This window comes from Streptomyces tamarix (assembly GCF_032423885.1).
Lineage (GTDB): Bacteria > Actinomycetota > Actinomycetes > Streptomycetales > Streptomycetaceae > Streptomyces > Streptomyces tamarix.
In genome coordinates this window covers 113,731-168,405 of record NZ_JAWCTQ010000010.1, presented here as the reverse complement: position 1 = coordinate 168,405, position 54,675 = coordinate 113,731, and the positions used below count along the sequence as shown (strand labels likewise).

Annotated in this window: 56 protein-coding genes, 1 pseudogene and 1 riboswitch (2 of these 58 cut by a window edge); of the genes and pseudogenes, 24 read left to right on the top strand and 33 right to left on the bottom strand. The window is 74.8% G+C overall.

The features are described from left to right. Positions 1 to 680: the beginning of a M28 family peptidase gene (locus RND61_RS11250; RefSeq protein WP_315877715.1), read on the bottom strand. The gene continues 874 nt to the left of window position 1, outside the view; the window shows 680 of its 1,554 coding nt (coding positions 1–680); it begins with the start codon at positions 678 to 680; its stop codon lies beyond the left edge, outside the window. Positions 681 to 1,082: 402 nt separating this feature from the next. Continuing rightward, complete coding sequence (gene pip / locus RND61_RS11245) at positions 1,083 to 2,042, bottom strand: prolyl aminopeptidase (protein WP_315877714.1); 960 nt, start codon at positions 2,040 to 2,042, stop codon at positions 1,083 to 1,085. Between the two features lie 46 nt (positions 2,043 to 2,088). Here pip and RND61_RS11240 point away from each other — a divergent pair, with 46 nt between their 5' ends. Further along, entirely contained in the window at positions 2,089 to 2,592 is a 504-nt protein-coding gene (locus RND61_RS11240; protein WP_315877713.1) for a MarR family transcriptional regulator, read from the top strand. An 82-nt stretch (positions 2,593 to 2,674) separates the two neighbouring features. Here the strand turns inward: RND61_RS11240 and RND61_RS11235 are convergent, their stop codons facing one another. Further along, positions 2,675 to 3,787 carry a cobalt-precorrin-5B (C(1))-methyltransferase gene (locus RND61_RS11235; protein WP_315877712.1) on the bottom strand — a complete coding sequence of 371 codons (1,113 nt, stop codon included), beginning with the start codon at positions 3,785 to 3,787 and terminating at the stop codon, positions 2,675 to 2,677. Between the two features lie 12 nt (positions 3,788 to 3,799). On the opposite strand from RND61_RS11235, the gene RND61_RS11230 reads away from it, so the two are divergent. Next, positions 3,800 to 4,537 carry a cobalt-precorrin-6A reductase gene (locus tag RND61_RS11230; protein ID WP_315877711.1) on the top strand — a complete coding sequence of 246 codons (738 nt, stop codon included), beginning with the start codon at positions 3,800 to 3,802 and terminating at the stop codon, positions 4,535 to 4,537. Positions 4,538 to 4,673: 136 nt separating this feature from the next. On the opposite strand, the gene cobJ is transcribed toward RND61_RS11230, so the two are convergent. From cobJ to RND61_RS11215, 3 genes are all read right to left on the bottom strand, one after another. Continuing rightward, a complete protein-coding gene (cobJ, locus tag RND61_RS11225; RefSeq protein ID WP_391653271.1) occupies positions 4,674 to 6,128 on the bottom strand; it encodes a precorrin-3B C(17)-methyltransferase in 1,455 nt (484 codons plus the stop codon). Positions 6,129 to 6,250: 122 nt separating this feature from the next. Then, positions 6,251 to 6,886: a precorrin-8X methylmutase gene (locus RND61_RS11220; protein ID WP_315877709.1), complete on the bottom strand. Its 636-nt coding sequence runs from the start codon at positions 6,884 to 6,886 to the stop codon at positions 6,251 to 6,253. Then, a complete protein-coding gene (locus RND61_RS11215) occupies positions 6,883 to 8,130 on the bottom strand; it encodes a cobalamin biosynthesis protein CobG (protein ID WP_391653261.1) in 1,248 nt (415 codons plus the stop codon). Before RND61_RS11215 ends, RND61_RS11220 begins: the two co-directional genes overlap by 4 nt. A 22-nt stretch (positions 8,131 to 8,152) precedes the next feature. Continuing rightward, positions 8,153 to 8,283: riboswitch (cobalamin riboswitch) on the top strand. Between the two features lie 36 nt (positions 8,284 to 8,319). Here RND61_RS11215 and cobN point away from each other — a divergent pair. Together cobN and RND61_RS11205 are read left to right on the top strand one after the other, a co-directional pair. Further along, positions 8,320 to 11,922 (top strand): cobaltochelatase subunit CobN, encoded by a 3,603-nt coding sequence (cobN, locus tag RND61_RS11210; RefSeq protein WP_315877707.1) that lies wholly within the window; start codon positions 8,320 to 8,322, stop codon positions 11,920 to 11,922. A 349-nt stretch (positions 11,923 to 12,271) separates the two neighbouring features. Next, a complete protein-coding gene (locus RND61_RS11205) occupies positions 12,272 to 13,150 on the top strand; it encodes an NAD(P)H-binding protein (RefSeq protein WP_315877706.1) in 879 nt (292 codons plus the stop codon). 7 nt (positions 13,151 to 13,157) lie between these two features. Here RND61_RS11205 and RND61_RS11200 read toward each other — a convergent pair whose 3' ends face one another. Further along, positions 13,158 to 13,337 carry a hypothetical protein gene (locus RND61_RS11200; RefSeq protein WP_315877705.1) on the bottom strand — a complete coding sequence of 60 codons (180 nt, stop codon included), beginning with the start codon at positions 13,335 to 13,337 and terminating at the stop codon, positions 13,158 to 13,160. Positions 13,338 to 13,418: 81 nt separating this feature from the next. On the opposite strand from RND61_RS11200, the gene RND61_RS11195 reads away from it, so the two are divergent. From RND61_RS11195 to RND61_RS11185, 3 genes are all read left to right on the top strand, one after another. After that, entirely contained in the window at positions 13,419 to 13,949 is a 531-nt protein-coding gene (locus tag RND61_RS11195; protein ID WP_315877704.1) for an FBP domain-containing protein, read from the top strand. A gap of 694 nt (positions 13,950 to 14,643) precedes the next feature. Beyond that, complete coding sequence (locus tag RND61_RS11190; protein WP_315877703.1) at positions 14,644 to 15,813, top strand: DUF418 domain-containing protein; 1,170 nt, start codon at positions 14,644 to 14,646, stop codon at positions 15,811 to 15,813. A gap of 85 nt (positions 15,814 to 15,898) precedes the next feature. After that, positions 15,899 to 16,297 carry a VOC family protein gene (locus RND61_RS11185; RefSeq protein ID WP_315877702.1) on the top strand — a complete coding sequence of 133 codons (399 nt, stop codon included), beginning with the start codon at positions 15,899 to 15,901 and terminating at the stop codon, positions 16,295 to 16,297. A 13-nt stretch (positions 16,298 to 16,310) separates the two neighbouring features. Here the strand turns inward: RND61_RS11185 and RND61_RS11180 are convergent, their stop codons facing one another. After that, on the bottom strand, positions 16,311 to 17,714 hold the full coding sequence (locus RND61_RS11180) for a D-alanyl-D-alanine carboxypeptidase family protein (protein ID WP_315877701.1): 1,404 nt from the start codon (positions 17,712 to 17,714) through the stop codon (positions 16,311 to 16,313). A gap of 259 nt (positions 17,715 to 17,973) precedes the next feature. On the opposite strand from RND61_RS11180, the gene RND61_RS11175 reads away from it, so the two are divergent. After that, positions 17,974 to 18,771, top strand: a complete 798-nt coding sequence (locus RND61_RS11175) for a mechanosensitive ion channel family protein (RefSeq protein ID WP_315877700.1) — start codon at positions 17,974 to 17,976, stop codon at positions 18,769 to 18,771. Between the two features lie 4 nt (positions 18,772 to 18,775). On the opposite strand, the gene RND61_RS11170 is transcribed toward RND61_RS11175, so the two are convergent. Beyond that, positions 18,776 to 19,195, bottom strand: coding sequence for a DUF6401 family natural product biosynthesis protein (locus RND61_RS11170; RefSeq protein ID WP_315877699.1), 420 nt, complete (start codon positions 19,193 to 19,195; stop codon positions 18,776 to 18,778). A gap of 200 nt (positions 19,196 to 19,395) precedes the next feature. Between RND61_RS11170 and RND61_RS11165 the strand changes: the two genes are divergently transcribed. Continuing rightward, a complete protein-coding gene (locus tag RND61_RS11165) occupies positions 19,396 to 19,758 on the top strand; it encodes an SsgA family sporulation/cell division regulator (protein ID WP_315877698.1) in 363 nt (120 codons plus the stop codon). Positions 19,759 to 19,900: 142 nt separating this feature from the next. Here the strand turns inward: RND61_RS11165 and RND61_RS11160 are convergent, their stop codons facing one another. Next, positions 19,901 to 20,317 carry a four-helix bundle copper-binding protein gene (locus RND61_RS11160; protein WP_315877697.1) on the bottom strand — a complete coding sequence of 139 codons (417 nt, stop codon included), beginning with the start codon at positions 20,315 to 20,317 and terminating at the stop codon, positions 19,901 to 19,903. A gap of 341 nt (positions 20,318 to 20,658) precedes the next feature. Between RND61_RS11160 and RND61_RS11155 the strand changes: the two genes are divergently transcribed. The 4 genes from RND61_RS11155 to RND61_RS11140 all read left to right on the top strand — a co-directional run bounded on the left by RND61_RS11155 (position 20,659) and on the right by RND61_RS11140 (position 22,519). Next, positions 20,659 to 21,150, top strand: a complete 492-nt coding sequence (locus RND61_RS11155) for a FluC/FEX family fluoride channel (RefSeq protein ID WP_315877696.1) — start codon at positions 20,659 to 20,661, stop codon at positions 21,148 to 21,150. Beyond that, positions 21,147 to 21,281, top strand: a complete 135-nt coding sequence (locus RND61_RS11150; protein ID WP_315877695.1) for a hypothetical protein — start codon at positions 21,147 to 21,149, stop codon at positions 21,279 to 21,281. The genes RND61_RS11155 and RND61_RS11150 overlap by 4 nt, the downstream gene beginning before the upstream one ends. Beyond that, positions 21,278 to 21,640, top strand: a complete 363-nt coding sequence (crcB, locus tag RND61_RS11145; protein WP_315877694.1) for a fluoride efflux transporter CrcB — start codon at positions 21,278 to 21,280, stop codon at positions 21,638 to 21,640. Before RND61_RS11150 ends, crcB begins: the two co-directional genes overlap by 4 nt. Before the next feature lie 63 nt (positions 21,641 to 21,703). Then, the gene (locus RND61_RS11140; protein ID WP_315877693.1) at positions 21,704 to 22,519 is read left to right on the top strand and encodes a nucleotidyltransferase domain-containing protein; all 816 of its coding nucleotides are present in this window, start codon (positions 21,704 to 21,706) and stop codon (positions 22,517 to 22,519) included. Between the two features lie 149 nt (positions 22,520 to 22,668). Here RND61_RS11140 and RND61_RS11135 read toward each other — a convergent pair whose 3' ends face one another. The 4 genes from RND61_RS11135 to RND61_RS11120 form a co-directional block, all read right to left on the bottom strand. Further along, positions 22,669 to 23,286, bottom strand: a complete 618-nt coding sequence (locus RND61_RS11135) for a hypothetical protein (protein ID WP_315877733.1) — start codon at positions 23,284 to 23,286, stop codon at positions 22,669 to 22,671. 77 nt (positions 23,287 to 23,363) lie between these two features. Beyond that, the gene (locus tag RND61_RS11130) at positions 23,364 to 24,572 is read right to left on the bottom strand and encodes an MAB_1171c family putative transporter (RefSeq protein WP_315877692.1); all 1,209 of its coding nucleotides are present in this window, start codon (positions 24,570 to 24,572) and stop codon (positions 23,364 to 23,366) included. 73 nt (positions 24,573 to 24,645) lie between these two features. Further along, positions 24,646 to 25,200: a toxin gene (locus tag RND61_RS11125; RefSeq protein ID WP_315877691.1), complete on the bottom strand. Its 555-nt coding sequence runs from the start codon at positions 25,198 to 25,200 to the stop codon at positions 24,646 to 24,648. Between the two features lie 78 nt (positions 25,201 to 25,278). After that, the gene (locus tag RND61_RS11120) at positions 25,279 to 25,746 is read right to left on the bottom strand and encodes a hypothetical protein (protein ID WP_315877690.1); all 468 of its coding nucleotides are present in this window, start codon (positions 25,744 to 25,746) and stop codon (positions 25,279 to 25,281) included. Positions 25,747 to 26,264: 518 nt separating this feature from the next. Between RND61_RS11120 and RND61_RS11115 the strand changes: the two genes are divergently transcribed. Beyond that, positions 26,265 to 27,071: a VOC family protein gene (locus tag RND61_RS11115; RefSeq protein WP_315877689.1), complete on the top strand. Its 807-nt coding sequence runs from the start codon at positions 26,265 to 26,267 to the stop codon at positions 27,069 to 27,071. A 98-nt stretch (positions 27,072 to 27,169) separates the two neighbouring features. Here RND61_RS11115 and RND61_RS11110 read toward each other — a convergent pair whose 3' ends face one another. Next, positions 27,170 to 27,580, bottom strand: coding sequence for a MerR family transcriptional regulator (locus RND61_RS11110; protein WP_315877732.1), 411 nt, complete (start codon positions 27,578 to 27,580; stop codon positions 27,170 to 27,172). A gap of 111 nt (positions 27,581 to 27,691) precedes the next feature. Continuing rightward, positions 27,692 to 28,057, bottom strand: coding sequence for a PH domain-containing protein (locus RND61_RS11105; RefSeq protein ID WP_315877688.1), 366 nt, complete (start codon positions 28,055 to 28,057; stop codon positions 27,692 to 27,694). A gap of 93 nt (positions 28,058 to 28,150) precedes the next feature. Between RND61_RS11105 and RND61_RS11100 the strand changes: the two genes are divergently transcribed. Further along, positions 28,151 to 29,215: an RICIN domain-containing protein gene (locus RND61_RS11100; protein ID WP_315877687.1), complete on the top strand. Its 1,065-nt coding sequence runs from the start codon at positions 28,151 to 28,153 to the stop codon at positions 29,213 to 29,215. A 183-nt stretch (positions 29,216 to 29,398) separates the two neighbouring features. Further along, complete coding sequence (locus RND61_RS11095; protein WP_315877686.1) at positions 29,399 to 30,079, top strand: CmcI family methyltransferase; 681 nt, start codon at positions 29,399 to 29,401, stop codon at positions 30,077 to 30,079. A 147-nt stretch (positions 30,080 to 30,226) separates the two neighbouring features. On the opposite strand, the gene RND61_RS11090 is transcribed toward RND61_RS11095, so the two are convergent. After that, the gene (locus RND61_RS11090; protein ID WP_315877685.1) at positions 30,227 to 30,535 is read right to left on the bottom strand and encodes a hypothetical protein; all 309 of its coding nucleotides are present in this window, start codon (positions 30,533 to 30,535) and stop codon (positions 30,227 to 30,229) included. After that, positions 30,532 to 30,921, bottom strand: coding sequence for a hypothetical protein (locus RND61_RS11085; RefSeq protein ID WP_315877684.1), 390 nt, complete (start codon positions 30,919 to 30,921; stop codon positions 30,532 to 30,534). Before RND61_RS11085 ends, RND61_RS11090 begins: the two co-directional genes overlap by 4 nt. Before the next feature lie 374 nt (positions 30,922 to 31,295). Here RND61_RS11085 and RND61_RS11080 point away from each other — a divergent pair, with 374 nt between their 5' ends. Next, positions 31,296 to 32,483, top strand: coding sequence for a helix-turn-helix domain-containing protein (locus RND61_RS11080; RefSeq protein ID WP_315877683.1), 1,188 nt, complete (start codon positions 31,296 to 31,298; stop codon positions 32,481 to 32,483). A gap of 323 nt (positions 32,484 to 32,806) precedes the next feature. Here RND61_RS11080 and RND61_RS11075 read toward each other — a convergent pair. Next, positions 32,807 to 33,013 (bottom strand): annotated as a pseudogene (locus tag RND61_RS11075) (putative protein N(5)-glutamine methyltransferase); the annotation flags it as partial. A 459-nt stretch (positions 33,014 to 33,472) separates the two neighbouring features. Here RND61_RS11075 and shc point away from each other — a divergent pair. After that, complete coding sequence (shc, locus tag RND61_RS11070) at positions 33,473 to 35,572, top strand: squalene--hopene cyclase (RefSeq protein WP_315877682.1); 2,100 nt, start codon at positions 33,473 to 33,475, stop codon at positions 35,570 to 35,572. A 58-nt stretch (positions 35,573 to 35,630) separates the two neighbouring features. On the opposite strand, the gene RND61_RS11065 is transcribed toward shc, so the two are convergent. From RND61_RS11065 to RND61_RS11035, 7 genes are all read right to left on the bottom strand, one after another. Continuing rightward, positions 35,631 to 36,455 carry a hypothetical protein gene (locus tag RND61_RS11065; RefSeq protein WP_315877681.1) on the bottom strand — a complete coding sequence of 275 codons (825 nt, stop codon included), beginning with the start codon at positions 36,453 to 36,455 and terminating at the stop codon, positions 35,631 to 35,633. Next, complete coding sequence (locus RND61_RS11060) at positions 36,452 to 37,087, bottom strand: ABC transporter ATP-binding protein (RefSeq protein WP_315877680.1); 636 nt, start codon at positions 37,085 to 37,087, stop codon at positions 36,452 to 36,454. The genes RND61_RS11065 and RND61_RS11060 overlap by 4 nt, the downstream gene beginning before the upstream one ends. A 16-nt stretch (positions 37,088 to 37,103) precedes the next feature. Continuing rightward, entirely contained in the window at positions 37,104 to 38,003 is a 900-nt protein-coding gene (locus RND61_RS11055) for a UbiA family prenyltransferase (RefSeq protein WP_315877679.1), read from the bottom strand. A gap of 127 nt (positions 38,004 to 38,130) precedes the next feature. Next, positions 38,131 to 39,198 (bottom strand): polyprenyl synthetase family protein, encoded by a 1,068-nt coding sequence (locus tag RND61_RS11050; RefSeq protein ID WP_315877678.1) that lies wholly within the window; start codon positions 39,196 to 39,198, stop codon positions 38,131 to 38,133. Between the two features lie 501 nt (positions 39,199 to 39,699). Further along, the gene (locus RND61_RS11045; RefSeq protein WP_391653269.1) at positions 39,700 to 40,797 is read right to left on the bottom strand and encodes a polyprenyl synthetase family protein; all 1,098 of its coding nucleotides are present in this window, start codon (positions 40,795 to 40,797) and stop codon (positions 39,700 to 39,702) included. A 212-nt stretch (positions 40,798 to 41,009) separates the two neighbouring features. Continuing rightward, positions 41,010 to 42,104, bottom strand: a complete 1,095-nt coding sequence (locus RND61_RS11040) for a tetratricopeptide repeat protein (protein ID WP_315877677.1) — start codon at positions 42,102 to 42,104, stop codon at positions 41,010 to 41,012. Between the two features lie 433 nt (positions 42,105 to 42,537). Further along, positions 42,538 to 42,837 carry a hypothetical protein gene (locus RND61_RS11035; RefSeq protein ID WP_315877676.1) on the bottom strand — a complete coding sequence of 100 codons (300 nt, stop codon included), beginning with the start codon at positions 42,835 to 42,837 and terminating at the stop codon, positions 42,538 to 42,540. Positions 42,838 to 44,154: 1,317 nt separating this feature from the next. Here RND61_RS11035 and RND61_RS11030 point away from each other — a divergent pair. Then, positions 44,155 to 44,616 carry a hypothetical protein gene (locus RND61_RS11030; RefSeq protein WP_315877675.1) on the top strand — a complete coding sequence of 154 codons (462 nt, stop codon included), beginning with the start codon at positions 44,155 to 44,157 and terminating at the stop codon, positions 44,614 to 44,616. Between the two features lie 608 nt (positions 44,617 to 45,224). On the opposite strand, the gene RND61_RS11025 is transcribed toward RND61_RS11030, so the two are convergent. Continuing rightward, positions 45,225 to 45,599, bottom strand: a complete 375-nt coding sequence (locus RND61_RS11025) for a MerR family transcriptional regulator (protein WP_315877674.1) — start codon at positions 45,597 to 45,599, stop codon at positions 45,225 to 45,227. Between the two features lie 369 nt (positions 45,600 to 45,968). Between RND61_RS11025 and RND61_RS11020 the strand changes: the two genes are divergently transcribed. From RND61_RS11020 to RND61_RS11010, 3 genes are all read left to right on the top strand, one after another. Continuing rightward, entirely contained in the window at positions 45,969 to 46,172 is a 204-nt protein-coding gene (locus tag RND61_RS11020) for a cold-shock protein (protein ID WP_250335557.1), read from the top strand. 153 nt (positions 46,173 to 46,325) lie between these two features. Beyond that, positions 46,326 to 47,828 carry a DEAD/DEAH box helicase gene (locus RND61_RS11015; protein ID WP_315877673.1) on the top strand — a complete coding sequence of 501 codons (1,503 nt, stop codon included), beginning with the start codon at positions 46,326 to 46,328 and terminating at the stop codon, positions 47,826 to 47,828. A 55-nt stretch (positions 47,829 to 47,883) separates the two neighbouring features. Next, entirely contained in the window at positions 47,884 to 48,165 is a 282-nt protein-coding gene (locus tag RND61_RS11010; RefSeq protein ID WP_315877672.1) for an SCO5918 family protein, read from the top strand. Positions 48,166 to 48,243: 78 nt separating this feature from the next. Here RND61_RS11010 and RND61_RS11005 read toward each other — a convergent pair whose 3' ends face one another. The 5 genes from RND61_RS11005 to RND61_RS10985 all read right to left on the bottom strand — a co-directional run bounded on the left by RND61_RS11005 (position 48,244) and on the right by RND61_RS10985 (position 52,725). After that, positions 48,244 to 48,618, bottom strand: a complete 375-nt coding sequence (locus RND61_RS11005) for a hypothetical protein (RefSeq protein WP_315877671.1) — start codon at positions 48,616 to 48,618, stop codon at positions 48,244 to 48,246. Positions 48,619 to 48,691: 73 nt separating this feature from the next. Continuing rightward, the gene (locus RND61_RS11000; RefSeq protein ID WP_315877670.1) at positions 48,692 to 48,970 is read right to left on the bottom strand and encodes a hypothetical protein; all 279 of its coding nucleotides are present in this window, start codon (positions 48,968 to 48,970) and stop codon (positions 48,692 to 48,694) included. A gap of 690 nt (positions 48,971 to 49,660) precedes the next feature. Further along, a complete protein-coding gene (locus RND61_RS10995; protein ID WP_315877669.1) occupies positions 49,661 to 50,866 on the bottom strand; it encodes an acyl-CoA dehydrogenase family protein in 1,206 nt (401 codons plus the stop codon). 249 nt (positions 50,867 to 51,115) lie between these two features. After that, positions 51,116 to 52,120: a sulfite exporter TauE/SafE family protein gene (locus RND61_RS10990; protein ID WP_315877668.1), complete on the bottom strand. Its 1,005-nt coding sequence runs from the start codon at positions 52,118 to 52,120 to the stop codon at positions 51,116 to 51,118. A 149-nt stretch (positions 52,121 to 52,269) separates the two neighbouring features. Next, positions 52,270 to 52,725, bottom strand: a complete 456-nt coding sequence (locus RND61_RS10985) for an RrF2 family transcriptional regulator (RefSeq protein WP_315877667.1) — start codon at positions 52,723 to 52,725, stop codon at positions 52,270 to 52,272. Between RND61_RS10985 and RND61_RS32680 the strand changes: the two genes are divergently transcribed. Both RND61_RS32680 and RND61_RS10980 read left to right on the top strand, forming a co-directional pair. Beyond that, entirely contained in the window at positions 52,724 to 52,915 is a 192-nt protein-coding gene (locus RND61_RS32680; RefSeq protein ID WP_391653247.1) for a putative leader peptide, read from the top strand. The two genes, RND61_RS10985 and RND61_RS32680, sit on opposite strands and share 2 nt — an antisense overlap. A 260-nt stretch (positions 52,916 to 53,175) precedes the next feature. Continuing rightward, a complete protein-coding gene (locus RND61_RS10980) occupies positions 53,176 to 53,694 on the top strand; it encodes a winged helix-turn-helix domain-containing protein (protein ID WP_315877666.1) in 519 nt (172 codons plus the stop codon). 226 nt (positions 53,695 to 53,920) lie between these two features. Here RND61_RS10980 and RND61_RS10975 read toward each other — a convergent pair whose 3' ends face one another. After that, a protein-coding gene (locus RND61_RS10975) for a pectate lyase family protein (protein ID WP_449343276.1) crosses the window boundary here: on the bottom strand, positions 53,921 to 54,675 show its 3' portion. It continues 637 nt past the right edge of the window; only the last 755 of its 1,392 coding nucleotides appear in the window; the start codon falls outside the window, past its right edge — the gene reads right to left on this strand; it ends in the stop codon at positions 53,921 to 53,923.

The window sequence follows — 54,675 nt, the reverse complement described above, 5'->3', positions numbered from 1 at the left end:
TTCGAGATGCCGCCCGTGGGGATCTTCGCGGCCTCGGCGGAGCCCAGCGTGCCGCCGAGGGCGCCCTCCACGTTGTTGTGGACGAGGGCGCCGACGGCGCCAGCCGCGGCGGCGTTGGCCTGCTTCGCCGCGAACGTGCAGCCGCCGCGCTGGATGAGCGCGATCCTCCCGGTGAACGTGCCCGCGGCGAAGTCCGACGGTTCGCAGCCGTGTGAGCCGTCCGCGTCGACGGGGGCGGCGGCCAGCGCGGCCTTCGTGCCGCCGACCGGGGTCGACTTCGTGTACGTCATCGCGGAGACGGTGATGTCGCGGGGCGCGGGCGAGACGACGGCCAGCTTCTCCGCCTGCGTCTCCGTGTGTACGAACGGGAACTCCTGGTACGAGACGTCGTACCCGGCCTTCTTGAGCTGCTGGTACACGTACGCCGCCGAGGCGTCGTAGCCGGGCGTGCCCGCCGCGCGGTTTCCGCCGGCGGAGTCGGCTATCTGCTGGAACTTCCGCAGGTGCCGGTAGGCGCTGTCGGCGGAGGCCGAGTCGACCAGCTGACGGGCGAGCTTCGAGGCGTCCTTGGCCGGGGTGGCGCGGCCGGCGGAGGCGGGAGAGGCGGAAGCCAGCAGGAGCGGGGTCGCGAGCGCGGCTGCGGCCAGGGCGGCCACGGCTCTGCGAGGGGATGCGTTCACAGAGGTCCTTCCCGTACGGACGAGGTTGAGGGGAAGCTAGCGATCAGCCGTGCTCCTGTGAACAGATGTCCCACAATGCGTGTCATTTTTTCGTACTGTTCGAGGAAGCTGTGGACGGTTCGCCGCGCGATCTCCCCTCGAGCGGTCACTCTCGACGCATGAGTGGACGACTGATTCGACGTGTTCTCCTTCGCGGCCTCGGCCGCGTGCTTCACCTCCTGCTCGTGTGCGCGTGCTGTCGCCGGCGCCGCGGGACCCGTGGGGTCCGCGGTCCATGGGCCGCGGGTGGGCGGGGTGCCCGCTTCGGGGCGCCGGGCGGGGCGGGTCTCGGAGTCGCGGATGCCCATGGATCGATGATCGTGCGGGGGCCGCCCCGCCGCACGGCGGCTTGCGCCCGTGGGGTCACGCCGACGGGTGTCCCGCAGCGAAGCGGTCCAGGGCTTCGCGAACGTGGGCGCGTGTCGTCTCCGTGCCGAAGTGGCCGGAGTCCGCCACGACCGTCAGCTCGGCGTCCGGCCAGGCCCGGGCCAGCTCCCACGCGGTGGAGGGCGGGCTGCCCAGGTCCAGGCGGCCGTGGACCAGGACGCCGGGGATGCCGGCGAGCCGGTGTGCGTCGCGGAGGAGGGTGCCCTCCTCCAGCCAGGCACCGTGGGCGAAGTAGTGCGAGCAGATGCGGACCATCGCGAGGCGGTCGGCGTCCGGCCGGTCCGCGTACGGGTCGGCGACGCCCTCCAGGGACGCCACCGCGTCCTCCCAGGCGCACCAGTCGGCCGTCGCCTTCTCCCGTACGGCCGGGTCGGGGTCGCCGGTCAGGCGGGCGTACGCGGCGACCAACTCGGCGGCGGTGTCCGCGTCGGTGCCGGAGCCCTCCCGGAACCGTTCCCACGCCTCCGGGAAGAACCGCCCCGCGCCCTCGTGCAGCCAGGCGATCTCGGAGCGGCGGGTCGTCGTGACGGCCGAGACGACGATCTCCGTGACGCGGTCCGGGTGCGCCTCGGCGTACGCGAGCAGGAGGGTGGAGCCCCACGACCCGCCGTACAGCAGCCAGCGGTCGACGCCCAGGTGGACGCGGAGCCGTTCCATGTCGGAGAGGAGGTGGTGCGTGGTGTTGACGGACAGGTCGGTGGCGGGGTCGCTCGCGTGCGGGGTGCTGCGGCCGCAACCGCGCTGGTCGAAGACGATGAGGCGGTAGCGGGCGGGGTCGAAGTAGCGCGTGCCACCCCGGTGGCTGCCGGTGCCGGGGCCGCCGTGGACGACGAGGGCGGGCTTGCCGGCGGGGTTGCCGTGGGCCTCCCAATACAGGACGTTGCCGTCCCCGACGTCGAGCGTCCCGTGCTCGTACGGCTCGCTCAACGGATACATGGTGCCCCCTCGCATCGATTACAACAGCGCTGTTACATTAACGGACGTGTCTTTCCCCGACCACGGCCCGGAGCTGCTGGGCACCCGACTGCGGCATCTACTGGACGTTCTCGACGGCGAGATCGCCGCCGTGTACGCCGACCTCGGACTCACCGGGTTCCGGCCCCGGTACGCCTCGGCCGTCCGTGCCCTGGCGGTGTCGGGTCCGGCCTCCGTGGGGGAGATCGCCAAGGCGGTCGGGGTGACCCACTCGGCGGCCAGCCAGACCGTCGCCCACCTCGTCCAGGACGGCCTGGTCGACCTCGCTCCGGACCCGTCCGACCAGCGCCGCCGACTGGCGCGGCTCACCGCGCGCGCCGAGGCGCTGCTGCCCGTCCTGGAGGCCGAGTGGACGGCGACGGCCGAGGCGGCCGGTGCCCTGGAGGAAGAACTCCCGTACCCGCTGAGCCGGCTGGTCGAGGAGACCCTCGAAGCCCTGGCCCGCCACCCCTTGCGCGCCCGCGTGCGGGAACGGATGGGGGAGCGCGCGGGAGGGGGGGGACGGCCGTAGCGACCGGCTCGCGAGAACCGGACGGGGGCGCCGCGCGCTTCCCCGGCCCCGGCGGGGCGGGTCGGCGCAGCGGCCGGCTGCCCTAGCGGGGGGTACTGCGGCCCACCACCGTGCCCGCCCGGTCCACGCAGACGACGTCGACGACGACCGGGGCGCCGCGGAGGACGGCCAGGGCCTGGTCGCGGGCGGTCTCCGCCACGCGGTCACCCAGGGGGACACCGCGGGCGGCGCAGAGCTGGAGTGCTGCCAGGCCCGTGTTGGCGACGGCGACCTCAGCGGCGAGGGAGTCGTCGGCGCCCGCCGCGCGGGCCAGGTCCGCGAGGAGGGACTTGTCGACCTGGGAGCGCGCCGAGTGCAGGTCCAGGTGGCCCGCCGCCAGCTTGGACAGCTTCGCGAAGCCGCCGCAGATGGTCAGCCGGTCCACCGGGTGGCGGCGGATGTACTTCAGCACGGCGCCCGCGAAGTCGCCCATGTCGAGGAGGGCGTCCTCCGGCAGGTCGTACAGGGATACGACGGTCTTCTCGGAGGTCGACCCCGTGCAGCCCGCGACATGGGTGCGGCCCGCGGCGCGCGCCACGTCCACGCCGCGGCGGATGGAGTCGATCCAGGCGGAGCACGAGTACGGCACGACGATCCCGGTCGTGCCGAGGATGGACAGGCCGCCGATGATGCCGAGGCGCGGGTTCCACGTGGATCGGGCGATCTCCTCGCCGTCGTCCACGGAGACGGTGACCTCCACGTCACCGGTGCCGCCGTGCGCGGCGGCGACCCGCGCCACGTGGTCGCGGATCATCTGTCGCGGCACCGGGTTGATGGCCGGTTCCCCCACGTCGAGGGGGAGGCCCGGCCGAGTGACGGTGCCGACCCCGGCGCCGGCACGGAACACGACGCCGGAGCCGGGCGGCAGGAGCCGCACCGTCGAGCGGACGAGCGCCCCGTGCGTCACGTCCGGGTCGTCGCCCGCGTCCTTCACGACGCCGGCCATCGCGTACGAGCCGCCGTGCTCCTCCGCGGCGAGCGCGAAGGCCGGGGTCTGGCCCCTCGGCAGCGTGATCGCCACCGGGTCCGGGAAGTCCCCGGTCAGCAGCGCGGTGTACGCGGCCGTGGTGGCCGCCGTCGCGCAGGCGCCGGTCGTCCAGCCGGGCCGGAGGCCGGTGTGCTTGAGTTGGGCGGTGCGCCCCCCGCTCGTACTCATGGACGGTGCCCCATGCATGTGTTGATCCTCGGCGGCACGACCGAGGGCCGCCGCCTGGCGGAGACGCTGGACGCGGACGGCGTCCGGGTGACCAGCTCGCTCGCGGGCCGGGTCGCCAGCCCGAAGCCGCTGCCGGGCGAGGTGCGGGTCGGCGGCTTCGGCGGTGCCGACGGCCTGGCCCGCTGGGTGCGGGAGCACCAGGTGGACGCGGTCATCGACGCCACTCACCCTTTCGCCGGGACGATCAGTTTCAACGCGGCGCGGGCCGCCGTCACGTCCCATGTTCCCCTGCTCGCTCTGCGGCGCCCCGGGTGGACCCCCGTGGAGGGCGACGACTGGCATCCGGTGGCGTCCCTGGAGGAGGCGGCGCGCACCGTGGGGCGGCTGGGGCGCAGGGTGTTCCTGACGACGGGGCGCATGGGCCTGGCGGCGTTCGCGGACGTGCCCGGCGTGTGGTTCCTCGTCCGCTCGGTGGACCCGCCGGAACCGCCGTACCCGGAGCGGATGGAGGTCCTGCTCGACCGGGGCCCCTTCACGCCGGCCGGCGAGCGAGAGGTCCTGCGGACGTACGGGATCGACGTGCTGGTCACCAAGGACAGCGGCGGCGCGGCCACGGCCCCGAAGCTGGCCGCCGCCCGCGAGGCCGGTGTGCCGGTGGTGATCGTCCGTCGGCCGCCCGTCCCGGACGGCGTCCCGGTGGCGGCGACGGTCGGGGAGGCCGCCGCCTGGGTGGCCGCCCGGGCCCGCTGAACACCGGCGCGACCGTAACGCGGCCCGACGCGACCGTTACGCGGTCCGGTACGCCCGGTCACGCGGCCCGGCGCGACCGCCGCGCGGGAGACGTCCGCGCGGCGGCCGGGGCGGGACCGTGGCCGGCGGGCGGCGCCTACTCGGCGCCGTCCGAGGGCGTTTCGGGGTAACGCCGCGGTGTCCACGCCACCGTGTGCCCGTCGCCGCGCCGTACCGCCCGCGTCTGGGAGGAGCCGATCAGCAGCAGCGTCCGCATGTCGACCTCGGCCGGGTCCAGGTCGGTGAGCGGCACCACCCGGACGGACTCCTCCGGGCCGCCCACGTCCCGCGCCACGACGACCGGGGTGTCGGGGGCGCGCAGTCCGAGCAGCAGCTCGCGGGCCTTGCCGACCTGCCAGGTGCGGCTCCGCGACCCCGGGTTGTAGAGCGCCAGCACCAGGTCGGCGGCGGCTGCCGCGCGCAGGCGCTCCGCGATGACCTCCCACGGCTTGAGCCGGTCCGACAGGGAGATCGTGGCGTAGTCGTGGCCCAGCGGTGCGCCCGCCTTCGCCGCGGCCGCGTTCGCCGCGGTCACGCCCGGCAGTACGCGCACCGGCACGTCCGCGTACTCCTCCTGCGACGCGGCCTCCAGGACCGCCGTCGCCATGGCGAAGACCCCCGGGTCGCCGCCCGACACCACCGCCACGCGCCGCCCGCGCCGCGCCAGGTCCAGGGCGAACTCGGCCCGCTCCGACTCCACCTTGTTGTCGGAGCCGTGCCGCCGCTGGCCCGGCCGCATCGGCACCCGGTCCAGGTACGTCGTGTAACCGACCAGGTCGGTCGCCGACGAGAGCGCGCCGCGGGTCTCCGGCGTCAGCCACTGCGGGCCCGCCGGGCCGGTGCCGACGACCACCACCTCGCCCCGCTCGGGCACGGCCGGGCCCGTGTCGACGCGGGACGGCAGCACCGCCACCGAGAAGTACGGCACCGTGTCCGGGTCCACGTCCGCGAACGCCGCCGTGCGCCGGCCCTCCATCGTGGCGCGCTCCACGTAGTGGGCGTCCGCCAGCCGGTCCGTGCGCTCCAGGGCGCGGCGCACCGCCGGGAACGTCCGGCCCAGCTTCATCACCACCGCCGAGTCGGTCGCCGCGAGGCGGGCCGTCAGCTCGTCCTCCGGCAGCGTGCCGGGGATGATCGTCAAGACCTCCTCGGCCTCCACCAGCGGCTTGCCGATGGTCGCCGCGGCGGCGCTGACGGAGGTGACGCCGGGGACGACCTCCGTCTCGTAGCGGTGTGCGAGGCGCTTGTGCATGTGCTGGTACGAGCCGTAGAACAGCGGGTCGCCCTCGGCGAGCACCGCCACCGTCCGGCCCGCGTCGAGGTGGGCGGCGAGCCGTGCCGACGCCTCCTCGTAGAAGTCGTTCAGCGCGCCCCGGTAGCCGCCGGGGTGGTCCGTCGTCTCCACCGTGAGCGGGTACATCAGCCGCTCCTCGACGTGGTCCTCGCGGATGTGCTTCGCCGCGATGGACCGGGCGATGGACCGGCCGTGCCGGGCGCAGTGGTACGCGACGACGTCCGCCTCCGCGATGGCCTCCACCGCGCGCAGGGTCATCAGCGACGGGTCGCCGGGGCCGAGGCCGACGCCGTACAGCTTGCCCGCGCCCGCGCCGGTCTCCGTGCCCGTGCCGGTCTCCGTGTCCGCGCCGGTGACTGTTTCACGTGAAACGTGCGTGCTCATTCCGCCTCGCTCGCGATCGCGTTGACCGCCGCGGCCGCCATGGCGCTGCCTCCGCGCCTGCCCCGTACGACGATGTGGTCCAGGTCCGAGGCGGCCAGCGCGTCCTTGGACTCGGCCGCACCGATGAAGCCGACCGGTATGCCGAGCACCGCCGCCGGGCGGGGGGCGCCGTCCCGGACCATCTCCAGCAGCCGGAACAGGGCGGTGGGCGCGTTGCCGATCGCCACGACCGAGCCCTCCAGGCGGTCGCGCCACAGCTCCAGGGCGGCCGCGCTGCGGGTCGTGCCCAGCTCGGCGGCGAGATCGGGCACGGACGGGTCGGAGAGGGTGCAGACCACCTCGTTGTCGGCGGGGAGCCGCTTGCGGGTGACGCCGCTCGCGACCATCTGCGCGTCACACAGGATCGGCGCGCCGGAGCGGAGCGCGGCGCGGGCGCGGGAGACGACCTCCGGCGTGTAGGCGAGGTCGCGGACGAGATCGACCATGCCGCAGGCGTGGATCATCCGCACGGCGACCTGGCTGACGTCGGCGGGCAGCCCCGCGAGATCCGCCTCGGCGCGGATCGTGGCAAAGGACTGGCGGTAGATCTCCGCGCCGTCCTTCTCGTAGTCGAACACTGTGCTCCCGCTCATCTCTGTGCCTGTGCGTCGTCGTTGTCTCGTCGTGCCGTCCGTACGGTGATGCCGTACGTGCCGTCGCCGGTGGCCAGTACGTCCACCCAGTCGCCCTGCGGGTGGCCGCAGCGGCGGTCGCAGCCGGACCAGTGCACGGGCAGCCCCCGGACCGCCGCGTCGTCCAGCGGCCGGGCGTCCGCCCGTACGTCGGCCAGGGCCTTGCCGCAGCCGGGCCGCCCCGTGCAGGCGCTCACCGTCAGCCAGGGCGACCCGGGGCGGGTGAGGAACCCGGCCCGGTCCAGCGCCGCGAGCCGCTCCTTCGCCGCCGCGCGGCCGGGCAGGCCCGCCACGACGAACCCGCGCCACGGCGTCACCCGCACCTCGCCCCCGGGCCCCGGCGCCAGGGCCCGGAACTGCTCGGCGGTGATCCGGCCCAGGGGCGCCACGACCGACACGGCACGGTCACCGACCACACCCGGCTCCGGCGGCGCCGCCACCGGCACCGCACCCGGCGAGGCGGCGGAGGTGGCCACCCCCGCACCCGCCAGACACTCCGTCACGGCCGCCTCCAGGGGCCGGTCGTCCGGCAGTTCGGCCACCCGCCAGGCACCCGTGCCGGCCTCCCGGGCAACGGCCAGGAACGCCTCGGCCGCCGCCAGCGCGGCCGACGGTGCGTCGCCTGCGGCCACCCGCCAGGACAGGCCCCCGATCCGTACCAGAGCGCACCCGCCCGGCTCTGCGAGCAACGTCACATCACCGCCCAGCCCGGCCACGTCCCCGCGCCCGTCGTCCACGGCGAACAGGAAGCGTCCCGACAGGGCGGTCGTCCACGTCCGCGCGCACAGCAGCGCGTCCAGCTCCCGCGCCCACGCCTGGGCGTCCCCGTGGGACCGTCCGTCCAGTCCGCAGAGGGGCGACACCACCATGTTCCGCACGCGTTCGTGCGCCGCCGAGGGCAGCAGTCCGGCCTCGCCGAGCAGCTCCGCGAGGGCGAGCCCGCAGTCGTCGGGCAGGCCGCGCAGGTCGAGGTTGCCGCGCGAGGTGACACCGAGCCGGCCGTCGCCCAGCCGCTCCGCGGCCCCGGCCAGCACGGCCACCTGGTGGGCCGTCAGGACGCCGGTGGGCAGCCGCAGCCGGGCGAGTCCGCCGTCGTCCGCCCGGTGCAGCCGCAGCGCGCCGGGGCACGCGTCGGCACGGTCGCGGACACGGTCCCGTATGTGGGATTCGCCCCCGTTCCGGGGCTTTGATGGGCTGGGCGGCATGGCGGCGAGCATACGCGCAGCCTCTACTATGCAGACGGCACAGGGTCCCAGGACCCTAGGGAGGAAGCACGGTGCGAATCCGGCGCGGTCCCGCCACTGTGAGCAGGGCCCCCGGGTCCCGCGAGTCAGGAACTCCCGCCACCCACGACCACCCGGGGCGAGGACACCCCGAGGAAGGCCCGGCACGCCGTGATCCTGCTGCTGTCGCACTCCGACACCGACCTGCTGAGCGCCCGCGCGGCCGGAGGCCCGGTCGAGTACCGGTTCGCCAACCCCGCACGCCTCCCCATCGACGAGCTGCCCGGCCTCCTCGACGGCGCCGACCTCGTCGTCGTACGCCTCCTCGGCGGACTGCGCGCCTGGGAGGAGGGCATCGACCTGCTCCGCGCCCAGGACCGCCCCGTCGTCTTCCTCACCGGCGAACAGGCGCCCGACGCACAGCTCATGGAGGCGTCCACCGTCCCCATCGGCGTCGCCACCGAGGCCCACGCCTACCTCGCCCACGGCGGCCCGGACAACCTGGAGCAGCTCGCCCGGTTCCTGTCCGACACGGTCCTCCTCACCGGCCACGGCTTCGACCCGCCGGCCGCCGCCCCCACCTGGGGCTCCCTGGAGCGCACCCCCCGCACCACCGACGGCCCGACCGTCGCCGTGCTCTACTACCGCGCCCACCACATGAGCGGCAACACCGCCTTCGTCGGCGCCCTGTGCGAAGCCATCGAGGACGCCGGCGGACGCGCCCTCCCCCTGTACGTCGCCTCCCTGCGCGCCCCCGAGCCCGAGCTGCTCGACCGGCTGCGCGGCGCCGACGCCGTCGTCACCACCGTCCTCGCCGCCGGCGGCACCAAGCCCGCCGAGGCCCAGGCCGGCGGGGACGAGGAGGCGTGGGACGCGGGCGCGCTCGCCTCCCTCGACGTGCCCGTCCTCCAGGCGCTGTGCCTCACCGGTTCGCGCGCCGACTGGGAGGGGAACGACGAGGGCCTGTCCCCGCTCGACGCGGCCAGCCAGGTCGCCGTACCCGAGTTCGACGGGCGGCTCATCACCGTCCCGTTCTCCTTCAAGGAGATCGACGAGGACGGCCTGCCCGCGTACGTTCCCGACGCCGAGCGCGCGGCCCGCGTCGCCGGGATCGCCGTCCGCCACGCCCGGCTCCGGCACATCCCCAACGCCGAGAAGCGCCTGGCGCTGGTCCTCTCCGCGTACCCGACGAAGCACTCCCGCATCGGCAACGCCGTCGGCCTCGACACGCCCGCCTCCGCCGTCGCCCTGCTGCGCCGGCTGCGCGAGGAGGGGTACGACTTCGGCGACGAGGACGTGCCGGGCCTCGCGTCCGGCGACGGCGACGAGCTGATCTACGCCCTCATCGAGGCGGGCGGTCACGACCAGGACTGGCTCACCGAGGAGCAACTGGCCCGCAACCCGGTCCGCATCCCGGCCGCCGACTACCGGCGCTGGTTCGCGACGCTGCCGGAGGAGCTGCGCTCGGCCGTCGAGGAGCACTGGGGCCCGCCGCCCGGCGAGATGTTCCTCGACCGGTCCCGCAACCCCGAGGGCGACATCGTCCTCGCCGCGCTGCGCCGGGGGAACCTGCTCGTCCTCATCCAGCCGCCGCGCGGCTTCGGCGAGAACCCGATCGCGATCTACCACGACCCGGACCTGCCGCCGTCCCACCACTACCTGGCCGCCTACCGGTGGATCGCCACACCCGCGTCCGACGGCGGTTTCGGCGCGGACGCCATGGTCCACCTCGGCAAGCACGGCAACCTGGAGTGGCTGCCCGGCAAGAACGCCGGCCTGTCCGCCGCGTGCGGCCCCGACGCGGCCCTCGGCGACCTGCCGCTGATCTACCCGTTCCTCGTCAACGACCCCGGCGAGGGCACCCAGGCCAAGCGCCGCGCCCACGCCACGCTCGTCGACCACCTCGTACCGCCGATGGCCCGCGCCGACTCCTACGGCGACATCGCGCGGCTGGAGCAACTGCTCGACGAGTACGCGCAGATCTCCTCCATGGACCCGGCGAAGCTCCCCGCGATCCGCGCGCAGATCTGGACCCTCATCCAGGCCGCCCGCCTCGACCACGACCTCGGCCTGGAGGACCGGCCCGACGACGACGGGTTCGACGACTTCCTCCTGCACGTCGACGGCTGGCTGTGCGAGGTGAAGGACGCCCAGATCCGCGACGGCCTGCACGTCCTCGGCACCGCCCCGACCGGACCCGAGCGGGTCAACCTGGTCCTGTCCATCCTCCGCGCCCGCCAGATCTGGGGCGGTACGCAGGCGCTGCCCGGGTTGCGCGAGGCGCTCGGCCTGGACGAGTCCGCCGCGACCCGCACCACCGCCGACGAGGCGGAGGCGAAGGCCCGCGCCCTCGTCGAGGCCATGGAGGAGGCCGACTGGGACCCGGCCGCGGTCGCGTCCGTGGCGGAGGGCCACGGCGAACAGGTCGCCGCCGTCCTCGACTTCGCCGCCCGCCAGGTCGTGCCGCGCCTCGCCGCGACGACCGCCGAGCTCGACCACGCGGTGCACGCCCTCAACGGCGGTTTCGTGCCGGCCGGCCCGTCCGGCTCCCCGCTGCGCGGCCTGGTCAACGTCCTGCCGACCGGCCGGAACTTCTACTCCGTCGACCCGAAGGCCGTCCCGTCGCGCCTCGCCTGGGAGACCGGGCAGGCCCTCGCCGACTCCCTCCTGGAGCGGTACCGCGCCGACAACGGCGACTGGCCCACCTCGGTCGGCCTGTCCCTGTGGGGCACCAGCGCGATGCGCACCAGCGGCGACGACGTCGCGGAGGCGCTGGCGCTGCTGGGCGTCCGCCCCGTCTGGGACGACGCCTCGCGCCGCGTCACCGGCCTGGAGCCCATCCCGCTCGCCGAGCTGGGCCGCCCCCGCATCGACGTGACGCTGCGCATCTCCGGTTTCTTCCGCGACGCGTTCCCGCACACGGTCGGGCTGCTGGACGACGCGGTGCGGCTCGTCGCCTCCCTGGACGAACCGGCCGCGGAGAACCACGTCCGCGCCCACGCCCAGGCCGACCTGGCCGTCCACGGCGACGAGCGGCGCGCCACGACCCGCATCTTCGGCTCCCGCCCCGGTACGTACGGCGCGGGCATCCTCCAACTGATCGACTCCCGCGACTGGCGCACCGACGCGGACCTCGCCGAGGTGTACACGGTGTGGGGCGGCTTCGCGTACGGCCGCGGCCTGGACGGGCGGCCCGCGCGCGAGGAGATGGAGACGGCGTACCGGCGGATCGCCGTGGCCGCGAAGAACACGGACACCCGCGAGCACGACATCGCGGACTCCGACGACTACTTCCAGTACCACGGCGGCATGGTCGCCACCGTCCGCGCCCTGCGCGGCACGGCGCCCGAGGCGTACATCGGCGACTCGACCCGCCCCGAGACGGTGCGGACGCGGACGCTGGTCGAGGAGACGTCCCGCGTGTTCCGCGCGCGCGTCGTCAACCCCCGCTGGATCGAGGCGATGCGCCGCCACGGCTACAAGGGCGCCTTCGAGCTGGCGGCGACCGTCGACTACCTCTTCGGGTACGACGCCACGACGGGCGTCGTCGCGGACTGGATGTACGACAGGCTGACCGAGGCGTACGTCCTCGACCCGGAGAACCGCGCCTTCCTCCAGGAGGCCAACCCGTGGGCCCTCCACGGCATCGCGGAGCGACTGCTGGAGGCCGAGTCCCGCGGCATGTGGGCGAAGCCGGACCCGCAGGTGCTGGAGGCGTTGAAGCAGGTGTACCTGGAGACCGAGGGGAACCTGGAGGGCGGGGACGCCGAGTAGCGCCCGGACGTGCCGGCGCACCCCGGGCGGAGGTCTTAGCACGGGGCGCACGGGCCGGGCCGCCGGCACGGGCCGCGCGAGCGGGGCGGACCGCACGGGCCGGGTGGACCGCAAGGTCCGGGTCGACCGCGTAGACGCACAGGCCGCGTAGACGCACAGGCCGCGTAGACGCACAGGCCGCACGGGTCGCGCGGATCACAAGGACCGCGCGGACGCGTGGACCGCACGGAACGCGCGGGCCGGACGGAACGCCCAGATCACGGGAGCCGGGCGGACCGCGCGGATCGTACGGGCCGTCCCGGTGCCGCTCCGGGTGCCGGCGGGCGGCGCGGGACGGAGACTGGTCCGTATGAGCGATGACGTCGTGGCCGTGACCGGGGCCAGTGGACGGGTCGGGCGGCGGGTGGCCGACCGGCTGGGCGCGGCCGGGGTGCCCCTGCGGCTGGTGGGGCGGGACCCCGGGCGGCTGCCGGACGTGCCGGGGGCCGTGAAGGCGCCGCCCGCCGCGTACGGGGACGGGGAGGCGATGCGGGCCGCGCTGGACGGGGCCGACACGCTGTTCCTGGTGTCGGCGCACGAGAGCCCGGGCCGCGTGGCGGAGCACCGCACGGCCGTCGACGCGGCCGTGGCGGCGGGGGTCGGGCGGATCGTGTACCTGTCGTTCCAGGGCGCCGCGCCCGACGCGACCTTCACCTTCGCGCGCGACCACTGGCACACGGAGCAGTACGTCCGCGCCCACGAGGGCCTGGCGCACACGTTCCTCCGCGACAACTGGTACCTCGCGGGCATCCCCGCGATGACCGGCGGGGACGGCGTCATCCGCGGCCCGGCGGGGAACGGCAGGGTCGCCGCCGTCGCGCACGAGGACGTCGCCGACGTGGCCGCGGCGGTCCTGCTCGCCCGCGACGGGCGGCACGACGGCGCCGCGTACGACGTGACGGGCGGTGAGGCGTTCACCCTCGCCGAAGCGGCCGAGGAGATGTCCCGGGCCACCGGCCGGACCGTCCGCTACGTCCCGGAGACCCGCGACGAGGCGTACGCGTCGCGCGCGGGGTACGGCGCCGAACCGTGGGAGGTCGACGGCTGGGTCAGCTCGTACGAGGCGGTCGCCCGCGGCGAGCTGGGCGCGGTCTCCGACACCGTCGAGCGGTTGGCGGGACACGCGCCCATGACCCTGCGGGAGTTCCTGGCGGAGCACCCGCGGAGCTACGCGCACCTGACGGGGTAGGCCGGGTTCAGTCCTCGCCCAGGACGATGTGCCACTCCCGCGCCGCCGGGTCCTCGGACTCTCTGTCCGTGCGCGCGGGCCTGCACGTGCGGACTCTGCCCTGGATGTCCCGGAAGAGCGAGATCGGCTGGGGGGAAGAGGGCGTCTGGGTGCCGCCGCCGGAACCGGCGGCCGTCTGTGTACTCATGGCGACCGAGTACCCACGGAAAGCGAACCAAACGGAAAATCACATGCGTACCACCCCAGGCGTCCCGTACGGTCGGACCACGTGGAACCCCTCTCCGAGAAACAGATCCGCGCGTCCTTCGTGAACTGCTCCAAGGGCGACGCGGCCCGCCTCAAGCTCCCGGCCGACTTCGCCGACCTCCCCTGGGACGACCTGGACTTCCTCGGCTGGCGCGATCCCGGCGCCCCCCTCCGCGCCCACATCGTCCTCCCCCCGGGCGCCGTGCCGGGGCAGGCGGGCGACGGCCCCGTCGGGATCACCCTGCGGGTGCCGGAAAAGGCCCGTACCAGCGCCGTGAAGTCGAGCCTCTGCCGGATCTGCCTCACCGGGCACGCCTCCTCCGGCGTCACGCTGCTCGCCGCGGCGCGCGCGGGCGCCTCCGGCCGGGACGGCAACACCGTCGGCATCTACGTCTGCTCCGACCTCGCCTGCTCGCTGTACGTGCGCGGCAAGCGGCAGCCCGCGCTCCGCACCCGCTACGAGGAGTCGCTCGGTGTGGAGGAACGGATCGAGCGGATGCGGACCAACCTCCTCGCGTTCGTGGAGAACGTACGGCTGCCGGTCGCCGCATGAGCGCCGGGAGCGGTGGTGCGCGGCGGGGAACCGGCGCGCGGCCTGCCCACCGCCCCGCGTCGCGCGCCACCGCGCCGACCTGACCACACCCCGCGCCACCACCGCCTCCTCCCGGCGGCCCTTCACGCCTCCCGGCGGTCCCTCACCCCTCCCGGCGGTCCCTCACCCCTTCCGGTGGTCCCTCACTCCTCTCGCCTCGTCCCCACCCCGGATCTCCGGATCTCCGGATCTCCGGGTCCCCGGGTCCCCGGGTCGGCCGTCCCGGCAGCCCACCGCCGCCACGGCCGCCGGCCACGGCGTGCGGGCGTCGTGTCTCCACCGCCGCACCCCACCGCCACGGGGCCGCCACCGGCGACGGCCGGCCCACCGCCGACGACGGCCGGGCCGCCGGGCCGCCCGAGGGGTGGGCGGAGCAGGGCGCGCGGCGGCCGGGGTGTACGTCGCGGGCAGGAGGACCCGTACCGGCGGCGGCACGGACTACATCCTTCGGCGCAGCGGCGGTTCGTCCCCGGACACGACGCACCGGGGCAGGGCCCTGCGGACGATGGGACGCATGACGACAGGAACGACGGGGACGACGGGGACGACGGGATCGGCAGGGCCGACAGGGCCGGCGGGCCCTGCGGGAGCCGCGGGCACCGGAGCACGCGGGGCGGAGGCCGGCGGGGGGACCGGTGGCCGGGCCGGCGGGCGGATGCCGCTGCTGGACGTGCTGCGCGGGGTCGCGATCCTGGGCACGCTGATGACCAACGTGTGGATCTTCACCGGTCCGGGTGCCGAGTGGGGCGTCCTCACCGGCGGAACGACCCCGGGCGGGTCGACCGGCGCGGCCGGGGACGTGGCGGAGGCCGTGTTCCGGCTGGCCGCGGACGGCAAGTTCCTGTCGCTGCTGACGATCCTGTTCGGCGCGGGGCTGGCCATCCAGTACCGGTCGGCCGAGCGGCGCGGCGAGCCGTGGCCGGGCCGGTACCGGTGGCGGGCGCTGTTCCTCTTCGTCGAGGGCACCCTGCACTTCCTGCTGGTCTTCGCGTGGGACGTGCTCATGGGGTACGCCGTGACGGCCCTGTTCACCGCCTGGCTGCTGACCCGCTCGGCGCGGGCCCGCCGCCGTGCGGCGGTGTGGGCGGCCGGGCTGCACCTGACGCTGATGGGGCTGCTGACGGCCGCGCTCGTCGCGTACGGGGACGGGGGCGACGGCGTGTCGCCGGAGGTCGTGGACCTGTACGCGCACGGGAGCTGGGCGGACCAGGTCGCGTTCCGGCTGGAGAACGCCGTCGCCCTGCGGCTGGAGCCGGTCCTCACCTTCGGCCTGCTGCTGTTCCTGTTCCTGCTGGGCGTGCGGCTGCTGCGGGCGGGGGCGTTCGGCGCGGACGGGACGGGGCGGCGGATCCGGGCGCGGATGCTGCGGTGGGGCCTCGGCCTGGGCGTGCCGCTGAACGCGGCGTGCGCGGCGGGCGGCGAGGACTGGTTCCTGCTGGGCCGGTACGGGGCGGCGCCGCTGGTCGCGGTCGGGTACATCGGCCTGGTCGGCGCCGTCGTGGACCGGGTCCGGCGCCCGGGCCCGCTGACGCGGGGCCTCACGTCCCTGGGCCGCACGGCCCTGTCCGGGTACGTCCTGCAGAACCTGCTGTGCGTCCTCGTCTCGTACGGGTTCGGCCTCGGGCTGGCGGCGCGGCTGGGCGGCGGGGGCCGCGGCTGGGAGCCGTGGTGGGTGATGGGCCTGTGGGCCGCGGTCTGTGTCCTGCTGCTCGTCGCGTCGTCGCTGTGGCTGCGGCGGTTCCCGGCGGGGCCGCTGGAGTCGGCGCAGCGGTGGGCGCTCGGGCTGACCGAAAAGCGCTCGACACCCGCGGGACGGTCTTCCTAGGCTCGACGGCGCGGCATCGCGTGCCGGTCACCGACCGGGTGAGGCATGGAGGTGTCCGCGAGATGCCTGACGGAGGCATTCCACCATGCCGGTAGAGCTCAACCACACGATCGTCGCCGCGCGGGACAAGCGGGAGTCCGCCGAGTTCCTCGCCCACGTGCTCGGACTGGAGGTCGGCGCCGAGACGGGGCCGTTCCTCCCGGTGCAGACCGCCAACGGGGTCACCCTCGACTTCGCGACGGTCCCCGAGGAGCACATCACCATGCAGCACTACGCGTTCCTGATCTCGGAGGCCGAGTTCGACGCGGCCTTCGAGCGGATCCGGCGGGCCGGGATCCCGTTCTGGGCCGACCCGCGCCAGGAGCGGCCCGGCGAGATCAACCGCAACGACGGCGGGCGCGGACTGTACTTCCTCGACCCGTCCCGCCAGGCCATGGAGATCATCACCCGCCCGTACGGGAGCGGGGCCGACCCGGCCGCCTGACCGGCGGCGCCCCCTAGCGTGCCGCGCGCCGCCGCACCGTCCACAGGGTCGCGGCGGCCGCGCACGCCGAACCGACCAGGAGGACGGGGACCAGGGGGCTGGACGACGGCTCGGCGCCCGCCGCCACCGCCGTTCGCGCCGCCGCCGGGCGGGGCGCGGCGGGGTCGGACGCATCGGGGGCGCCACCGGACGGGGCGGTGCCCCGGGCGGGCGCACCACGGGCGGGGAGCGGGGCCCCGGGCCCGGCGGCGGGCACCTCACCGGAGGCGGAGGCGGGGGCCGGGGCGGGGCCGGGCACGGAGGCGGTGGCGGGGGCCGCGCCGGGCGCCCTTCCCGCGACCGTCGCCCGGCCCGCCTCGGGCGCGACCGGTGCCTCCGGTGCCGCGGACGTCACGGGCCTCGCGGCGGCGGGCGGCAGCAGCGACCCGACGGGCCGGACCTTCGCGCCGGGGCCGAACCCCCAGTCCAGCAGTTGCCTGGCCTCCTCGTACACCGCGCTCCCGCCGCCGGAGCGCGGGTTCATGACCGTCACGACGAGGGTGCGTCCGCCGCGCCGGGCGGCGGCGATCAGGGTGTGGCCGGCGCCGCTGGTGTAGCCGTTCTTCACGCCGAGGACGCCGGGGTAGCGGGCGACGCCGTCCTCGCCGGTGAGGAGGCGGTTGGTGTTGCGGATGCCGTACGACCAGCCGTCCGCCGGGAACGTCGCGTACGGCAGGGCGCAGTACCGGGCGAAGTCCGGGTCGCGCAGCCCCTCGCGGCCGAAGACGGCGAGGTCGTACGCGGACGAGACCTGGCCCGGAGCGTCGTACCCGTCCGGCGACACGACCTTCGTGTCGAGCGCGCCGAGGGCCCGGGCGGTGGCCTCCATCTGGCGCGCGGTGGCCTCCCAGCCGCCGTTGAGGCCGGCCAGGACGCGGACGGCGTCGTTCCCGGAGTGCAGGAACACCCCGCGCCAGAGGTCCGCGACCTGGTACGTCACGTCCTCCTTCACGCCGACGAGGCTGCTGCCCGCGCCGATGCCGGCGAGCTCCCGCTCGGACACGGTGTGCCGCGCGGTCTGCGACAGCCTGGGCAGCACGGTGAGCGCGAAGAGGGCCTTCAGGGTGGAGGCGGGCGGCAGCCGCTTGTGGGCGTTGTGCGCGGCGAGGACGTCACCGGTGTCGGCGTCCGCGACGAGCCAGGAGCGCGCCGACAGGGCGGGCGGCGGGGCGACGCCGGACGGGAGCCGCACCTGCGTGCCGTCCCGGTGCAGCAGCGCCGGGTCGGCGGGGGCGCCGGGGCGGGGCGGCATCGGCTCGCTCGGGCGGGGCGCGGCGACCGACACGGCGGACGACAGCACGAGCAACGGTAGGAGGAGGACGAGCAGCAGGAGGGCGACGAGACCCGCGGCGAAGCGGGCCGAAGAACCGACGATCATTCCGTCACGGTAGGAACCCTGCGTCCGCCCCGCTCCCCGGCGTGCACCAACCGGCGTACGGCCCCCGCCCCACCGCCCCCGGCACCCACCCGACCGGGTGGTGCCGCCCCGCCGTCCGGGGCACCCGCTTCCGGGCCCCGCTCCCCGTCGTCAGCCGGACGGCCCTGCCGGAGGCCGCCCGGGGAGCACGGCCGGGCCGGCGCTGGTATCCCGGAGGGGTAAGCGTCCCATGGGGGGCTCGCCGAGCGGAGGGCCACGCATGACCCAGTACCCCTCGACCACCGTTCTCGCGGTGGACTTCCAGCAGGGCGTCACCGACGCCTGGTCGAAGGTCGCGCAGTTCGTCCCGAAGTTCGTGGCGTTCCTGGTCATCCTGGCCATCGGCTGGTTCGTGTCCAAGGTCATCGCCAAGGTGGTGGACCGGGTCCTGCGGAAGGTCGGTTTCGAGCGGCTCAGCGAGCGCGCGGGGTCCTCCCGGGCGCTCGCGAACTCGCAGTACGACGCGACCGGCATCCTGAGCAAGGTCGTCTACTACGGGCTGCTCCTCGTCACCCTGCAGCTCGCCTTCGGCGTCTTCGGGCCGAACCCGATCAGCGGCATGATCGACGGCATCGTCGCCTGGCTGCCGAGGGCCCTGGTCGCGCTGGTCCTGGTGGTCGTCGCGATGGCCATCGCCAACGCCGTCCGCACCGTCGTGCGCGGCGTCCTCTCCGGCGTCTCGTACGGCAACACGGTCGCGACCGTCGTCTGGGGCGTGATCGTCGCACTCGGCGTGATCGCCGCGCTGAGCCAGGCCGGCATCGCCACGGCCGTCACCCAGCCCGTGCTGTACGCGGTGCTCGCGACGGCGGCCGGCATCCTGATCGTCGGGGTCGGCGGCGGCGCGATCGTCCCGATGAGGCACCGGGTGGAGCGCTGGATGAGCGCCGCCGAGCAGGAGTCCTCGAAGGCCCGCACCGGCTCCGGGGCCTACCTGGCCGGCCGTGAGGACGCGGTGTCCGGGCAGCGCGAGCAGGAGCGGGAGCGCCGCGGTACGGGCGGGGCGAGCCGGATCTGAGCCGTCAGTCCGCGTCCCGGTCCGCGTCCCGGTCCGCGTCCCGGTCCTGGACCGCCTTCCGCTCCCGGTCCCGGTCCCGGACCGCGTCCGGGGTGCGGTCGCCGTCGCGGACCGGCCCGCCCAGCAGGTCGTAGCGGTGTATCAGCCAGCAGACGGCCGTCAGCCGGCACACCGCGAAGTCGTACCCCGGCGGCTCGTCCCAGCCGGTCTCGGCGAGGGCGTCGAGGAAACCGAGCGCGTAGTCGGAGAGCACCTCCCCGTCGGGCGGCCTCGGCACGAGGTCCGGGCCGGCGGCGCCGACGCGCTCGCGCACCGCGGCGACGTGTTGGTCGACGGCGGCGGCGAAGCCGGGCTCGAAGGCGAACTCGGCCAGGCGCGGCGCGAACGTCGTGGCGACGGCGGCGAGAGGCGTCAGGGAAGGCACCCGCCCACGGTAGGCGGGGCATCCCCTCCCCGAAGAACTCCAAAGCCGACATGCGACACATCTCACGCTGAACGTACGATAGTTGATCAATCAGTCACGGTCCGGGCCGATTCGCGGTCAGCAGGATAGGGGCCGCTCCTCGGGGGCACCTGGGAGGGAACTTCTTTCGGAGCCCGCCCCGAGAACCCCGGGAGGAACCCATGAACGCGGTCCTGCACGACAAGCTCTTCATGCGCCTTCACGAACTGCCGGTGCTGGCCCACATGACCTATGACGAGACCGACCCGTACGCGGTGCGCGTGGCGTTCACGGACGGCGAATACGTGTACGCGGAGTGGCGGTTGGACCGGGAGATGCTGCGGGAGGGGATGCGGCGCGCGGTCGGGGAGGGCGACGTCCGGATATGGCCGGGCGTGCACATAGAACTGTGCGGCGAGGCCGACTTCACGGTGGGCGAGGAGTCGCTGGCGCGCTTCCTGGAGCGGACGTACGAGGTGGTGCCGGAGGGCGAGGAGCGGGTGGACGTGGACGGCCTGGTGAGCCGTCTCCTCACCGCCGGCTGAGCCCCGCCCGGCCGGGACCCGGCGGGGCGGGGCTCGACGGGGCCGCCCGGGGGCGCGGGGCCGCCCGGGGCACCGGTCACCGGGGTACCCGAGGGTGCGCACCGGCCACCAGGACACCCGAGGGCGCGCACCGGCCACCGGGTCACCCGAGGGTGCCGAGGAGTTCGTCGCACGCCTGCTCGCAACGGCGGCAGGCCTCCGCGCAGACGCGGCAGTGCTCGTGCCGGGAGGCGTGCTGCTCGCACTCGTCGGCGCAGGTGGAGCAGGCGACGGCGCAGGCGCGCAGGACGGCGCGGGTCAGGTTGGCGTCGTAACCGGTGTGGCGCGACAGGACGGAGCCGGTGGCCTGGCAGATGTCGGCGCAGTCCATGTTGGTGCGGATGCACTTGGCGAGCGCGTCGAGGTGGTGGACCTCGGAGAGGCACGCATCGGCGCAGGCACTGCACGCCTGGGCGCAGGCGGTGCACTCCTCGACGCAGCGGACGAGCTTCTGACGGTCGACGCCGCCGAGGTCTGCGGGGTAGGTGCGGAGCATGTCTTCGACGACGAGGGAAGCCATGGGGGTTCGCCTCCAGCAGGTGGATTCCGTGTCGTACCCGTCCAGTGTCCCACCGGGGCGGGGAGCCCGCAGCGGGGGACGGACCCGCGGGACGCGTGCGGGTTCGTGCGACGCGTGCGGGCCTGCGGGACACGTGCGGGCTTGCGGGACGCGTGCGGATTCGTGCGACGCGTGCGAACCGGAGGGCCTGTGCGAACCCGCGGGATCTGTGCGAACCCGCGGGGCCCGTGTGAGCCCGTGTGGCGTGTGTGAGCCCGTGTGGCGTGTGCGGGCCCGTGTGGCGTGTGCGGTGCCGCCGGACCGGCCGCGACCGGGCCCTGCGGCGACTAGGCTGCTCGGCCGTGACCCCGAAGCCCCCGGAGGACCGCTCCGCGCCCGGAGCGCGCGAGGCCCGTGGCCGTGGCGTCCGCCCGCGCCGGTCCGCCGCCCTCGACGGCCCGCTGCTCGGCGCCGTCGCCCTGGGCGGGGCGCTGGGCGCGGGAGCGCGGTACGGGGTGGCGCTGGCGCTGCCCACCGCGCCGGGCGGGTTCCCCTGGGCGACGCTGTGGACGAACGTCGCCGGCTGCGCGCTCATGGGCGTGCTCATGGCGGTGCTCGACGAGGTGCGGCGCCCGCACCGCCTGCTGCGGCCCCTGGTCGGCACGGGGGTGCTGGGCGGGTTCACGACGTTCTCGACGTACGCGCTGGAGACCCGCGTGCTGCTGGAGCGGGGCCACGTCCTGACGGCGTTCGCGTACCTGGCGGGCACGCTGGTCGCGGCGCTGCTGGCGGTCGCGGTGGCGGCGCGGGCGACACGGGGCCTGCTGGCGCCGGTGCGGAGGAGGCGGGCATGACGGGGTGGATCCGGCCGGCGGGCGCGGTGGCGTGGCGGACGGCCCCCGGCGGGGTGCCGGACCGGCGGCACCGCGGGCCGCTGTGCGCGGAGGCCGCGCCCCGCGCCCACGGGGCGGGCCCGGTCGGATGACGTGGCTGCTGGTCCTGGTGGGCGGAGCGCTGGGCGCCCCGCTGCGGTACCTGGCCGACCGGGCGGTCCGGGCCCGCCACGGCACGGCCTTCCCGTGGGGCACCCTGACGGTCAACGTCCTCGGCTCCCTCGTCCTGGGCGTCCTCGCGGGCGCGGCGGTGGCGGCCCCGGCGTACGCCCTGCTGGGCACGGGCCTGTGCGGCGCGCTGACCACGTACTCCACCTTCTCGTACGAGACGCTCCTCCTGACCCGCGCGGGCACCCCCCGGTACGCGGCCCTCAACGCGGTGGTGACGGTCGCCGCGTCCCTGGGCGCCGCGGCGGCGGGCCTGGCCCTGGGCCGCGCGCTCGGCGCCTAGACCGCGGCGCGGGCGGCGACAAACCCGTCGCGGGCGGCGGGGCGGTCCTCCCAGACTGGGGGCATGGAACACGTGGCGGAGATCGCGGAGCGGCTGGTCGGGGTGCGGGGCGTCGTCGGGGTGTGCCTGGGCGGGAGCCGGGCGCGGGGGGCGGAACGGGCGGACTCCGACTACGACCTGGGGCTGTACTACCGGGCGCCCCTGGACACCGGCGCGCTGCGGGTGCTCGCGGCCGAGCTGGCCGGCGGGACCGTCGACGTGACGGAACCCGGCGGCTGGGGGCCCTGGGTGGACGGCGGGGCGTGGCTGACCGTGGACGGGCGGCGGATCGACTGGATCTACCGGGACCTCGACCGGGTGCGCCGGATCTGGGAGCAGTGCCGGGCCGGGCGGTACGAGGTCGGGGCGCAGGCCGGGCACCCGCTGGGGGTGTACTCGCACGCGTACGTCGGGGAGCTGGCCCTCGGGCGGGTGCTCGCCGACCCGTCCGGCGAACTGGCGGCCCTCCGCGAGCGGGTCCGGCACTACCCGGCCCCCCTGCGGGACGCCCTCGTCGACAACGCCCGCTGGGAGGCGCCCTTCATCCTGGCGGGCGCCCGCAAGGGGGCGGCGCGCGGGGACGCCTTCTACGTCGCGGGGTGCCTCTTCCGCGCGGTCGGCCTCCTCGTCCACGCCCTGCACGCCCACGCCGGGACCTGGGTGCTGAACGAGAAGGGCGCCGTGGACGAGGCCGGTCGGCTCGCCTGCGCGCCCGCCGGTTTCGCCCCGCGCGCCCACGCCCTGTTCGCCGCCACCGGGACCTCGCCCGCGTCCCTGCACGCAGCCCTGGACGACGCCGACCGCCTGACCGGCGAGGTCATGCGCTCCCTCGGCGCCTGACGGCCCGGCGAGGCCCGCCGTACTCGCCGCGCCCTCCGTGCCGGTCACGGGGCCGTGCCGGTCGCGGGGCCGGGGCGACCGGAGGGGCCGGGGCCGTGGCGGTGGCGGTGGTCGTGTCGGTGCGGCCGGGGCGGCGCGGGGAGGCCGCGTCACCCCGGCAGGTACGCCAGCGCCGTCGCCGCGCCGAGGCCCGCGCCCGCCAGGGTCTGGGCCGTGGTGTGGTAGCGGAGCGCCACGCGCGACCAGCAGACCGCGGCGGTCACGCCGTACGCGAGCAGCCACCACGCCGAGTGGACGCAGGCCAGCAGCGTCACCACCGACGACGCGACCGCCGAGTCCACGGAGATCTTCCACACCGTGTTGACGGCGAGCAGCCCCACCGTCATCACCCACAGCGCGAGCATGGCGATCAGGATGCCGGTCGGCGCGCCGCCCAGGACCATGAGCGCCGAGCCCGTACCGATCGAGCCGAGGATCACGAAGAAGATCGGCGCGCGCTTGGTGCGGTCCACGACGTGCCGATCGCCCCAGCGGCCCCGGCCGCGCTCCCACTCGATGTACGCGGCCGGAACGATGCCCGCGCACAGGGCGCCCAGCAGGCCCCACAGGAGGCCCGTCCAGTGGCCGGCCGCGGAGGCGCCGATGGCGAGCATGCCGCCGAGCAGGACGTTGCGCGGCTGGAGGGCGTCGGTCACCCGCCGAGCCGCGGTCACGACCGGATCCGGGTCCGGGACCGTAGGCGGGTCCGGGTCCGGGTTCGGGTCCATAGGCGGGTTCGGGTACGGGTTCGGGTCCGTGGACGCGTCCGGGTCCGTGGACGGGTCCGGGTTGGGGTTCGTGGCCGTCATGCGAGCAACCGCCTCGCGCTCTCCTCCGGTATCGACCGGTACGCCTGGGCGACCCGCACCAGCCACGCCACCTCGCCGTCCTGGTCCGCCGCCTGGCGGGTGTCGAAGTCCGCCGCCTCGCCCGCCGGGGCGCCCGCCGCCTTCGCCGCCAGCGCGGCCTTGATCCAGTACGCGTCCGCCACCGGGCCCGCCGAGCCGGCCGCCTTGCGCGCCGCCGGGAGCAGCCCGTCCGGCACGTGGTGGCGGAGCTTCTCCACCGCGTCCGCGATGTCCGCCGCCCACCGGTCGACCCGCAGGTCGGCCGGGGTGTCGAAGCGGGTCAGCTCCCGCGCCAGCGACGCGGGCGGCGCGAACGGCTGGTCGGGGAAGGCCGCCATCAGCTCCCGCCACAGCGGGTGGAGCGCGACCTGCGCCCGCCACAGCCGCACCCGCCGCCAGCCCGTGCTGAACGCCGGGATGGACGCCCCGATCGCGAACAGCGCGAACAGCAGGACCTGCGCCGCCTCCGTCGCCTTGTCGAAGGTCCGCGCGAAGTCGACGGTCGGCTCCTCCACGACGCTGATCCACAGGAACAGCGTCCGGCTCACCGTGTACCCGACGCCGATGAACATCGCCGCCGTCATCATCCCGAGCCCCACCCGCAGGTGCCTCAGCGGCGCGTTCGCCGTCGCCAGGGCCCACTGGTACGCGCACACGGCCGACGCGGCGCCCAGGTACAGGTAGAACACCGTCATGTAGAGCGACGCGCCCCACTGCCCGGCGTGGTCCGACACGAAGCGGTCCGAGGGGGCGGAGCGGTCGACGACGGTGAAGAACAGGACGGTCAGCAGGACCAGCGTCGCCACCGACGCCTTCGTCGCGACCTGCTGGATCACCCGCGCGAAGCGCACGTGGCGCGGCACGGTCCCGCCGTCCGGGTACGAACCGTAGATCGCCACGATGTAGCTGAGGATCGCCAGGATCGCGATCGTCGCCGTGTAGTGCTTGATGAGGACGGCCAGGTCGACGACCGGGCTGTTGTTGAGGCTGGTGCGGACGACGTGGGTCTTCGTCCACAGGGCGGCGGCGAACCCCGCGTAGCAGCCCCACAGGGCGCGGCGGCGCCGGTCCTCCTCGTCGCCCCACAGCGCCGCCGGCATCCGCCACAGCGCCACGGCCGTCATCAGGGCGGCCACCAGGTAGCCGGCCAGGTCAAGGGAGGTCAATTCACTTCCTCGGGGGAGGGGGAGGGAGGGGGCCCACCGGGGGACGCCGGCGGCACCGGCGCTCCTCCCGCCGTCAGTCGCGGCGGAAGAAGCCCCGGCGGCGGTGCGCGACCGGTCGGGACAGGGAGTTCGCCAGCCGCCCCACCATGTCGTCGCTCGGCACCTCCCGCGCCATGCGCGGGATCAGCGACGCGCCGAGCTCCGCGATCCGCTCGTCGTGGGTGTCGTACTGGGCGCGCGCCTGGACGGTGGTGCCCGACTCCATCACGCGGGAGATCAGCGACGCGTCGAAGACCGGCAGGAGGCGGCGCAACTGCTCGGCGTCGAGGGACGCGCCGTGGTCGAACCACTCGTGGCACAGCTCGTGCAGGATGACGTGCTGCGTCTGGTACGTGGTGGGGCGGCGCCGGTACAGGACGAAGCTCGTGCCGCCGGTCTTCAGACGCAGTCCGCACGCGGAGTCGACGCGCGCGAGGCGGTCCGGGAGCTCCCGCAGGACGATGCGGCGGCCCCGCGCGGCCTCCATGTTGGCGACCAGCTCCGGGATGCCGAACGGCGCCGGGATCGGGAGGGCGGCCAGTCCGGCCTCGCACTCTCTGCGCAGTGCGCGCATGGACTGCTGGGACATGGGGACCTCTTGATCGGAGTCACGCGTGTGTGACCTGCGATCGGCGAGTTTAGCCAACCGGGCGCGGCCACGTGTTCGTCAACGGCCCCCGGCGCCGCCCGCCGGAGGCTCCGAAGGGCCCTCTCCCTGCGCTTCCTTGAGCAGCGACAGCGCGAACTCCAGCAGCTCCGCCGGCAGTCCCGCGTCGTCCACGCCCCGGCCCGCGAGGCCGCTGATCTCGCCGGTACGGCGCTTCGCGAGGAACTGGAGCCCCGCGACCACGTCGTCGACGACCTCGGACTCCTCCTTGAAGAACCGCCAGTCCACGCCGAAACCCAGGCCCAGTGCCTTCAGGATGTCCTCGGACGGGTGGGTGACCTTGCCCGCGAGGATGTTGGAGAAGTAGCTGTGCGAGAGGGAGCCGCCGCGCTCCCTGACCAGCTCGGCGAAGGCCCGGCCCGAGACCCTCTGGCCCGGGAACGTCTTCTCCACCATGTACGCGACCTTCTGCTGCAGCGTTCTCAGCTCGGGTGCCGCGGTGCGCTCCCCGCCGTTGCCGTCGTCCATCCCGGTCCCCACGTTCGCGTCCGCCGCTTCTGCGCGGTCAAGTCAACGGGCCCGTACTGTACCGACCCCGGCCCGGGCGGTTCAGGTCCGGAGCGGGCTTGCGCAAACACTCTACGTCACTGTTAACTCGAAAAAACACGGACAGGGGGCCACGAGGGGAGTCCCTTGCCCGTGCGGGAACGCGTGTGCCCGGGTCCTGCCCAGCGGCCGGACCGGGCACACGCGGTCGAGTCCTTCGCCGAGCTGGGCTGAGCCGCGTCGTGCTGCGTCGCGCCGTGCCGAGCTGGGCTGAGCCGCGTCGTGCCGTGTCGCGTCGTGCCGAGCTGGGCTGGGTTGAGCCGTGCCGAGCTGGGCTGAGCCGCGCCGCGCCGCGCTGTGCGTGGGCCGGATGCGGCCGTGCGTGGTCCGCGCGCTGTCCGCGCGCGGGGCCCCGGGACCTGCCGCGCGCCCTCCCGTACCGGTGGATAGCGTGGCAAGTCGGACCAGGGAAACCACTCGTGACCCGTGAGGTGACCGCCATGGCCGGACAACCCGAGGGCATGCCCGTCTGGGTGGACGCGATGTTCACCGACCTGGGGGGCGCCAAGGGCTTCTACGGTGAGGTGCTGGGCTGGACCTTCGACGAGGAGGTCGCGGAGTACGGCGACCGCACGCGGGCGTACGCCGGGGGCAGGGCGGTCGCCGCCGTCGTCCCGCCCCTGCCGTCCCGGGACGAGGAGGCGCCGTGGTCCACCTGGTGCCTGTACTTCGCCTCCTCCGACGTGGAGGCCACCGCGCGCAGGGTGCGGGAGAACGGCGGCCGGGTCGTCACGGGGCCGGCGGTGGTCGGGGAGCCCGGGCCGGCGCTGCTCGCCCGCGACCCGGACGGCGTCGCGTTCGGCGTCTGGCAGCCGGAGGACCACCGGGGCTTCGAGGCGCGGTCCGTGCCCGGCGCGTACCGCTGGGCGGAGGTCGTCACGCGGGACGTCGCGAAGGCCGACGCGTTCTTCCCCGCCGTCTTCCCGTTCGCGGTGAGGCGTCCGGCGGACGGGCGCGCGGACCTCGCGGTCTTCCGCCTCGGGGACGAACCGGTGCTCGGCCGGAGGCGGATGGGGGAGGGCTTCCCGCCGGACATGCCGCCGTTCATGAGCGTGTACTTCGCCGTCGACGGCGTCGACGCGGCGGTCGGGCGGGCCACGACCCACGGCGCCAAGGTGGTGTCCGGGCCGGCGGACGGCCCGTCCGGCCGGTCCGCGACGCTGTTGGACCCGTGGGACGCGGCGTTCTCGCTGATCGACGCCGCGCGGACGGAGGACGAGCCGCCCGGGACGGCCGCCGGACCCTGACCCCGCGCCCCCGCGAGCCCTGCGCTCCCCGACCGCTCCGGCGGGCCCCGACCGCCTCCGCTCACCCCGGCCCCGCCCGACCGGGTCAGCCGGCCTGGTCAGCCGACCGGGTCCAGGTGGACGCGCAGCGCCCCGGCGAGTTCCTCGGCCCTGCGCAGCCGGACGCGCAGCACCTCGCACCGCGCCTCGACGGCCCCGCGGTACGCGTCGAGGCGGGCCCGCAGCAGCTCCCGCTCCTCCCCGGACGGCGGGTCGTCCGGCGCGCCCAGCCGGTCGGTGAGGGCCAGTACGTCGCGCATCTCGTCCATGGTGAAGCCGAGCGGCCTCATCCGGCCCACGACCAGCAGCCGCTCCACGTCGGCCGCGGTGTACAGCCGGAAACCGCCCTTGGTGCGGGCGGACGGGGCGGCGATCCCCACGTCCTCGTAGTAGCGGATCGCGCGCAGCGACAGGCCGGTCCGTTCGGCCACCTCGCCGATCCGCATCTGCCACCGCTGGTCGTCCGCCATCACCGCGCCCGCCTGCCTCGTCGCCGCCCGCGTCACCCGCGCGCCCACGCTGGATCGGCCCAGCTTACGTACGGGGCCCGCCCCGGCCGGGACGGCGGCGGCGCGCCGCCGTCACCGTGCCACGAACTGCGTAAGGATCGCCTGCACCTCGTAGATGTCGACGCCCTTCGTGAACGTCTTCTGGACCGGGACCTGGCTGCCGGAGATCCAGATCTTCAGCTCGGCGTCGAGGTCGAACGTGCCCGCCGTCTCCACCGAGAAGTGCGTGATGCTGCGGTACGGGATCGAGTGGTACTCGACCTTCTTGCCCGTGATCCCCTGCTTGTCGACGAGGATCAGGCGGCGGTCGGTGAACAGGACCGTGTCGCGGATCAGCAGGAACGCGGCGTACACCCGCTCGTCGGGGCCGAGGAGCCGCGCGTACTCCTGCTGCGCGTTCGCCGGGTCGACGGTGTGCGCGTTGCCGAACAGTGCCATGAGAGCCCCCCGCGGATCGATTCGTACGATCGTCGCACTGTACCGTCGCCGGACGGCGCGACGAGTGACGGCACGGCCAGGGCGAGGAACAGGGTGAACCAGCGACCACACGGCAGCGACCCGCACGGGTGGGACCCGGAGGCGACGGAACTCCTCCCGCCGACCCGGGGCACGTACCCGCCACCGGACCCGTACGGGCCTCCGCCCCCGTCCGCGTACCCGTCGCCGGACCCGTACGACTCCCCGTCCGCGTACCCGTCGCGGGACCCGTACGACTCCCCGTCCGCGTACCCGTCGCGGGACCCGTACGACTCCCCGTCGCCGGACCCCTACGGGGCCCCGTCCCCGTCCACCCACCCGTCGTCCGCCCGCCCGGCGGGCACCCACCCGCCGGACGCGTACGGGCCCCCGCCCGTAGGCACGTACGGGCCCCCGCCCGTGGACGCGTACGGCCCCCCGCCCGTGGAGGCGACGCGGCCGTTGCCGCGCGTCGAGGACGACCCGCTGCCGCGCCCGACCGCGCCCCGCCGCACGCGCGGCCTGCCCAGGGCGGTGCTCGTGGCCGCCGCGATCGCCGTGTGCGCGGTCGCGGGCCTGGCGATCGGCGCCGTCCTGGGCGGCGGGGACGCGCCCGAGGCGGCCCCGGCCCCCGGCACCACCCCGGCCGCCGCGCCCTCCGGCAGCCCGGCCCCGGCCCCCGCGCCGACCCCGACCCCCTCCGCGACGCGACCGCCCGTCCCCGCCGGAACGTTCGTCCTGGTCGACCCCGCGACCGGCCGGGCGGCCGACGTCCAGTCCGGCGCCACCCACGACGGCGCGCCCGTCATCGCCTGGGAACGCCACGCCCAGCCCAACCAGCAGTGGCAACTGGACGACCTCGGCGACGGCCACGTCCGGATCCGGGCCGTCCACTCGGGCCTGTGCCTCCAGCCCGCCGACCCGCTCGGCCCCGGCGCCGCCGTCGTCCAGCGGCCCTGCGTCGACGGTGACGCCCAGCGCTGGGTGCCGACCCCGTCCGCCGACGCGGCCACCCACACGTTCACCCTGAAGGGCTGGGGCCTCGCCCTGGCCCCCACCGGCCCGGAGAACGGCTCCCCGCTGAGCCTCCAGGCCCCCGACGCCACCGCCCCGCGCGGCTGGGCGCTCCAGGCACCGTAGACACCCGCCCGCGCGCGTGGTTCGCTCGGAAGCGTGGAGGCGCCCGAGGAGTCCGCGGACCGCGGGGAACACGCGGAGCACACTGAGCGCACGGTCCGCACGGAACACACAGGCCGCGTAGAACACACAGGCCGTGCAGACCACACGGGTCGCGCGGAAGGCGACGACGCGCTGCCGCCGCGCGTGGAGGCGGCGCTGGACGGCGACGTCCGCGCGTACTGGAGGGCACGGGAGCGGCAGCACGTCCGCGACGTCTACGCCGGGGTGCGGATCAAGAAGTTCCCCGAGGACCTGCGGATGCTGGAGCACCTGATGTGGCTCTCCCGCAGCCAGGTCGTCGTGGAGTTGGGCACGCACTTCGGCGGGTCCGCGCTGTGGTTCCGCGACCGGCTGCGCGCCCTCGCCGGGTACGGCCGCGTGCCGCGCGACGTCCGGGTCGTCACGCTCGACCTGAGCCAGGACAAGGCGCGCGCCGCCCTGTCGGCCGCCGACCCGTCGTACGAGGACGGCATCACGCTGCTGGAGGGCGACATCACCGACCCGGACGCGGCCCGGCGCACCCGCGAGGCGCTCCCGGCCGGGGCGCGCTGCCTGGTCGTCGAGGACACCCTGCACACGTACGACACGACGGCGGCCGCGCTGCGGAACTTCGCGCCGCTGGTGCCGGTCGGCGGGTTCTTCCTGGTCGAGGACGGCATCGTCGACGTGCCGGAGCTGAGGCCGCCGGGCATGCCGGGCGGCGTCCGGCCCGCCGTGCGGGACTGGCTGGCAGGCTCGGACGGTGCGGGCTTCCGGCAGCGGCGCGACCTGGAGCGGTACGGACTGACGTGCCACCCGGGCGGCTGGCTGGAGCGGGTGCGGTAGACCGGCCGAAGGCCGTCACGAGCGACACCCCCGTCGGCGCGTACCGGGAATCCAGACTGCTGTGTGGAAGCCGTTCCCGCTGGGGCCCGGAGGGGGATGTGGTGCGTTTCCCAGCGGGGGCGGGGTGGGGTGTGCAGGAGGGGTCGTTCAGGTTCTCTCCCAGGTGTGTGGTCCTTGGTGTTCGTCGTACATGGAGCATGCGTCCATGCGGTCGGGGCTCGTCGCCGGGCAGTCGGCCAGCAGGAGGACCCGTGGTTCCGGGCCGCCCCATTTCGTCCACTCCACCCACACCGCTCCCACGGTCAGGCTGATCACGCAGGCCCGGTGCGGTGCGTCGTGTCCGCCCGGTTCCAGGCAGAAGACCGGTCCCACCCCCGGTGGTTCGCGCCACCGTTCGGTGATGTCCGTCGTGGTTCCCTCGGGGAGGGTGAATCCGTACCAGCAGTTTCCGATCACGTCGGTCGGTACACCTGCCGCGAGCCGGGCGTCATGACCCAGGGTCGGGGCCAGCCGGCCAGGTGCAGCACCCGGCCACCGGCGCCGTGGGCGCGCATGTCCTCGACCTGGTAGACGTTCCCGTCCTCCACCCTCACCCAGTCGCCCCGCCGCACGTCCAGGGGCGTGATGGTGAGGGGCACGGTGTTCGGTGGGTACCGCAACGGATCCGAATCCAGCTCGGCCAGCTTGACCAGTTTGCAGCGTCCGGGCATGGCCCGCCAGATGTACCCGACCCGGTTCTGAAGGATCAGGACGCCCAGCTCCTGGCGTCGGACCCTGCCGAACGTGTTACGCGTGAGGTCCTTGACCAAGTCCCCCACCTGGAACGTCACGGTGGCCGTCACACCGGCCTCCCGTCGGTCGCCCGCCGACGCGGGCGGTTCCCGATCTGATCCCTCAGGCTCCGAACCGTCACAGCGCTACCGCGCGATCGGTACCGTGCCGCCGCCAGGACGCCGCACGTCTTGCAGCCCTCGACGGGCATGGGCTCCAGCCTGACCGGTGTAGTCCTCGATGCCAGGGCGGTTTCCGTACACGCGCCGCCGGAAGGACGGCGTGAGCGCGGTTCCATCCGTTTCCCCTCTCGCTGACTGGGTGTGACGCCTATCTAACGGTGCGCGTACACAGCGAAAGTGCACAGGAAGTGCACAACGTCCAGGGCCGGGGAATGCGAATCCTGAGACGATGGAGACCCACGACGTCGATCGGAAGCACAAGCATGGGTGCGATCATCGAAGTGCCGGGGCCCGGGGCCAACGTCGCCGTGCTCCGCAAGGAACGGGGCTGGGGACAGGACCAGCTAGCCGCCAGGGCCGGAGTCTCGAAGAGCCTTCTAGGGAAGATCGAACGCGGGGAACGCGCGCTCACGCAGGGGGTTGCGGCAGCACTGGCTCAAGCCTTGGGCGTTGGCCTCGAAGTAGTCAACGGCAAAGTTCCCGTCCAGACCGAAGACGAATCCAAGCTCCGGGCACTCAATAGCGCTATTAGGCGTTTCGACTTGGCACACCCGCCCGAGATGGGCGAACCGGAGCTGCGCAGCCGCCTTGCCGAGATGGTCGCGCTGCGAGGAAAGGCTAAACTCCGGGAAGTCCTGGAGGGCCTGCCTGAATTGGTCTCGGCGGCGACGAATTACGCGCACGCGACAAACACGCCCGAAGCATGGTCCATGGTTGCGGAGGCGTATTCCGCCGTATATTGGCTCGCCGCTCGCCATCGGTGGATGACGCTTGCCGACTTGGCGGTGACGAAACAGAAGCTCGCCGCGCAGCAAGCCGATCCGCTTACTCTCGCCGTCGCCGCCCGCGACGAAGCGGGTGTGCATCTGAATCATGGAGACTTCGAGGACGGCCTGGCCGTGGTTGACCGGGGCCTTGTGAGGGTGGAGAGCACAGCCGGGGATGGCCCCGAAAGGGCGTATGCCCTCGGCATCCTCCACCTTCGCGGGCTCACCCTTGCGGGGCGCCTGAGAGATCGTCGAACCGCAGACCGCCATATCGCGAAAGCGTGGCAGATTTCCGAGAATTTCAGCCAGGATGTGAACCGTCTAGGTATTCACTTCGGCCCGCAGAATACCGCAGTACACGTAATTGCCACATCCGCTGACCTCGATCGGCATGCAGACGTGTTCGCCACGATGGACGACCTAGAACGGATCGAAAGGGCGGGGAAGCTGGTTCTTCCCCCCACGCGAACAAGCCATCTGCACATGAGTGCGGCCCGGTCAAGACTTGCTCTCAACGACCGGGAGCGCGCTCTCGAAGAATTGGAAAAAGTGTGGAAAATCGCGCCGCAACTTGCGCGCACAAACCCGACCGCTCAAGAACTACTCCGCGTGCTCACCTCTAAGCACAAGCGCAGCAACCCGCGGCTTACCGCGCTGGCGAAACAAGCACGCGTACGTTTCTGACTGCCCGAGCGAACGCCGGAAGCCCCGACGGGTCTCCTCCCGTCGGGGCTTCCTGTTCCGCACGACCGGTTGTCGGCAACCGTTCGGCCGCGGTGCGCGGCAAGCCGATGCCCCCTTGCGTTCTGGCCGGTCGGCTCTTCGTCAAGGCGGTCCGGGTGAAGGCGGCGCACCGGCTGGGTGGCCCGGAGCGGCCGGGCGGGGCAGTCGACCGGTCGGTGGTGTTTCCCGTCCGGTGGCGTCCGGCCGCCGGACGGAAGGCGGAAGGCGGACGAAGTCCTCCGCGACCACGGGACCTTCGGAGTCCGACGGGGCGGCGGACGGGCTCAGCCGGGGTGTGCCGAAGGGGCTGTGCCCGTCACGACCGTCGCGTACCGCTCGTCGTCGGTCTCCACGCGCGGGGTCAGGCCGCGGGAGGCGAGGACGCGGACCGCCTCGGCGGACTGGCGCCCGCTCGTCTCGAACAGCAGGACGCCCTCCGGGGCCAGCCAACGCGCCGCCTCCGCCGCGACCCGGCGCAGTACGTCCTGTCCGGCGCTGACGCGCACCGGGCCATGCCACGGCGGCCCACCGCGCGCCGCGCACGGGCCCGGCGGGCCGCCGCGGCGCGGTTCGTGACGGGGGCGGAGGCCCGCCGCGGCTTCTCGGCCCGTCGCGGCCTGGCGGGGCACCTCGCGCCCCTCGCGGCCTGCCGAGGCTGCCGGGCCCTTCGGGCCTGTCGCCCCCCCTCGTCCCCCTTCGTGGTCTGCCGAAGCACCTCGCGGTCTGCCGGGCCCCTCGCGGCCCGCCGTGGCCCCTGGTGGTCCGGACGGGTGACGCTCCGGGTGACGGGCGTCACCGACCGTCGCTTACGGGTTACTTTGTGGCGTTCGCCCTAGGGGCCGCCGTGCCGCGGTGCACCCGCGGCGCCCGGTCCCGGCGACTCTCCGCCGCGGGTGGCGGCTGCCGGCGCGGCGTACACAGTTCCGGACCACCGGAGGGTGCAGGAAGACATGACGACGACAGCGGACGGCGCGTCACGACCGAAGAGTCCACCCCCGACAGGAGCCCCGGGCGCGAGGTCCGCCTCCGCCCCGGCCGACGGGACGGAGGAGGCGGCCCGCCGCGCCGTGCGGCGCGCCACAGACCGCCTGCTGGACCAGCAGGACGCCGAGGGGTGGTGGAAGGCCCCCTTCCGGACGGACGTGAGCTATGACGCCCACGACCTGTTCCTGCGGCAACTGCTGGGGGTCCTGGACGAGCGGGTGGCCGCGGCGAGCGGCCGATGGATCCGGTCGAAGCAGGGCGAGGACGGCTCCTGGCCCCTCGTCTTCGGCGGCGCGGGGCACCTGGGGACCACCGTCCAGGCGTACGTGGCGCTCCGGCTCGCCGGGCACCGCCCGGACGAGGAGCACATGCTCCGGTGCGCGGCGTGGGTGCGCGAACAGGGCGGCGTCGGGGCCAGCCAACTGACGGCCCGCGTGTGGCTGGCCATGTTCGGCTGGTGGAGCTGGGACGACCTCCCCGAGATCCCCCCGGAGATCATCTCCCTGCCCGCGTGGGCGCCCATGAACATCTACTCCTTCAGCGCCGTCATGCGCCCGGCGCTCGTGGCCCTCAGCGTCATCAGCGCGCACCGGCCCGTGAGGCCGGCCCCCTTCGGCATCGACGAGCTCTTCGCCCCGTCCGACGCCTCCACCCCGTCCGACGCCTCCACCCTGCCCGGTGCCTCCGCCTCGGCCGGCGCCTCCACGTCCTCCGGGCGTACGCCGGCGCCGGCCGGTGGCTGGGAGAGCGCCTTCCACCGGGTGAACACGGCGCTGCGCGCCTACCGCAGGGTCGGCCCCCGCTCGGTGCGGAAGGCCGCGGTCAACGCGTGCGTCCGCTGGCTCCTCGAACGCCAGGAGACGGACGGCAGTTGGGGGGCGTGCACCCCGATGACCACGTGGGTGATCCTCGCCCTGCGCCTGCACGGCCTCCCGCCGGAGCACCCGGCGCTCAAGGCCGCCTGGGGCTTCCTGGAGGACTGCGCCGTCTGGCCCGAGGACGACGTGCGGGAGGTGCAGACCGTCCACAGCCCGGTCTGGGACACCTGCCTGGCCGCCAACGCACTGCTCGACGCCGGTCTGGCCACCGACCACCCCGCGCTGGTCAGGGCCGCCGACTGGCTGCTCACCCGACAGGCCGAGCGGCCCGGCGACTGGGCCGTGCGGCGGCCCCGCCTCGCCCCCGGCGGCTGGGCCTTCCAGTTCCACAACCGGAGCTACCCCGACAACGACGACACCGCCGAGGCGGTCCTCGCGCTGTGCCGCGTCACCCACCCCGACCAGGCGCGCGTCGACGACGCGGTGGGCAGGGCGGTGCGGTGGATCTTCGGCATGCAGAGCGGGAACGGCGGGTGGGGCGCCTTCGACGCCGACAACACCAGCGCCCTCCCCGGCAAGCTCCCCTTCTTCGAGTACGGCGAGTTCTGCGTCGACCCGCCCACCGCCGACGTCACCGCCCACGCGGTGGAGATGCTGGCCGCCGTCGGGAAGGGGCGCGACCCCCGCACCCTGCGCGCCGTCCGCTGGCTGCTCGACCAGCAGGAGGACAGCGGCGCCTGGTACGGACGGTGGGGGGTGAACCACGTCTACGGAACGGGCTGCGTCGTCCCGGCCCTCGTCGCCGCCGGAGTCCCCGGCGGCCACTTTGCCGTCCGGCGCGCCGTCACCTGGCTGACGTCCGTGCAGAACGCGGACGGCGGCTGGGGCGAGGACTGGGAGTCGTACGCCGACCCGGGGCGCGTCGGCCGCGGCCCGTCCCTCCCCTCGCAGACCGCCTGGGCGCTGCTCGCCCTGCTGGCCGCGGGGGAGCGCGACAGCGCCGCGGTCCGCGACGGGGTGCGCTGGCTGACCGAGCGGCAGACGGACCGGGGCACCTGGGAGGAACCGCAGTTCACCGGCACGCTCGTCCCCCGGGCCGTGGCCGCGTGGTACGGCAGCTACCGGCACGTCTTCCCCCTGATGGCACTGGGCCGCTACGTCCGGCACCAGGGCCACGGAGCCGTGGCGGCCGACCCGGCGCCCGGCGGGACGCGGCCGGGCCCGGAGACCCCCTCGCCTCGCCGGTAGGACCCGATCTCGCCGGTAGGACCCGGCCTCCCGCTGACAGGGCCCGGTGGCGCCCCCGTCAGCGGGAGGCCACCGGCACGGGGGCTCCGCCCTCCGGGACCGCACGGGACCCGCGGGGTCCGCGGGGCCCGCGGGGGGAGCGGGCTCGGGCCTGGAAGACGAGCAGGGCCAGGGCGCTGGTCGCGGCGGACCAGGCGAGCGAGAGCAGGGCGTGGGACCAGGGGACGGGGGAGGTGAACGCCGCGGCCAGCGCCAGTTGGTTCGCGCCGTACAGGGGGAGCGCGGTCAGGCCGGCCAGGTCGACGACGTTGAGCACCGGGTTCTGCAGCCCGGTGTCGACCAGGCTGAGCATGATGACGAGGAAGAAGCCCTCCAGTTCGCCGCGGACCACCGAGCCGAGCAGGAGGCCGATCCCGCCGTACGCGAGGCCGGCGCCGAGGACGGCGAGGGCGAGGGGCCCCGACTGGCGTACGGGCAGGGATCCCCACAGCACGGCCGTGGTGTACAGGGCGAGGAGCGCGGCGACGAGGGCGACGGCGGCGACCTTCGCCAGCAGTATGGGGAGCCGGGGGTAGCCGGCCAGCAGGAGTCGGCGGTCCGTCTTCCCGGCCTTGAACGTCTCCATGAACATCATGAACCCGGTGACCAGGGTGACCGCGGCGAGGGCGTTGGCGACCTGGCTGACGTGGTTCGCCGGGGCGAGGACGTCGACGCCGACGGAGTCCAGGGAGAAGCGCACCGGCCGGTCCGAGGCGCACAGGCGCGCCACGGCGATCCAGCCGGGGATGAACGCGACCGCCAGGAGCATGGCCGTCCGGTTGCGGACGTGGCCCAGCAGGGTGCAGCGCAGCATCTCGGTGAACGCCGTCGGGTGACGTCTCATCGGGTGAGCTCCTCGATGTCGAGCCGGCCCTCGCGCAGGTGGCCGACCGCGTCGAAGTGGTGCAGGTCGTGCAGCAGGTGCGAGACCACGACGATCGACCGGCCCTCGTCGCGCAGCCGGGTGGCCAGGGCCCAGAAACGCTGGTGGGTGTCCCAGTCGAAGCCCTGGTACGGCTCGTCCAGCACCAGGAGCTGGGGGTCGTGCATCAGCGCGAGCAGCAGGTTCAGCTTCTGGCGCGTCCCCCCGCTGAGCTCTGCGGACCGCTGCCGCCCGCAGTCGGCGAACCCCAGGAGGTCCATCAGTTCGTGGGCGCGCTCCAGCGTCGGCAGCCGGTAGGCCACCTGGAACAGCCGCAGGTGCTGCCCGACGGTGAACGAGTCGTTCAGCACGGCCCGCTGCGGGCAGTACCCCACCGCCCCGCTCCGGACCACCGTGCCCCGGTCGGGCGCGAGCTGCCCCACGGCGATCTGGAGGAGCGTGCTCTTGCCGGCGCCGTTCTCGCCGACGATCCCGACCAGCGCCCCGGCGGGTACGTCGAGGTCGGCGCCGCGCAGGACCTGCCTGCGGCCGTACGCCTTCCACACGCCGCTGATCCGCAGCCGCGGCCGCCGTTCCGTCGATTCCGGCTGCACGTCGTGCCTTTCCCGGTCAGCGAAGGGTGTAGAGGGAGGCGGCGAGGGCGAGGGTGTACCACTGCTCCACCAGCCGGTAGGTGTGCTGGTCGGCCGGTTGCCCGCGCCGCAGCACCACCCGTACCGCCAGCAGCAGGCTCAGCCCGCACAGCACGACGTCCGTGGCGACGATCCACCAGTGCGGGCCGGCGGGCGCCATCAGGAAGTGGTGGATGGCGACGGGGCCGACGGCGAAGCCGACGCACAGGAAGATCCGGGTGTTCCGCTCGCCGAAGACCAGCGGCATGGTGGAGCGGCCGACCGCGCGGTCGCCGGTGATGTCGCGGAGGTCCTGGACGGACATGAGGAGGGTGACGGTGACCATCAGGGTCACGATCCAGCGCCAGGCGTCCGGGGTGAGGGGGGCGGCGATCTCCCAGGCCGCCGCGAGCTGCGCGACGACCCCGATCCCGGCGTAGAGGTTCCTGCCCAGCCAGTGGCGGCCCCACCCGCACTCGTGTTGAAGCACCGAGAGGAGCTGCCACATCAGGGCCCACTCCAGCACGCCCAGGCAGTAGCCGTAGACGGGGAAGAGGACGCGGACGGCGATCAGGCGCGTCCGGGCGCCCCGGATGCTGCACCGGCCACTGACCAGCGGCCGGAGGGGCTTGTTGACGCGGTCCTCCTCGACGCCGACGAGCTGGTTGGCCAGGGTGTGCTCGTAGACGAAGAACCAGAAGTACAGCACGCCCGAGGCGACGGTCACCGCGGCCTCGCCCAGGGGCATCCGCACGTGCACGACGGCCGCCAGGACGAAGCAGGTGGCCGGGAAGACGGTGGTCCAGCGGTCGGAGCGGATGAAGAGCCAGCTCAGGTGGATCTCCCGCCGGACGGCCTGCCACACCGTCCTGCGCGTGCCCGTCGTCATCGTCGTCATCGCTCGACCCCGTACTCCCTGGCTCTCCGGTTCTCCGGTTCTCCGGTCTTCTCCGGTTCTCCGGCCCCTGGCTTCCTGGATTCCCGGCTTCCTGCGCGGGCGGGTGCGTGTCCGTCCGCCTCCGTGCTCACGCCGTTCGGCGCACGGCCGCCTCCGCCACGTTCACCAGCGTGCGGACCACGTCGGCGGGGAAGGGCGCCGAGGCCAGGGCGCTCAGGGCCTGCTGGTACCTCTCCTCGATCATCTGTTCGACCGCGGACCGGGCCCCGGTGTCGGTGAGGATGTCGCGTACCTCGGCCGCTTCCGGCTCCCCCAGGCGGGGGTTGCCGATCAGCGCGCGCAGCCGGCCCGCCTGGGCGGGCGAGGCGGTGCGCATGGCGTGGGCGACGAGGCTGGTGCACTTCCCCTCGCGCAGGTCGTCCAGGTGCGACTTGCCCATCCGGTCCGGGTCCCCGAAGACCCCGAGGACGTCGTCCCGGAGCTGGAACGCCTCCCCGAGGGGGACGCCGTAGGCGCTGCACGCGTCCATGACCTGCTGCCCGGCGCCGGCCAGCGCGGCTCCGACCTGCAAGGGGCGCTCGACCGTGTACTTGGCGGTCTTGTAGCGGACGACGGTCAGCGCCGTCTCGATGTCCACCCCGAGGTCACCGGTGGTCAGGAGGTCCAGGTGCTGCCCGGCGATCAGCTCGCTGCGGGCGAGGTCGACACAGCGCAGCACGGCGACCCGGTGGGCCTCGGGCATGAGCGTCGTGTGCAGGAGTTCGTCGGACCAGACGAGGGCGAGGTCGCCCACCAGGATGGCGCCGCTGATCCCGAACTGCTCCGCCATCGACGGCAGGTGGTGGTGGTCGGCCAGCCGCCGGTGAACGGTGGGCTGCCCGCGGCGGCTGCGGGCGCCGTCCATGATGTCGTCGTGGATCAGGGCGCAGGCGTGCGCCAGTTCGATGGAGGCGGCCAGTCTGACGGCCTGCGCGGGGTCCTCCCCGCCGCCCGCCGCACGCCATCCGGCGACGCAGAGCAACGGGCGGACCCGCTTTCCCGCGTTGAGGAAATCGCGCAGCAGCATGGCCAGCGCCGCCTGACGGGGCACGGAAGCGGTGTCCGCCTTTTCCGTCAGGAATTCACACAAGAGGTCGTCGATGGCCGCGCGGGGGGCGAAGAAGTCGGACCCGACCGTCAGTGTTTCAGCAATCATAAAATCGCATCCCTGGATTGGCGGCTTACCTGCTCACCTTCGGAATTCGGCGGCACATGCCGTCGGCGGCGATGCCGCGGACGGTGTGGTCAGCCCCGGGAAGTGCTATGAGATGGCCGAGGGTGACGCATTTCCCCTGTTCGCCCAGCAGCAAGCGGACATCTTCCAGAAAAGCCGATGTCCCGGGCCTTTTCCATGACCTCGGAAGGGCGTGCGGAAGTGCGGACAGGGGCGCTTTCACTCTCGAATGCGCCGGTACGCCCCCGTGTTTCCGGGCCGTTTGCGCCGGGCGTGTATCCGGCCCTTTGCGACGGCTCGCACCGTGCCTTCGCGAAACCGGGGCGGGCGCTTTCCGGTGACGTCGGGTCCGCCCGCCCCGGCCCCGCCGCCGGACGCCTCACACGGCGCGGCGGACGCCGGGACGGGACCGGGGGCGGGTGCCGGGACGGACGCCGGGGCGGGTGCCGGGGCAGGACCCGGCACGGGCACCGGGGAGGCGCCTCACACCGCGCGGTGCAGCAGGAACGCCAGCAGCGCGTCGAGGTCGCGGGCTGCCCCGGGGGCGAGCGGCACGCCGCGCAGGGAGCGGCGGGCGGCGTCCAGGTGCCGCCGCGCCTCGTCCAGGGCGGCGTCGCGCCCGCCGGCCCGCTCGACCAGCTCGGCGGCGCGGGCGGCGGCGCGGTCGTCGAGGGGCCCGGCCGGGCCGGACGCGTCGAGCAGGGCGGCCAGTTCGCGGGCGGCTCGTGTGCCGGCGGCGAGGGCCGCCAGGACCGGGTACGTCTTCTTCCGCCGCCGCAGGTCGCCGTGGACGGGCTTGCCGGTCGCCGCCGGGTCGCCCCAGATCCCCAGCAGGTCGTCGACCACCTGGAACGCCACGCCCAGGTGCCGGCCGGCCCGGTCCAGGGCGGTGACCGTCGCGTCGGGCGCCCCGCCGAGCAGCGCCCCGAGGGCGGCCGCGCAACCGAGGAGGGCGCCGGTCTTGTGCTCGGCCATCATCCGGTACGCGTCGGGCCGCACCGCGCCGGGGCCCGTCCAGGGGCGGTCCTCGAAGCACAGGTCCTCCGCCTGGCCGCGCACGAGGTCGGTGAGCGTCCCGCTCAGGCGCCGCAGGGCCGGGCCGGTGTGCGCGCCGGGCACCTCCGCGAGGGACTGCACGGCGAGCGCGAACAGGGCGTCACCGGCGAGGACGGCCGGGCCGGTGCCGTACGCCTTCCACACCGTCTCGCGCTGCCGGCGCACGGCGTCGCCGTCCATGATGTCGTCGTGGAGCAGCGAGAACGCGTGGACCAGCTCCACGGCCACCGCGCCCGCCACGGCGACCCGCCCGTCGGCGCCGACCGCCTCGGCGCCCAGCACGGCGAGGGCCTGCCGGACGCCCTTCCCCTCGGAGGCGCCCGGCTCGGGCGTACCGGTCACGTCGCTCCAGCCGAGGGAGAACGCGGCCATCTCCCCGGTCCACGGGTGCAGCCGTCCGACGGCCCCGGTGAGCGCGGGCCGTACGAGTGCCCGGCAGCGCAGGAGGAGGGCGGCGGCGTCGGCGTGCGCGCCGGTGGCCACGTCCGTACCGGAGCCCCCGGGCAGGGCGCCCGCGCCCGTCACCACCGGAGGAGCCGTCACCACCGGAGGGGTCGGGAGGGCCGGAGGAGCGGGAGGGGTCGGGAGGGCCGGAGAAGCGGGAGGGGTCGGGAGGGCCGTAGGAGCCGGTGAAGCTGGGAGGGCTGCGGGAGTTGGAAGGGCAGCGGAAGCCGGTGAAGCCGGTGAAGCCGGGGGAGTCGCGGGGGTCGGGAGGGCCGGTGAAGTCGGGGTCGGGCTCATCGCCGCGTCCCCCCTTCCCCGTCGGCCGGCAACGGCCCCACGCCCAGCTCGGCGGCGGCCTTCTCCACCATGTCGCGGGAGTGGCGCAACCCGATCCGGTCCAGGGCGCCGCGCAGCTCCGCCAGTTCGGCGGCCGTCTCGGCGGTGTCGCGGCCCAGCCGGGCGCGGGACTTGGCGAGGCCCAGCCGGGACAGCGCCGTACCGCGCGGCTCGTCCATGGCGCGGAACTCCTCCAGCGCCCGCGCGTACGTGTCGCGCGCCTCCTCGTACCGCCCCGCCCGGTACAGGACGTTGCCGCGCATCTTGTGGTTGTAGGCCAGGGCGCTCGACAGCCCCATGTCGCGGCACACGGCCTCGGCCTCCGACAGCAGCCGCAGCGCCCGCTCCGCGTCCCCGTCCCGTACGGACACCACGTCGGCGATCCCGCGCAGCGCCCACGCCCAGCCGCGCCGGTCGTCGGCCCGCCCGGCGGTCTCGGCGGCCTCCTCGAACAGGGCCAGCGCCGTGTCGTACGAGCCGGTGTTGCGGTGCATCTGGGCGATGCCCTCCAGCGCCCACACCGTGTGGCGGGCCTCGCCGCGCCGCCGGGCCTCGGCGAGGAGCTGCTCGTGGAGCTCGCCGACGGCCTGGTAGTCGCCCTGTATCCGCCCGGTCTCGGCGAGCCCCGCGAGGGAGTACCCGCGCACGACGACGTCCCCGCCGCGCTCGCCCAGCTCGGCCGCGAGCCGCAGCAGCCGGTACGCGAGGGCGAGGGCGCCGCGCTGCCGGGCGAGGGTGCCGCCGCTCCACAGGGCCCACGCCATGGCGCCCGCGTCCCCGGCGTCCCGGGCGGCCCGGTAACTGGCCTTCCACGCCCGGTCGGCGTCCTCGACGCGCCCGAGCCGCCGGTACGCCTCCGCGACCGCGAGCCCGCACCGCGCCGCCTCCCGGTGCTCCCCGGCGGCCTCGGCGGCCCGCAGCTCCCGGACGCCGCGCTCCAGGACCTCGGTCAGCGACGAGTTCACCGACAGCGACCCGAGGGCCCCCTGGTACTCGGGCGCGAACGCCTTCCCCCGCACCGCCGAACCCGCCGTCTCCACTGTCTGACTCACTGTCACTTCCGTTCGCCGGTCCAGTTCTTACCGGTCAAGACGGTATGGGCGAACAAAGGTTCCACGAGTCCGCCCATGTGTGGGCAGCGCGTCATACCTGAGTGCTACGGCACCACGCGGCGTCATCACCGAGACGTACGGGAGCGGACGACGGCCCCTGACGGTGCGCCACTGAGCCGGGGGTCAACCGCCGGGGCTCCGGTCGAGACGACGGTGTGACGCACCGGGCCCGTCACCCGTACGCCGGGGGACGGGCCGCCGGGGTGCGTCCCGTCACGGCCGGACGCCCGGGAGGCCCGGGGCCCGCGCAGCCGGGCGCCGGGCCGACCCAGGGGCCAACCGGTTCGCGAGTCCGACCGGTCCGGCGCTGGTGTGCGGGTCCGGGGGCGCCGTGCGGGTCCGGGGTTCAGCCGGTCCGGGGGGCGCCGGACCGTCAGCCGGTCCGGCGGTGGTACGTCGGGTGGCTCAGGACCGCGCCGCCGCCCTCCTGCACGGCCTCCACGGCCGCCTGGTGCAGCGCGCGGCTCTCCTCCTCGGAGTGGCACGGCACGGGGCTGCCGCTCATCGTGTACCAGTCGGAACCGCCGCTGTACTGGACCGCGACGTCCGCCTCGGTGCCGTACCAGGTGGTGTGCACGCTCAGGTTCCCCGTGAGCACTCCCAGTTCGACGGTACGGACACCGCCCGTCCCCGCGAAGACGTTGACCGTCGTCCATGATGCCCAGCCGGTCATGGCCGCACCCCTTTCGCCGTACCGCGTGCCCGCCGGAGGAACGGTGGCGCTGGTCAGAGGTGTGATGCGAGGCTTGTCCAGCGCTTCCCGGGAAAAGTTCGGAGAGCGTTCGCCGGTCCTAGCAACCACCATGCGCTCGGTGCCCGGGCCACGTCGACCGGAGCGGCGCGCAGCTCGCGGCGACCCCGGGGCGAAAGCCCCGTGGCCCCCGAAAAGGCCCCCCACCGGCCCCGCCCGGGACGAGCCGACCGCCGAGGAGACACCCCGCCCGTGGCGCGAAGCCACCCCGGGAGACGCCGACGACCGGCCCGGACCCGCCCCCGGCGCGGAGCTCCCTGGGACCCCGGTCACCCACCCGGCGGCTCTCCGCCGAGGGCCACCGCGAGGCCCTGGCGCGGAGCCCCCCGGGTTTCGGCCACCCGCCCCGCCGGGCCGTCCCCCTCTCCCGTCGAGCCGTTCCCGTCCGTCGTCGGGTCGTTCCCGTCTGTCGTCAGGTCTTTCCCATCCGCTGTCGAGCCACCCCTGCCCGCCCTGTACGGGCCATCCGCGGAGGAGCCGCCCGCCTCGGGTGCGAAGCCGCTCCGGGAGACGCCGGCCCCGCCGGGGCCCGCCCCGGTGCGTACTCCGCTTCGACGCGGAGCCCCCTGGAACCCCAGCCGCCCACCCCGGCCGGGCCGCCTCCGTCTCCCGTCGAGCCGACCCCGCTCGCCGCCGAACCGACCCTGCCCACCATCGAGCCGCCACCGTTCCCGCCTGCCTCCGCCGAACCCTCCCCGTCCACCGCCGAGCCGCCACTGCTCCCGTCCGCCGCAGCCGAACTGCCCGCCACCCCCGCCGGGCCGTCCCCGTCCGCCGCCGCCGGGCCGTCCCTGCCCGTCGTCCGGTCGCCCACCGACATCGCTCCCGCCCGCCCCGGCCGCCGTCCTCGGTGGCTGGGGGCCGGGACCGGTCCGTTCCTCGGTGCCGGCCTCGGGTGGCCGCGCCCCGGTCACACGACCCGCCGGGCCGCCCGGTGCGACCCCGCTGTTCTTCCGACGGCCCCGTCGAACACCCGGTTCACCGGACCACCCCGCCGGCCGTGGTCCGACCCCTTCGCGTCGCTCGCCGTCCCGTCCCACCCCGCTCAGCGACCGGCCGCCCGGCGAACTGTGCCGCCCGCCGTACGGAGCGCGCCCCGGCGACGGGGGGCCCGGCGACGGGCGCGTCGGCACGGCCGTCCCCGCCTCCGGTCGCCGGCGGCGCGTATATCCCGCGGAAACCAGGGGACCCGGGAGCCAGGGACACGTAGCCGCGAGCGATGAGGATGGGTGTACGCGTATGACGACCCGCCATGTGACGCGAACGCGAGCACGAGCGAGCCGGATCGGTGTCCGCCCCGCGGACGAGGTCGAGTCGGCGTATCGGGCCCTCGCCGCCGGAGCCACCCGGGGCTCGGCGCGACGGGACCCCGCCGACGGACCGGCGCGGGCACCGGACCGCGAAGCGTCGCGGGACGCCGAGCGGAAGCCCGTACGGGAAGGACGGCCCGAACCCTCCGGCGCGGTGTCCGAGGGCGCCGCCGACGCCTACCGGTGGGCGCTGGCCCGCGAGGGGCACGGGCCGGTCACGGGGGTGCCCACGCGCGAGGTGCCGGACCTGTGGCGGCTGACCGCCGAGGCGGACGCCGCCGCGGTGCTGCTCGACGACCCGGCGTGCCCGCCGGAGAACCGTGCGTACGTACGGGGGGTGCACGACGCGTTGGCGTGGCTCTGCGGACAGAGCGACGAGCACGCCGTGTGACCGGTGAGGGCCGCCCGTCCGGACAGGCTCCCCGTTCGGACAGGCCCGCGTCCGGAGAGGTATCCGTTCGGACAGGCCCCGTGCGGTGCGGGCGCGCCGCAACCTCCCGGCCTCCGTGCGCCCCGCACCCCGCGTCACCCGGCTCGGCCCGCACGCCCGGCCCGTCAGACCGTCCGGTCACCGGGCTCGGTCAGCCCGCCAGGCCACCGGGCCTGCCCAGCTACCGGGCACGCCCGGCCTGTCAGGCACCGGGCTCGGCCAGCCGCCCGGCTCGGCCCGCACGTCAGATCGTCCGGTCACCGGGCTCGGCTTCGTACGCCCAGCCGTCGGACCCGCCCAACCCGCCCAGCTCGGGCCACCCGCCCGGTCACCCAACTCGGTCGGCCCACCCGGCTCGGCCCGCACGTCAGACCGTCCGGTCACCGGGCCTGCCCAGCCACCGGGCACGCCCGGTCTGTCAGGCACCGGGCTCGGCCAGCCGCCCGGCTCGGCCCGCACGTCAAACCGCCCAGCCACCGGGTACACCCGGCCCGCACACCCGGCCCACCCGGCCCGGCCCGCACGCCCGGCCCGTCAGGCCACCGGGCCTGCCCGGCCACCGGGCTCGGTCAGCCCGCCAGGCCGCCGGGTTCGCCGGGTTCGCCCGGTCCGGTCCGCGGCCGTGCCTGCCGGTTCCGCAGCTCCTCGTTGAGCCGCTGGGCTTCCTCCAGCTGGTCCTCCAGGATGATGATCCGGCAGGCCGCCTCGATGGGGGTGCCCTGGTCGACGAGTTCGCGGGCCCGTGCGGCGATCCGCAGCTGGTAGCGCGAGTACCGGCGGTGGCCGCCCTCCGACCTCAACGGGGTGATCAGCCGCGCATCGCCGAGCGCGCGGAGGAAGGCCGGCGTGGTGCCGATCAGCTCCGCGGCGCGGCCCATGGTGTAGGCCGGGTAGTCGTCGTTGTCGAGGTTGTCGGCGGGGTTGCGCCGCGCTCCTGGAGCCATGCGCGCCTTTCGTCCTGGGCGTCCGGGCGAGGCCGGCCGCACGGACGGCCACGCACCCCGCGCGGGAACCGTAGCCGCCACGAGTGACGAATGTCTATTCCGGCCGCTGCAGATTCCCGCCGGGCGGGGCAGCACATTTACTCCGGCGGGAAAACTTCCCGCCCGAATTCCGTGCGGATGCGAAATCCGCGTGCTAGTGTCGTAGCCAGTTGCAGTTGTGGTTCCCAGAGCTTCAAAGTGCCCCCTCGCCCCACGGCGGAGGAGCACTTTTGTGTGGCCGGTTCTCTTGATCCGGCGCGGGGCAATCATCGCGGCGACGCGAGGCTCGCACAGTGCGGGTCCAGAAATTCCCCGTGAGGAGAATAGATCATGGCTACTGGCGTAGTGAAGTGGTTCAACGCGGAAAAGGGCTTCGGCTTCATCCAGCAGGACGGTGGCGGCGCGGACGTGTTCGCCCACTACTCGAACATCGCGACCAACGGTTTCCGCGAGCTGCAGGAAGGCCAGAAGGTCACCTTCGACGTGACGCAGGGCCAGAAGGGCCCGCAGGCGGAGAACATCGTCCCCGCCTGACGACGAGGCGTTTCGACGCCGCCGGGGCCCGCACCTTGGGGTGCGGGCCTCGCGCCGTTCCCCGGCGCCGCCCGCCGAGTCCGGCGCGGCGTGCCGCCGCCCGGCTGAATCGAGGGCCGTGAATTCCTCGATATCGTATTGAGGAATATTCCCATGGCCCGTACGTCCCGCTCTCGGGGCTATTACTCGGGGACGCGCCAGGCTGCCGCCGCGCCGGCCCGCCGAGCGAAGAGCAACCAGCCCGAGAACGCGTCCAAGCCCGCGACCGCGAAGTCACCCAAGGCCGGTTCCCGGACACAGTCCCGCCGCCGCGCCACCCCGCCGCCGCCCGGTGATTTCACCCTTCCGGTGACGCACACCCCGCCGCTGCCGCCCGTCGAGGCGTTCGCGGACCTCGGCCTTCCCCCCGCGCTGCTGCGCGCGCTGGAGGCCGAAGGGGTGACGGTGCCGTTCCCCATCCAGGCGGCGACCCTCCCGAACTCCCTCGCGGGCCGCGACGTGCTGGGCCGGGGCCGTACCGGCTCCGGAAAGACCCTCGCGTTCGGTCTCGCCGTACTCGCCCGCCTCGCCGGGACCCGCGCCGAGCCGCGCCGGCCGCTCGCCGTCGTCCTCGTCCCCACGCGGGAGCTGGCGCAGCAGGTGACCGACGCCCTCGCCCCGTACGCCCGCGCCCTCGGGCTGCGGCAGGCCACGGTCGTCGGCGGCGTGTCGATCGGCCGCCAGACCGCCGCCCTGCGCGCCGGAGTGGACGTGCTGGTCGCGACCCCCGGCCGGCTGCGGGACCTCGTCACGCGCGGCGACTGCATCCTCGACGACGTCGGCATCACCGTCCTCGACGAGGCGGACCAGATGACCGACATGGGATTCCTGCCGCAGATCACCGGTCTGCTGGAGCTGACCAGGCCCGACGGGCAGCGACTGCTGTTCTCGGCCACCCTGGACCGGAACGTCGACTCCCTCGTACGGCGCTACCTCCACGACCCGGTCGTCCACTCCGTGGATCCGACGGGGGGCGTGGTGACGTCGATGGAGCACCACGTCCTGCACGTCCACGACGCCGACAAGAACGCCACGGCCACGGAGATCGCCGCCCGCGACGGCCGCGTGATCATGTTCCTGGACACCAAGCACGCGGTGGACCGGTTCACCAAGCACCTCCTCAAGAGCGGCGTACGGGCCTCCGCGCTGCACGGGGGCAAGTCGCAGCCGCAGCGGACGCGGACGCTGGCCCAGTTCAAGGAGGGCCACGTCACGGTGCTCGTCGCGACGAACGTCGCCGCGCGCGGCATCCACGTCGACGACCTCGACCTCGTCGTGAACGTCGACCCGCCCGGCGACCACAAGGACTACCTGCACCGCGGCGGCCGCACGGCCCGTGCGGGCGAGTCCGGCAGCGTCGTCACGCTCGTCCTGTCGCACCAGCGGCGTGACGTGGACCACCTGATGAGCCACGCGGGCATCCGCCCGAAGACGACGGCGGTACGGTCCGGCGACGCCGAGCTGACCCGCATCACCGGGGCCCGCACGCCGTCGGGGATACCGGTCACGATCACGCCCCCCACACCCCCGGCCCAGGCGGCCGGCAGGCCGGGCTCCCCGGCCCGTCGCCGCCGGACCGGAACGCGCCGCCCGCGCCGCGCGCCGCGCCAGCAGTGACGCCCCGCCGCACCGCGGTGCGTCCGTCCCACCGCCCTGACCCTGTGAGGCAACCATGCGCTGTGTGATCGCCCGCTTCCCGTTCGACTTCGTGACGAGCGAGGTGGAGGCGCTGATGGCGAACGTCCGCCCGGAACCGGCGGTCGGACCGTGCGCGGTCATCGGCCGCCACACGTACCCGGTCAAGCAGGTCGGCGAGGTCATCACCCGCCAGGACCGCCGCGACTTCACCGCCCTGGAGGTGACCAGGGCGCTGCGCCGCCTCGGCTTCACCTGCGTGACCCCGGCCCCCGCCCCGGCCCAGGCCCCCGCCCCGGTCACCGACCTGCTGGGCTGAACCGCCCGGTCCTCGTGGACGCCAACCGCCCGGCTCGGCCGGGCGGTTGGCGTCTTTCAGTCGTCTTTCACTCGTCTTTCAGTCGTCGGTGTAGCTGAAGTCGCCCACCGTCCAGGCGCTCACGTCCGCGATGGCCACGCGGTACATGCCGCCCGTCTCCGGGATGCCGAGCGTGCCCTGGAGGATCCTCGCCACGTGGAAGTGCAGGTGCGTCGGGGACCCGTCGCCGGGCGGGCGCGAGCCCTCCTCGGCGGACGCGAACACCCCCGCGAACCCGCTCAGCCGCTCCGAGTCCCGCAGGACCTCCGCCACCCGCTCCCGCCACGCGGCCTCGGGAGCGAGCCGTCCCGTGATGACCGCACCGTTGACCACGACGGTGAGCGACATCTGATTGGACTGCTGCGATTCGACGGTGGCCGCGACATCCACGAGCAGTGCATCAGGCTTCGTCATGCTCTGAACTTACAAGTTGGAGCGCCCGAGTGGGGCGTTCGGGCCCACGTCGCTTCCCGTGGGGTCCGCCACGTCAGGGTTCGTCCCGCCGGGGAGCGTCCTGCGGACGCCGTTCGCCGGGCGCCGACTCGCTGCTCTCCAGCCAGGACCGCGCCGGCCCGGCCGGCCGCGTCGTGTCGACCCTCAGGTGCAGCAGCGTCCCGCCCTCCGGCCCGGCGGGGTAGCTGCGCTGTTCCGTGGAGGCGAAGCAGCGGCGCACCACCTCCGCCACCCTGCGGGCCACCTCGGGCGTCGCCGCGACGACCCGCACGTCGGCGTGGCCCGCGGAGGGCAGTTCGGTGTCGTCGTGCACGGCGACCTCCTCGGTACGGCGGTACGGTGGTACGGACTCCGGGGACGCGGAGGGCGGGGACGGGCACAGCCGGCCGCCGTCCCGGCGTACGGCCCCCGGACGGTTGTGCGTTCCGGTGAACCGTCCGCGCCGCCCGCGGCACTCCTTCCCGCAGATTACCCGCTCCACCCCCGACCGCCTCCCCGCCGGGCCTCTCCGCCGGGTCGCCGCCCGGTCGCCCGGTCGCCCCGCCGCCCGTCACCGGTGACTCGCCCGCGCCGATCCGCCCCCACAGGGCCTCCGGCTCCACGCCCCACGCACCTCGACGGTCCCGCCGCCCCGCCGGGCCTCTCGGAGCCGTACTCCCGGTTCCCCGTACGGGGGCGGCACCCCTGCAGGCCCCCACTGCCGCGGTCGGGCCTCTCCTCGCGTGCGCGGCCCCCTCCGCGCCTTCGGGCGGAGGAGGCCGGAGGAGCCGGGCCGGGCCGGGGCGCTGCCGGTGCTCCTCCGCCGGGTCCGTGGCGAGGCCGGAGTCGCGCGCGGTGCCCCCGGTGTCCGCGTCGTACGCGGCGGGGAGCCGCCCGCGCCACCCCGCCACCCTGCCGCCTCGTTCACCCCGTCCGCGTCGTTCGCCTCGTTCGCGTCCGGGCTGTGCGGCCCGCTGCGGGGGAGGGACGAGCGGCTGCCGTCGACCGTCATCGGCCGCCGCCGTCACCGGCAAGGAGCCGTCACCGGGCGGTGGGTGCCGTTCAGGTAGTGGTCGCCGATGGAGCGCAGGCGGTGGGTGGTGGAGCGGTGGGCCGTCAGGACGCGGGCGTTGCGCCAGAAGCGGTCCAGGCCGGGTGCGTCGGCGAGTTCCAGGACGCGCGCGGTGATGTGCAGGGCGGACCGGGCCGTGACGGTCTCCGCCGTGGCGACGAGGGCGGCGATGTCGGCGGTGGCGTCCGCGTCGAGGTCCGGGCCCGCGTCGAGGGCGTTCGCCGTGGCGTCCGTGGCCCGTTCGACGACGGCGGCGGCCGTGTGGGCGGCGGACGCCAGCTCCCCGTACGCGAGGAGGAGGTCGGGGTCCCCGCCCGGTAACCCGGCCCGCCGCGCCGTCCTGTCGGCGTCCCGCGCCTCGGCCAGCGCGCCCTCCACGATGCCGAGCCCGACGTGGCAGAGCGCCAGCCGCAGCACGGAGGGCGCGAGCGCCGTGAACGGCGGGGCCGACTCCTCGTCCGGCGGACGGCGGCCGACGAGCCGGGCGGGCGGGACCGTCACCCGGTCGAAGACGACGGTGCCCGCCCCGGCGACGCGCTGCCCCAGCCGGTCGCCGGCCGCCTCCACCGCGACCCCGCGACTGCCGGGCGTCACCCGCACGACCAGGACGTCCCCGGTCACGGCGCACACCGCGTCCACGAGGAGCTGGTCGGCGACCGCGACCGCCGTGGGCACGTCCCGGCTGCCGTTGAGGACGTGACCGGTGCCGCCCAGCGGCGTCAGCGTCAGGTCGGGCCGGCCCCCCTCCTCGGGGCCGGCGGCGTACCGGAGGGCGCCGGCCCAGAGCCACCGACACCGCGCGGAGTCCTGTTCGAGCGTGTCGGCGCGGTCGGGCGGCCCGTAGAGGCGGGCGCTCCAGGAGAGGGCGTAGTGGTGGGCGAGGAGTTCGCCGACGGAGCTGTCGGCGGTGGCGACCTCGCGGATGACGGCGCACCCGGTGCGCCAGTCGGTGCCGTACCCGGCGCCCGGCGGCACGAGGGCCGCCGGGAGCCCGGCCTCGCGCAGCCGCGCCACCTCGTCGGCGGGCGGCCTGCCGGCCCGGTCGCGGGGTATGGCGTCGGCGGCGAGGTCGTCCGCGAGGTCGCGGGCGGTGCGGAGGAGGGCGGCGGGGCCGGTGTCGGTGTCGGTGGCGGTGTCGGCGGGCGGCATGGGCGTCATCGGCGACAGGCCGGGGCGGAGGGGGCGGTGGAGTGCTGGGACGTGGTGACGCGCTGCATGGGGGGTGCTCCGGGGTCGGGGTGGGGGGTTGGGCGAGGGTCGGTGGGTTCCTGCGGGGAAGCGGCCCGGAGAGGGGCGGTGGGGAGGTACGGGCGGTGCGGGGTGCCGGGCCCGCCGTCATCGCGACGCCCGCGCCCTACGCACCGTCTCCCGCGCCCCCTGCCCCGTTCCTCGGGCCGCCCGTACGGCTCAGGCCGTCGTGGCCGCGTCCGGCGAACGGTCCTCGGGCGCACCGGACCCGGTGCCCGCTCCCGCCGCACCGGCCGGTACCGGCACGGCCCCCGTCCCGGTCTCCGGCGCAGGGTCGGCGGCCGGCGCCGCAGCCGACGCCGCGGCCCGCCGGTGCTCCCGGAACGAGTAGGCCAACGCGCCCGCCCACACCGCGTAGACGATCCCGTAGACCGTCCACTGGGCGGCGTCGCCCGCGCCCACCCAGTCGCTGCGCAGCAGTGTCCGGATGTTGGTCAGGACGATGAGACCGCCGACCGCCGAGCCGAGGAGCCGCGGCGGCACGTGCCGCACCAGCCACGCGGCGATCGGCGCGGCGACGAGTCCGCCGACCAGCAGCGCGCCCGCCCACGTGTAGTCGACGCCCTCGGAGCCGAGGCCCACCAGGAAGCCGAGGCTCGCGGCGACCGCGACCAGGAACTCGCTCGTGTCGATCGACCCGATGACCTTGCGCGGCTCCAGCCGTCCGCTGGCCAGGATCGCCGGGGTGCCGACCGGCCCCCAGCCGCCGCCACCGGTCGCGTCCAGGAACCCGGCGACGACGCCGAGCGGCGACAGGAACCGCTTGCGCAGCGGCTTGCCCAGGTTGCCGGTGGGCAGGCCCAGGAAGGTGAAGCGGCCCAGTACGTACACGCCGAGACCCAGCAGGAGCAGCGCCATCACGGGCTTCGCGACGTCCGTCGACAGGCTGGACAGGAACGTCGCACCGGCGAACGCGCCCACCGCGCCCGGGATGCCGATCTTGGCGACGACCCGCCAGTCGACGTTCCCGAACCGCCAGTGCGCCACACCGGACGCGAGCGTCGTGCCGATCTCCGCGAGGTGCACGGTCGCGGAGGCGGCCGCCGGGTTCGTCCCGAAGGCCAGCAGCAGGGTGGTGGAGGTGACGCCGTAGGCCATGCCGAGGCTCCCGTCCACGAGTTGGGCACCGAGCCCGGCCAATGCCAGCAGGATCAACGTCTTCACGGCCACACCTCACGAATCCCTAGTTTCCCCATCGGGTAGGTAGGGATATTGGGTGCGCGCCGGCCACCTCGGCAAGCACGTTCTCAATGGGTGGACGTTTTCGTCTCGGATTACGAGAAGACGCAGCTCAGAGGGGGTGCGCTCGTGTCTCAGGGATTGGACCAGGCGGCCGGGTCGTCGGCCAAGGCCCCCACGAACTCCGGCAGGTGACCCGACGCCACGTCCGCCAGCGACACCCCTTCCAGGATCCGCCGCACGTTCGCGCGCAGGGCGACCCACAAGGGGAGCAGCGACTCGGCCGGGCCGCCGTACGACAGCTCGGGCGGCCGGACGCCGCGCACGGAGACCAGCGGGCCGTCCACCGCGCGCACCACGTCCGCGACGCTGATGTCCTCCGGCGCCCGGGCCAGCCGGTAACCGCCGTACACCCCGCGCTGACTGGCGACGAGGCCGCCGCGCCGCATGTCGTTCAGGATGCCTTCGAGGAACTTGTGCGGGATGTCCTGCGCCTCCGCGATCGCCTCGGCCTTCAGCGGCCCGTCCTGCTCGGCGGCGAGCAGCAGCGCCGCCCGTACCGCATAGTCCGCCCTGGCCGAGATCCGCATGGGCTCATTATCCCGTACGGGTCCGGACGCGCCTGACGAGATTTCCTACGCATTCAGTAGGGAAGTGTTGACGGCGGGGCGTGGCGGGCGCAGGATGGTCGCCATGTCGTCCTCGACGCAGCAGCCGTTCGTACGCCGCAGGCATGTCGACCTCCGTCGCGTGGCCAGCGCCATCTGCCCCTACGCGTAGGACTTCCGCGGCACCGCCGCCCGCCGGAGACCGGGCCCCGCTGAGCGCCCCGGAGCACACGGACGCCCGTACGACACCGCCGGCCGCCACCCGCTCCCGGCCGCCCTCCGTCCCCGGCCACCCGCGTACGCACGCCCCCGGTACCGCCCCCGTGGCACGCGCCCCCACGCCCGCCCGTCCGCGGGCGGTCCGTACGCACGCCCTCGCCACCGCGCACCGCCGCGCCCTCCGCCCGCCCAGGCCCGCCCGAAGGGACCACCATGACCACCGCCCTCCCCGCCCCCGCCCCCACGTCGGCCCCGGCCGCGGCCCCGAGGCTCCGCCTGGTGGGCGACCGTCCGGTCCGACCCCACGTCGGCTACCTGGTGTTCCTGCCGGACGGCGTCGACCCCGTGCAACTGCTGACGGCCCATGGCGTGCGCCCCGAGATCCACCCCCTCGCCCCCCGCACACCCCCGGCACCCGCCCCCACGCCGCCCTCGCCCCCTCCCGTACAGGAGGGCGGCGTCCTGATCGACCAGGAGCGTCACGTCGTCGAGGTCGATGGGCGCGAACTGGACCTCACGTACCTGGAGTTCAGCCTCCTCGCGCACCTCGTGGCGAACCCGCACATGGTCCACTCGCGCGAGTCCCTGATGGCGCGGATCTGGGGCTACGGGCACATCGGCGACGGCCGCACCGTCGACGTCCACGTGGCGAGGATCCGCCGCAAGCTCGGCGCCCCGTACCGGGACCGCATCGTCACCGTGCGGCGGGTGGGCTACAAGTACGTGCCGTAGACGCCGCGTTCCGCCCGCGGCTCCGCCGCCCCGCTGTGGACGGCGTGCCCCCGTCGTCCCGGCCGCCCTGCTGTGGACGCCGTGCCCCCGCCGTGGACGGCGGGGGCGCGTCCCGGGCCGGGAGCCGGCGCCCACGGGGGGCCGGCCCCGGCACGGGCGGGGAGCCGGCCCCGGCACAGGGAACCGGTCCCGGCGCGGGCGGGCGGACCCGGTACGGGTCGCGGGGCTACCGCTTCACGGTGCCCTGCTCGGTCAGTACCCCCGCGCCGACCGTCCCGGCCAGCTCGCCCGGCAGACCGGCCGCCGAGGTCTGGAGCCCGGCCGTCAGCGTCGGTGTCCAGGAGACGGACGTCTTCAGCTTCTTCGAGGAGGAGGCCGCGTTGTAGGCGGCGACGACGTCCGTCACCGCGCCGTTCACGACGTTCCCCCGCCCGGCGACGGCACCCGTGCCGTCACCGCTCAGCAACTGCGACACCTTGCGGTCGGACGACAGGGTCCAGGCGTTGTGCTCGGCGACGACCTGGGCCTTGGCGCGCGCGTTGACGCTGTAGCTGTGCGCGTAGCCGTTGGTCTTCGTCGTGTCGTAGTGGTTGTTGTAGAGGTGGATCTGGCCGAGGCGGGCCAGCGGCGCCCGCTGCGTGATGCCCTTCCACACGTTGTGGTGGAGGGTGACCCGCAGCTTGCCGACGCTGTCGGTGTCGCTGCTGCCGATCAGCATCGTCTTGTCGTGGCTGCTGAACAGGTTCCGCTCGACGGTCACCAGGTCGGACCCGTTGGTGATGTCGAGGGCCCCGTCGTGCACCTGGTACTTCCGCCCGAAGTACGTCTTGAGGGCGCTGTCGTACAGCGGGGCGTCCGTGAACGTGTTGTGGTCGGCCCACACGTGCGTCGCGCCGCGCAGGGTGACGGAGTCGTACGCCGAGTTCCACTCGCCCTTCGAGCCGTCCGTCGGGTCCCACTGGGGGAAACAGTCCTCGGTGG

Excerpts from the sequence above, each read along its gene's own strand:
- pip (WP_315877714.1), bottom strand. The coding sequence starts at position 2,042 with ATGTATCCGTTGAGCGAGCCGTACGAGCACGGGACGCTCGACGTCGGG.
- RND61_RS11235 (WP_315877712.1), bottom strand. The coding sequence starts at position 3,787 with ATGAGTACGAGCGGGGGGCGCACCGCCCAACTCAAGCACACCGGCCTC.
- RND61_RS11230 (WP_315877711.1), top strand. The coding sequence starts at position 3,800 with ATGCATGTGTTGATCCTCGGCGGCACGACCGAGGGCCGCCGCCTGGCG.
- cobJ (WP_391653271.1), bottom strand. The coding sequence starts at position 6,128 with ATGACCCTGCGCGCGGTGGAGGCCATCGCGGAGGCGGACGTCGTCGCG.
- RND61_RS11220 (WP_315877709.1), bottom strand. The coding sequence starts at position 6,886 with ATGAGCGGGAGCACAGTGTTCGACTACGAGAAGGACGGCGCGGAGATC.
- RND61_RS11215 (WP_391653261.1), bottom strand. The coding sequence starts at position 8,130 with ATGCCGCCCAGCCCATCAAAGCCCCGGAACGGGGGCGAATCCCACATA.
- RND61_RS11205 (WP_315877706.1), top strand. The coding sequence starts at position 12,272 with ATGAGCGATGACGTCGTGGCCGTGACCGGGGCCAGTGGACGGGTCGGG.
- RND61_RS11200 (WP_315877705.1), bottom strand. The coding sequence starts at position 13,337 with ATGAGTACACAGACGGCCGCCGGTTCCGGCGGCGGCACCCAGACGCCC.
- RND61_RS11190 (WP_315877703.1), top strand. The coding sequence starts at position 14,644 with ATGCCGCTGCTGGACGTGCTGCGCGGGGTCGCGATCCTGGGCACGCTG.
- RND61_RS11185 (WP_315877702.1), top strand. The coding sequence starts at position 15,899 with ATGCCGGTAGAGCTCAACCACACGATCGTCGCCGCGCGGGACAAGCGG.
- RND61_RS11180 (WP_315877701.1), bottom strand. The coding sequence starts at position 17,714 with ATGATCGTCGGTTCTTCGGCCCGCTTCGCCGCGGGTCTCGTCGCCCTC.
- RND61_RS11175 (WP_315877700.1), top strand. The coding sequence starts at position 17,974 with ATGACCCAGTACCCCTCGACCACCGTTCTCGCGGTGGACTTCCAGCAG.
- RND61_RS11165 (WP_315877698.1), top strand. The coding sequence starts at position 19,396 with ATGAACGCGGTCCTGCACGACAAGCTCTTCATGCGCCTTCACGAACTG.
- RND61_RS11160 (WP_315877697.1), bottom strand. The coding sequence starts at position 20,317 with ATGGCTTCCCTCGTCGTCGAAGACATGCTCCGCACCTACCCCGCAGAC.
- RND61_RS11150 (WP_315877695.1), top strand. The coding sequence starts at position 21,147 with ATGACGGGGTGGATCCGGCCGGCGGGCGCGGTGGCGTGGCGGACGGCC.
- crcB (WP_315877694.1), top strand. The coding sequence starts at position 21,278 with ATGACGTGGCTGCTGGTCCTGGTGGGCGGAGCGCTGGGCGCCCCGCTG.
- RND61_RS11140 (WP_315877693.1), top strand. The coding sequence starts at position 21,704 with ATGGAACACGTGGCGGAGATCGCGGAGCGGCTGGTCGGGGTGCGGGGC.
- RND61_RS11135 (WP_315877733.1), bottom strand. The coding sequence starts at position 23,286 with ATGGACCCGAACCCGGACCCGGACCCGCCTACGGTCCCGGACCCGGAT.
- RND61_RS11125 (WP_315877691.1), bottom strand. The coding sequence starts at position 25,200 with ATGTCCCAGCAGTCCATGCGCGCACTGCGCAGAGAGTGCGAGGCCGGA.
- RND61_RS11120 (WP_315877690.1), bottom strand. The coding sequence starts at position 25,746 with ATGGACGACGGCAACGGCGGGGAGCGCACCGCGGCACCCGAGCTGAGA.
- RND61_RS11115 (WP_315877689.1), top strand. The coding sequence starts at position 26,265 with ATGGCCGGACAACCCGAGGGCATGCCCGTCTGGGTGGACGCGATGTTC.
- RND61_RS11110 (WP_315877732.1), bottom strand. The coding sequence starts at position 27,580 with ATGGCGGACGACCAGCGGTGGCAGATGCGGATCGGCGAGGTGGCCGAA.
- RND61_RS11105 (WP_315877688.1), bottom strand. The coding sequence starts at position 28,057 with ATGGCACTGTTCGGCAACGCGCACACCGTCGACCCGGCGAACGCGCAG.
- RND61_RS11080 (WP_315877683.1), top strand. The coding sequence starts at position 31,296 with ATGGGTGCGATCATCGAAGTGCCGGGGCCCGGGGCCAACGTCGCCGTG.
- shc (WP_315877682.1), top strand. The coding sequence starts at position 33,473 with ATGACGACGACAGCGGACGGCGCGTCACGACCGAAGAGTCCACCCCCG.
- RND61_RS11065 (WP_315877681.1), bottom strand. The coding sequence starts at position 36,455 with ATGAGACGTCACCCGACGGCGTTCACCGAGATGCTGCGCTGCACCCTG.
- RND61_RS11055 (WP_315877679.1), bottom strand. The coding sequence starts at position 38,003 with ATGACGACGATGACGACGGGCACGCGCAGGACGGTGTGGCAGGCCGTC.
- RND61_RS11050 (WP_315877678.1), bottom strand. The coding sequence starts at position 39,198 with ATGATTGCTGAAACACTGACGGTCGGGTCCGACTTCTTCGCCCCCCGC.
- RND61_RS11035 (WP_315877676.1), bottom strand. The coding sequence starts at position 42,837 with ATGACCGGCTGGGCATCATGGACGACGGTCAACGTCTTCGCGGGGACG.
- RND61_RS11030 (WP_315877675.1), top strand. The coding sequence starts at position 44,155 with ATGACGACCCGCCATGTGACGCGAACGCGAGCACGAGCGAGCCGGATC.
- RND61_RS11025 (WP_315877674.1), bottom strand. The coding sequence starts at position 45,599 with ATGGCTCCAGGAGCGCGGCGCAACCCCGCCGACAACCTCGACAACGAC.
- RND61_RS11020 (WP_250335557.1), top strand. The coding sequence starts at position 45,969 with ATGGCTACTGGCGTAGTGAAGTGGTTCAACGCGGAAAAGGGCTTCGGC.
- RND61_RS11015 (WP_315877673.1), top strand. The coding sequence starts at position 46,326 with ATGGCCCGTACGTCCCGCTCTCGGGGCTATTACTCGGGGACGCGCCAG.
- RND61_RS11010 (WP_315877672.1), top strand. The coding sequence starts at position 47,884 with ATGCGCTGTGTGATCGCCCGCTTCCCGTTCGACTTCGTGACGAGCGAG.
- RND61_RS11005 (WP_315877671.1), bottom strand. The coding sequence starts at position 48,618 with ATGACGAAGCCTGATGCACTGCTCGTGGATGTCGCGGCCACCGTCGAA.
- RND61_RS10995 (WP_315877669.1), bottom strand. The coding sequence starts at position 50,866 with ATGACGCCCATGCCGCCCGCCGACACCGCCACCGACACCGACACCGGC.
- RND61_RS32680 (WP_391653247.1), top strand. The coding sequence starts at position 52,724 with ATGGGCTCATTATCCCGTACGGGTCCGGACGCGCCTGACGAGATTTCC.
- RND61_RS10985 (WP_315877667.1), bottom strand. The coding sequence starts at position 52,725 with ATGCGGATCTCGGCCAGGGCGGACTATGCGGTACGGGCGGCGCTGCTG.
- RND61_RS10980 (WP_315877666.1), top strand. The coding sequence starts at position 53,176 with ATGACCACCGCCCTCCCCGCCCCCGCCCCCACGTCGGCCCCGGCCGCG.